This window comes from Pontibacter sp. Tf4, from assembly GCF_014212495.1.
GTDB lineage: Bacteria > Bacteroidota > Bacteroidia > Cytophagales > Hymenobacteraceae > Pontibacter.
This window is the reverse complement of the sequence record NZ_JACKZC010000003.1, coordinates 172,066-229,736: the sequence shown is the minus strand read 5'-3', so window position 1 is coordinate 229,736 and position 57,671 is coordinate 172,066. Positions and strand designations below refer to the sequence as shown.

The 57,671-nt window shown below is 48.7% G+C and carries 53 protein-coding genes (1 of these 53 running past the window's edge); 23 read left to right on the top strand and 30 right to left on the bottom strand.

The window, feature by feature from the left end; all coding sequences use genetic code 11:
* The 5 genes from H7F15_RS06515 to H7F15_RS06495 all read right to left on the bottom strand — a co-directional run.
* A protein-coding gene (locus tag H7F15_RS06515; RefSeq protein WP_185196152.1) for an aminoacyl-histidine dipeptidase crosses the window boundary here: on the bottom strand, nt 1-1,312 show its 5' portion. Its footprint begins 152 nt before the window's first position; only the first 1,312 of its 1,464 coding nucleotides appear in the window; the start codon lies at nt 1,310-1,312; its stop codon lies off the left edge, out of view.
* A 118-nt stretch (nt 1,313-1,430) separates the two neighbouring features.
* On the bottom strand, nt 1,431-1,715 hold the full coding sequence (locus tag H7F15_RS06510) for a GNAT family N-acetyltransferase (RefSeq protein WP_185196151.1): 285 nt from the start codon (nt 1,713-1,715) through the stop codon (nt 1,431-1,433).
* A gap of 469 nt (nt 1,716-2,184) precedes the next feature.
* Entirely contained in the window at nt 2,185-2,604 is a 420-nt protein-coding gene (locus H7F15_RS06505; protein ID WP_185196150.1) for a hypothetical protein, read from the bottom strand.
* Between the two features lie 21 nt (nt 2,605-2,625).
* A complete protein-coding gene (locus H7F15_RS06500; protein ID WP_185196149.1) occupies nt 2,626-3,978 on the bottom strand; it encodes a TonB family protein in 1,353 nt (450 codons plus the stop codon).
* Complete coding sequence (locus tag H7F15_RS06495; RefSeq protein ID WP_185196148.1) at nt 3,965-4,552, bottom strand: RNA polymerase sigma factor; 588 nt, start codon at nt 4,550-4,552, stop codon at nt 3,965-3,967. Before H7F15_RS06495 ends, H7F15_RS06500 begins: the two co-directional genes overlap by 14 nt.
* A 182-nt stretch (nt 4,553-4,734) precedes the next feature.
* On the opposite strand from H7F15_RS06495, the gene H7F15_RS06490 reads away from it, so the two are divergent.
* Both H7F15_RS06490 and H7F15_RS06485 read left to right on the top strand, forming a co-directional pair.
* Complete coding sequence (locus H7F15_RS06490; RefSeq protein WP_185196147.1) at nt 4,735-6,585, top strand: VWA domain-containing protein; 1,851 nt, start codon at nt 4,735-4,737, stop codon at nt 6,583-6,585.
* Nucleotides 6,586-6,695: 110 nt separating this feature from the next.
* The gene (locus H7F15_RS06485) at nt 6,696-7,337 is read left to right on the top strand and encodes a hypothetical protein (RefSeq protein ID WP_185196146.1); all 642 of its coding nucleotides are present in this window, start codon (nt 6,696-6,698) and stop codon (nt 7,335-7,337) included.
* 176 nt (nt 7,338-7,513) lie between these two features.
* Here H7F15_RS06485 and H7F15_RS06480 read toward each other — a convergent pair whose 3' ends face one another.
* Nucleotides 7,514-9,292, bottom strand: coding sequence for a glycosyltransferase (locus tag H7F15_RS06480; RefSeq protein ID WP_185196145.1), 1,779 nt, complete (start codon nt 9,290-9,292; stop codon nt 7,514-7,516).
* A gap of 155 nt (nt 9,293-9,447) precedes the next feature.
* Between H7F15_RS06480 and H7F15_RS06475 the strand changes: the two genes are divergently transcribed.
* Nucleotides 9,448-10,755: a glycoside hydrolase family 2 TIM barrel-domain containing protein gene (locus H7F15_RS06475; RefSeq protein WP_185196144.1), complete on the top strand. Its 1,308-nt coding sequence runs from the start codon at nt 9,448-9,450 to the stop codon at nt 10,753-10,755.
* 291 nt (nt 10,756-11,046) lie between these two features.
* Here the strand turns inward: H7F15_RS06475 and H7F15_RS06470 are convergent, their stop codons facing one another.
* The gene (locus tag H7F15_RS06470; RefSeq protein ID WP_185196143.1) at nt 11,047-11,790 is read right to left on the bottom strand and encodes a hypothetical protein; all 744 of its coding nucleotides are present in this window, start codon (nt 11,788-11,790) and stop codon (nt 11,047-11,049) included.
* Between the two features lie 683 nt (nt 11,791-12,473).
* Here H7F15_RS06470 and H7F15_RS06465 point away from each other — a divergent pair.
* Nucleotides 12,474-13,277, top strand: coding sequence for a M57 family metalloprotease (locus H7F15_RS06465; RefSeq protein WP_185196142.1), 804 nt, complete (start codon nt 12,474-12,476; stop codon nt 13,275-13,277).
* A 235-nt stretch (nt 13,278-13,512) separates the two neighbouring features.
* On the opposite strand, the gene H7F15_RS06460 is transcribed toward H7F15_RS06465, so the two are convergent.
* On the bottom strand, nt 13,513-14,223 hold the full coding sequence (locus H7F15_RS06460) for a hypothetical protein (RefSeq protein ID WP_185196141.1): 711 nt from the start codon (nt 14,221-14,223) through the stop codon (nt 13,513-13,515).
* A 144-nt stretch (nt 14,224-14,367) separates the two neighbouring features.
* Nucleotides 14,368-14,730: a hypothetical protein gene (locus tag H7F15_RS06455; protein WP_185196140.1), complete on the bottom strand. Its 363-nt coding sequence runs from the start codon at nt 14,728-14,730 to the stop codon at nt 14,368-14,370.
* 255 nt (nt 14,731-14,985) lie between these two features.
* Here H7F15_RS06455 and H7F15_RS06450 point away from each other — a divergent pair, with 255 nt between their 5' ends.
* Nucleotides 14,986-15,399, top strand: coding sequence for a hypothetical protein (locus H7F15_RS06450; protein WP_185196139.1), 414 nt, complete (start codon nt 14,986-14,988; stop codon nt 15,397-15,399).
* A 73-nt stretch (nt 15,400-15,472) separates the two neighbouring features.
* On the opposite strand, the gene H7F15_RS06445 is transcribed toward H7F15_RS06450, so the two are convergent.
* The 3 genes from H7F15_RS06445 to H7F15_RS06435 all read right to left on the bottom strand — a co-directional run bounded on the left by H7F15_RS06445 (nt 15,473) and on the right by H7F15_RS06435 (nt 19,581).
* Nucleotides 15,473-15,664: a cold-shock protein gene (locus tag H7F15_RS06445; RefSeq protein WP_185196138.1), complete on the bottom strand. Its 192-nt coding sequence runs from the start codon at nt 15,662-15,664 to the stop codon at nt 15,473-15,475.
* A gap of 236 nt (nt 15,665-15,900) precedes the next feature.
* On the bottom strand, nt 15,901-18,333 hold the full coding sequence (locus tag H7F15_RS06440; protein ID WP_185196137.1) for a TonB-dependent receptor domain-containing protein: 2,433 nt from the start codon (nt 18,331-18,333) through the stop codon (nt 15,901-15,903).
* Between the two features lie 372 nt (nt 18,334-18,705).
* Nucleotides 18,706-19,581, bottom strand: coding sequence for a DUF3575 domain-containing protein (locus H7F15_RS06435; protein WP_185196136.1), 876 nt, complete (start codon nt 19,579-19,581; stop codon nt 18,706-18,708).
* Between the two features lie 334 nt (nt 19,582-19,915).
* Between H7F15_RS06435 and H7F15_RS06430 the strand changes: the two genes are divergently transcribed.
* Entirely contained in the window at nt 19,916-20,635 is a 720-nt protein-coding gene (locus tag H7F15_RS06430) for a LuxR C-terminal-related transcriptional regulator (protein ID WP_221627009.1), read from the top strand.
* 18 nt (nt 20,636-20,653) lie between these two features.
* Here the strand turns inward: H7F15_RS06430 and H7F15_RS06425 are convergent, their stop codons facing one another.
* Together H7F15_RS06425 and H7F15_RS06420 are read right to left on the bottom strand one after the other, a co-directional pair.
* Complete coding sequence (locus H7F15_RS06425; protein WP_185196135.1) at nt 20,654-20,863, bottom strand: response regulator transcription factor; 210 nt, start codon at nt 20,861-20,863, stop codon at nt 20,654-20,656.
* A gap of 140 nt (nt 20,864-21,003) precedes the next feature.
* Nucleotides 21,004-21,510, bottom strand: a complete 507-nt coding sequence (locus H7F15_RS06420) for a hypothetical protein (RefSeq protein ID WP_185196134.1) — start codon at nt 21,508-21,510, stop codon at nt 21,004-21,006.
* Nucleotides 21,511-21,692: 182 nt separating this feature from the next.
* On the opposite strand from H7F15_RS06420, the gene H7F15_RS06415 reads away from it, so the two are divergent.
* Together H7F15_RS06415 and H7F15_RS06410 are read left to right on the top strand one after the other, a co-directional pair.
* The gene (locus tag H7F15_RS06415; RefSeq protein ID WP_185196133.1) at nt 21,693-22,151 is read left to right on the top strand and encodes an Hsp20/alpha crystallin family protein; all 459 of its coding nucleotides are present in this window, start codon (nt 21,693-21,695) and stop codon (nt 22,149-22,151) included.
* 416 nt (nt 22,152-22,567) lie between these two features.
* On the top strand, nt 22,568-23,245 hold the full coding sequence (locus H7F15_RS06410) for a hypothetical protein (RefSeq protein ID WP_185196132.1): 678 nt from the start codon (nt 22,568-22,570) through the stop codon (nt 23,243-23,245).
* 79 nt (nt 23,246-23,324) lie between these two features.
* On the opposite strand, the gene H7F15_RS06405 is transcribed toward H7F15_RS06410, so the two are convergent.
* Nucleotides 23,325-23,606 carry a hypothetical protein gene (locus H7F15_RS06405; RefSeq protein ID WP_185196131.1) on the bottom strand — a complete coding sequence of 94 codons (282 nt, stop codon included), beginning with the start codon at nt 23,604-23,606 and terminating at the stop codon, nt 23,325-23,327.
* 545 nt (nt 23,607-24,151) lie between these two features.
* Between H7F15_RS06405 and H7F15_RS06400 the strand changes: the two genes are divergently transcribed.
* Both H7F15_RS06400 and rnk read left to right on the top strand, forming a co-directional pair.
* Nucleotides 24,152-25,714, top strand: coding sequence for an FMN-binding glutamate synthase family protein (locus tag H7F15_RS06400; RefSeq protein ID WP_185196130.1), 1,563 nt, complete (start codon nt 24,152-24,154; stop codon nt 25,712-25,714).
* 6 nt (nt 25,715-25,720) lie between these two features.
* On the top strand, nt 25,721-26,125 hold the full coding sequence (rnk, locus tag H7F15_RS06395; RefSeq protein ID WP_185196129.1) for a nucleoside diphosphate kinase regulator: 405 nt from the start codon (nt 25,721-25,723) through the stop codon (nt 26,123-26,125).
* A 69-nt stretch (nt 26,126-26,194) separates the two neighbouring features.
* On the opposite strand, the gene hrpB is transcribed toward rnk, so the two are convergent.
* From hrpB to H7F15_RS06355, 8 genes are all read right to left on the bottom strand, one after another.
* Nucleotides 26,195-28,792, bottom strand: coding sequence for an ATP-dependent helicase HrpB (gene hrpB / locus H7F15_RS06390; RefSeq protein ID WP_255481120.1), 2,598 nt, complete (start codon nt 28,790-28,792; stop codon nt 26,195-26,197).
* A 206-nt stretch (nt 28,793-28,998) separates the two neighbouring features.
* Nucleotides 28,999-30,492 carry an amino acid permease gene (locus tag H7F15_RS06385; RefSeq protein WP_185196128.1) on the bottom strand — a complete coding sequence of 498 codons (1,494 nt, stop codon included), beginning with the start codon at nt 30,490-30,492 and terminating at the stop codon, nt 28,999-29,001.
* Between the two features lie 109 nt (nt 30,493-30,601).
* Nucleotides 30,602-30,961 (bottom strand): hypothetical protein, encoded by a 360-nt coding sequence (locus H7F15_RS06380; RefSeq protein WP_185196127.1) that lies wholly within the window; start codon nt 30,959-30,961, stop codon nt 30,602-30,604.
* A 24-nt stretch (nt 30,962-30,985) separates the two neighbouring features.
* On the bottom strand, nt 30,986-32,722 hold the full coding sequence (locus H7F15_RS06375) for an amino acid permease (protein WP_185196126.1): 1,737 nt from the start codon (nt 32,720-32,722) through the stop codon (nt 30,986-30,988).
* A 15-nt stretch (nt 32,723-32,737) separates the two neighbouring features.
* Nucleotides 32,738-33,832 (bottom strand): lysylphosphatidylglycerol synthase transmembrane domain-containing protein, encoded by a 1,095-nt coding sequence (locus tag H7F15_RS06370; RefSeq protein WP_185196125.1) that lies wholly within the window; start codon nt 33,830-33,832, stop codon nt 32,738-32,740.
* A gap of 10 nt (nt 33,833-33,842) precedes the next feature.
* A complete protein-coding gene (locus H7F15_RS06365) occupies nt 33,843-35,780 on the bottom strand; it encodes a KUP/HAK/KT family potassium transporter (RefSeq protein WP_185196124.1) in 1,938 nt (645 codons plus the stop codon).
* A gap of 112 nt (nt 35,781-35,892) precedes the next feature.
* Nucleotides 35,893-36,549 (bottom strand): DedA family protein, encoded by a 657-nt coding sequence (locus H7F15_RS06360; protein ID WP_370523476.1) that lies wholly within the window; start codon nt 36,547-36,549, stop codon nt 35,893-35,895.
* A gap of 101 nt (nt 36,550-36,650) precedes the next feature.
* Nucleotides 36,651-36,962: a hypothetical protein gene (locus H7F15_RS06355; RefSeq protein WP_185196123.1), complete on the bottom strand. Its 312-nt coding sequence runs from the start codon at nt 36,960-36,962 to the stop codon at nt 36,651-36,653.
* A gap of 236 nt (nt 36,963-37,198) precedes the next feature.
* On the opposite strand from H7F15_RS06355, the gene H7F15_RS06350 reads away from it, so the two are divergent.
* From H7F15_RS06350 to H7F15_RS06330, 5 genes are all read left to right on the top strand, one after another.
* A complete protein-coding gene (locus H7F15_RS06350) occupies nt 37,199-38,851 on the top strand; it encodes a peptide MFS transporter (RefSeq protein WP_185196122.1) in 1,653 nt (550 codons plus the stop codon).
* A 165-nt stretch (nt 38,852-39,016) separates the two neighbouring features.
* Nucleotides 39,017-39,919, top strand: a complete 903-nt coding sequence (locus H7F15_RS06345) for a CorA family divalent cation transporter (RefSeq protein ID WP_185196121.1) — start codon at nt 39,017-39,019, stop codon at nt 39,917-39,919.
* A 123-nt stretch (nt 39,920-40,042) separates the two neighbouring features.
* Entirely contained in the window at nt 40,043-40,420 is a 378-nt protein-coding gene (locus H7F15_RS06340; RefSeq protein ID WP_185196120.1) for a hypothetical protein, read from the top strand.
* 107 nt (nt 40,421-40,527) lie between these two features.
* Nucleotides 40,528-42,819, top strand: a complete 2,292-nt coding sequence (locus H7F15_RS06335; RefSeq protein WP_185196119.1) for a TonB-dependent receptor — start codon at nt 40,528-40,530, stop codon at nt 42,817-42,819.
* 21 nt (nt 42,820-42,840) lie between these two features.
* Nucleotides 42,841-44,106: a sialidase family protein gene (locus H7F15_RS06330; protein WP_185196118.1), complete on the top strand. Its 1,266-nt coding sequence runs from the start codon at nt 42,841-42,843 to the stop codon at nt 44,104-44,106.
* A 606-nt stretch (nt 44,107-44,712) separates the two neighbouring features.
* On the opposite strand, the gene H7F15_RS06325 is transcribed toward H7F15_RS06330, so the two are convergent.
* From H7F15_RS06325 to H7F15_RS06315, 3 genes are all read right to left on the bottom strand, one after another.
* On the bottom strand, nt 44,713-45,339 hold the full coding sequence (locus tag H7F15_RS06325) for a pseudouridine synthase (RefSeq protein WP_185196117.1): 627 nt from the start codon (nt 45,337-45,339) through the stop codon (nt 44,713-44,715).
* Nucleotides 45,340-45,372: 33 nt separating this feature from the next.
* Nucleotides 45,373-46,860 (bottom strand): amidohydrolase family protein, encoded by a 1,488-nt coding sequence (locus H7F15_RS06320; RefSeq protein WP_185196116.1) that lies wholly within the window; start codon nt 46,858-46,860, stop codon nt 45,373-45,375.
* Nucleotides 46,861-47,086: 226 nt separating this feature from the next.
* On the bottom strand, nt 47,087-47,581 hold the full coding sequence (locus tag H7F15_RS06315) for a VOC family protein (protein ID WP_185196115.1): 495 nt from the start codon (nt 47,579-47,581) through the stop codon (nt 47,087-47,089).
* Between the two features lie 104 nt (nt 47,582-47,685).
* Here H7F15_RS06315 and H7F15_RS06310 point away from each other — a divergent pair, with 104 nt between their 5' ends.
* The 4 genes from H7F15_RS06310 (at nt 47,686) to H7F15_RS06295 (ending at nt 51,339) form a co-directional block, all read left to right on the top strand.
* Nucleotides 47,686-48,243: a DUF1543 domain-containing protein gene (locus H7F15_RS06310; protein ID WP_185196114.1), complete on the top strand. Its 558-nt coding sequence runs from the start codon at nt 47,686-47,688 to the stop codon at nt 48,241-48,243.
* A 72-nt stretch (nt 48,244-48,315) separates the two neighbouring features.
* Nucleotides 48,316-49,401 (top strand): efflux RND transporter periplasmic adaptor subunit, encoded by a 1,086-nt coding sequence (locus tag H7F15_RS06305; RefSeq protein ID WP_185196113.1) that lies wholly within the window; start codon nt 48,316-48,318, stop codon nt 49,399-49,401.
* Nucleotides 49,398-50,657 (top strand): FtsX-like permease family protein, encoded by a 1,260-nt coding sequence (locus tag H7F15_RS06300; protein ID WP_185196112.1) that lies wholly within the window; start codon nt 49,398-49,400, stop codon nt 50,655-50,657. The genes H7F15_RS06305 and H7F15_RS06300 overlap by 4 nt, the downstream gene beginning before the upstream one ends.
* 1 nt (nt 50,658) lies before the next feature.
* The gene (locus H7F15_RS06295; RefSeq protein WP_185196111.1) at nt 50,659-51,339 is read left to right on the top strand and encodes an ABC transporter ATP-binding protein; all 681 of its coding nucleotides are present in this window, start codon (nt 50,659-50,661) and stop codon (nt 51,337-51,339) included.
* 7 nt (nt 51,340-51,346) lie between these two features.
* On the opposite strand, the gene H7F15_RS06290 is transcribed toward H7F15_RS06295, so the two are convergent.
* The 3 genes from H7F15_RS06290 to H7F15_RS06280 form a co-directional block, all read right to left on the bottom strand.
* Nucleotides 51,347-51,880, bottom strand: a complete 534-nt coding sequence (locus H7F15_RS06290) for a hypothetical protein (RefSeq protein WP_185196110.1) — start codon at nt 51,878-51,880, stop codon at nt 51,347-51,349.
* Between the two features lie 159 nt (nt 51,881-52,039).
* Nucleotides 52,040-52,744 carry a DsbA family protein gene (locus tag H7F15_RS06285; protein ID WP_185196109.1) on the bottom strand — a complete coding sequence of 235 codons (705 nt, stop codon included), beginning with the start codon at nt 52,742-52,744 and terminating at the stop codon, nt 52,040-52,042.
* Nucleotides 52,745-52,806: 62 nt separating this feature from the next.
* Nucleotides 52,807-53,106, bottom strand: coding sequence for a DUF3820 family protein (locus tag H7F15_RS06280; RefSeq protein ID WP_370523473.1), 300 nt, complete (start codon nt 53,104-53,106; stop codon nt 52,807-52,809).
* Between the two features lie 250 nt (nt 53,107-53,356).
* Between H7F15_RS06280 and H7F15_RS06275 the strand changes: the two genes are divergently transcribed.
* Both H7F15_RS06275 and H7F15_RS06270 read left to right on the top strand, forming a co-directional pair.
* A complete protein-coding gene (locus H7F15_RS06275; protein WP_255481118.1) occupies nt 53,357-54,868 on the top strand; it encodes a sensor histidine kinase in 1,512 nt (503 codons plus the stop codon).
* A 22-nt stretch (nt 54,869-54,890) separates the two neighbouring features.
* Nucleotides 54,891-55,559 (top strand): LytTR family DNA-binding domain-containing protein, encoded by a 669-nt coding sequence (locus tag H7F15_RS06270; RefSeq protein ID WP_185196108.1) that lies wholly within the window; start codon nt 54,891-54,893, stop codon nt 55,557-55,559.
* 453 nt (nt 55,560-56,012) lie between these two features.
* Here H7F15_RS06270 and H7F15_RS06265 read toward each other — a convergent pair whose 3' ends face one another.
* Entirely contained in the window at nt 56,013-56,186 is a 174-nt protein-coding gene (locus H7F15_RS06265) for a hypothetical protein (RefSeq protein WP_185196107.1), read from the bottom strand.
* 119 nt (nt 56,187-56,305) lie between these two features.
* Here H7F15_RS06265 and H7F15_RS06260 point away from each other — a divergent pair, with 119 nt between their 5' ends.
* Nucleotides 56,306-57,085: a hypothetical protein gene (locus tag H7F15_RS06260; RefSeq protein WP_185196106.1), complete on the top strand. Its 780-nt coding sequence runs from the start codon at nt 56,306-56,308 to the stop codon at nt 57,083-57,085.
* 162 nt (nt 57,086-57,247) lie between these two features.
* Entirely contained in the window at nt 57,248-57,646 is a 399-nt protein-coding gene (locus H7F15_RS06255; protein ID WP_185196105.1) for a DUF983 domain-containing protein, read from the top strand.
* Nucleotides 57,647-57,671: the final 25 nt, after the last annotated feature.

Genomic DNA, 57,671 nt, shown 5'->3' with positions numbered 1-57,671 from the left:
CTATACCACACTCCAAACCGGCGTGGCAGGCGTTTACATGTGGCTCGCCATCAAACAGTTCGCGGTACAGGTCGCTCATCACCTGAACTATAGCTGCACCCGGAAGTGGCGTCCAACCCGGGTAGCTGCCTTTAAAGGTAACTTCAGCACCAGTCAGCTCAAATGTTGATTTGATGGCATTGGCAAGGTCCATTTTCTCGGTATCTACAGAGCTTCGGGTTAAGCACTGGATGCTGTATTCGCCGTTTTTCACCAGCACCCGGGCTACGTTGTTTGATGTCTGTACCAGGTTCTCGATGTCCGGGCTGAGGCGGTAAATACCGTTCGGACAGGCGTAAATGCTGCGCAGTAACTTATACTGGAAATCCTGTGCCAGCACCTGTGTTGGCACAGCCGTAGTCTCTATTGTTACTTCAAGGTTCGGGTCAGTGGTGTTGTATTCCTTTTTCAGGATGTCTTTCTGCGCAGCTACAAACTCTTCAAAAGCCTTTGCCTTGTCCAGCGCCACGGCAACTATAGCAAACGACTCGCGTGGAATAGCATTTCGCAAACTGCCGCCGTCAATCTCGGCAACCTGTACGCTAAACTGCTCAGCTGCTCCGAATAAAATACGGTTCATCAGTTTGTTGGCATTGCCACGGCCCAGATGGATATCCATACCCGAGTGGCCTCCGGTTAAACCTTTAATACTTAGCTTGTAGCCAGTTGCATTGCCAGCAGCGCTCTCAGAACTATAGGTTCCGGTTGCCGTTACATCCACGCCGCCTGCGCAGCCTATAGTTAGTTCGGTATCATCCTCGGTGTCCAGGTTCAGCATGATAGATGCTTCCAGCAAACCACCTTTCAGACCAAGGGCTCCGGTCATGCCAGTTTCTTCGTCAATGGTAAACAGGGCTTCCAGTGGCGGGTGCGGAATATTGTCGGATGCCAGCAGCGCCATGATCGTAGCCACGCCAATACCATTGTCAGCGCCCAGTGTGGTGCCTTTTGCTTTCACCCAGTCACCTTCCACATACATTTCAATGCCTTGTGTGTTGAAGTCGAAATTGGTGTCGGCGTTTTTCTGGTGCACCATGTCCAGGTGGCTTTGCAGCAGCACGGTCTGTCGGTTTTCCATGCCGGCTGTGGCTGGCTTTTTAATGATCACGTTGCCGATCTCATCAACTATAGTTTCCAGGCCAAGGCTGTTGCCGAAGTCTTTCATAAACTGTATCACGCGCTCTTCTTTTTTTGACGGACGCGGCACAGCATTCAGGTCGGTGAAGTAGTTCCAGAGCGCTTTTGGCTCGAGTTCTCTTATTTCTTCGTTCATAGTATGGTTTTGGCAGCTGCACAACTATAGTGCAGTGCGGGTTTGCATTAGTTTTCAGGCAAATATCCGAAATTTTGAATACAGAAACCGCTTTTAGTGAGGTTTTATAGTTGGCAAACTATGGCCACAGCATGATGTCGTTGTACTCGGGGTTGCGTTTTACAAAGGCTTCTACCGCAGGGCAGGAGGCAATAGCTTTGCAGTTGTTTTCGCGGGCATAATCCAGGCCGTGGCGTGCCAGCACATGCGCAATGCCTTGTCCACGGGCGCTTTCGGGCACAAAGGTATGGTCAAAGTCCATGGCATTTTCATCTGTGTAACTATAGGTTAGTTCCGCTTCTTCTTCGTCTATAACAATATAAAAGCGCATGTCGTCCTGGTCGTGCTTTACTTTATGTTCCATAGGTTAAGTTTGTTTGTGTTTGTAACTATACGGTGGGTTTTTAATTGTTGATGGTTGGATGGCTGATTGTTGGGTGGTTGGATGGTTAAATGGATCGTAACTACCGCGAGTTTGAGCGCAGCGGTAACTTGTGGTTAGGTGTGGTACCAGTTTGTAACTGGCTTTCTGCGACAGCAGAAAATGGCAATGTCTGATATATAGTTTGCGAGGAGTTTCAGCTGGTAAAACTGTAGTTCTATAGTTGTGGCTTCTGGTTTTGTTGCTTTTTCAAAGCAAATCAAGTTATAAACTTGCTGCCATGTGCAGCCACAAGATACTGCTGCGCTCAAACTTGCGACATACTAACTGTTTCCGACATACTATTTAAGTACCTTATAATCTCTTTCTTTAAACTGTTTTGTCTAAAGAAAACAGGTATCCTAACGATAGGGTTATCACGGACCACATTAAGTAAAACCTTATTGTTTATTTAAATGAAGGTTATTTGGTAACCCCAATTGCCCAAATCCATTCCGGTACGCGCTCTCAGGTAATTACTATTATTAAAATCAATTTTCCATCCTTCACTTTTGGCGTACTTTACCAGCAGCCTTCTATTTATATCTTTACTAAATGAGGTATCAATAGGGATTAACTTTTTTTCTAAAGCTTTCCTGATGCACAAGTAAAAAGTAAAAATCAATAAAGTGGGGAAGATAAAGTATACGATTGCTTTATCATTATTATTCTTTGCTTCAACAAAAGTTGCAGTTAGTGTAATCAAAAAGATAAAGGCAGCAGCTTTAAAGTAGAATAAGAAATTGTCTGCCAGTTCCAGCCATGGAGACTTAAACGACAATCTGTTTTTTGAAAGAGTCTTTTCTAAGTCTATGTTATCTAAATGTGCCATCGTATAGCTTCTTTTAAATAATTACCTAAACCTAACTACCACTTTTACCTGCTGCGCTACACGATTTCCATTCTGCATAGCTGGTTCCCAGGCAGGGCCATCTTTAATTAGCCGTATTGCTTCTGCATCTGCTTCCGGGTTCAGGCTGCGTAATACGCGTACATGCTCTAACTGCCCTTTTTCAGAAACTGTAAAACCAACTATAACTCTGCCTTTAACCTTTTCTGTTAACGGACGCTGTTCGTTTTTCAGGTATAGTTTGTAGGCGCGTTGGCCTATAGTTGGATTTGGTTTTTCGATGACGGGCACGTCGGCACTTTCCTCGGCGGCGCGTTTGCTGTAACCGGTTACCACCACTTCTGATAATGCCTGGTTGTCGGGTTGCAGATTTATGGCCAGTAACTGCGTGGCGCTGTCTATTTTTTGCTCTTTTGTCTCGAAGCCGATGTAGCGGAAGGTTAGTGTATTTTTGCTTTCCGGGAGCGGAATAGTAAAGTTACCGTCTTTGTCTGTCGATACACCCAGCATCGTACCTTTTACCTGCACGGTTACGCCAGGCAGCGGGATTCCATTGTCATCCGTAACTTTGCCTTTAGCAACATTCCCATTCAAAGCATTACGCTGAATTGAAACACCTGCTGCCTGGCCCTGTAAAGCTCTTTCCAGGTTCATTTGTGGGGTAGTGGCTGCCCTGGTTTTAGGTTTGGCTGTAGCTATAGTTGCGACGCTGTCCTGTTTCAGATCGAATGTAATTTCTTCCAGCGCTATTCCTTCTGCTACTTCAGTTTCAGTAACAGCCGCTATAGTTTCTTCCGGAAACACTTCTTCATCCGCCATAAAATCGTCCTGCTGATCGGCAACAACTATAGGCTCAGAAAATTTTGGTCGCTGCTTAACTATAGGTTGGTCTGCTTTAGGCTCTTCTGCTGCTTCTTCATCCAGTTTGGCAATGGGTGGCGCGTAGTTTATAGTTGGCTCAGGCTGTTGATTTATAGTTTCAGTCTGCTCTGCAGCTATAGTTTCGGGGGCAGTTTGTAAGTTAGTATACTGGTAATAAAACACCATTAAAGCAGAGCAAAACAGCACTAATACAGCAGCCACAGCGCGCCAATCCGAGTACCAGGCGGCAGCTCGGCGTTTCTCTTCTTTGACTGCCATGCGCTGTTTAATGTCGGTAATGGCAGCTTTGGTTTGAGTTGCGTTTGATAACGTCATGCCTTCCACAATATCCGCGCATAGCTCGCAGTCCAGCAGGTGGCGCTCCAACTGGTGGCTCAGGGCAGGCGACAGCAAGCCTTCCTGGTACTGCCGCAACAGTTCCATGGTCGGGTGTCCGTCTGCACCGAAAAGTATGTGGCGGTTAGCGTGGTTCATGGTGTTTCTCCAGGTATAGTTTCAGGTTGCGTTTCCCGTTCTGGATATAGCTTTTTACTTTGTTCAGGTCGTAATTCGTTTGTTCGGCAATCTCTTTATAACTCCTTTGCTGCAAATAAAACAGCTCTACACAGGTGCGTTGTTCGGGTGGCAATGTTTCCAGGCCCTGCCGTAGTTGCTGTTCACTTTGTTCCTGCAGTTCGGCATCACTAAGATGAAAAAGATCTGCATTTTCCATAAACGGCGGCGAAGCATCTTCTAACCTTACCTGTTCCTTTCCTTTTTTGGCCCGAAGCTGCATCAGGCAATGGTTTTTGGTAATTACGTGCAGCCAGCTTTTAAAATTCGTGATCTCGTGTTTCAGCAGCAGTTCGGTCAGGCTCTCAAAAACCTGCATGGTGGCGTCTTTGCTTTCTTCTTCGTCGCGCAGGTACTTTAGGCAAACCAGGTACACCATTTCGGTATGTCGCTCAAAAAGCTCGCCAAGGCAGTCCATATCGCCTGTAGCGCGGTACTGTTGCACCAGCTGCAGGTCGTCGGGTGGGTCGGCCTTTTTAAAGAATTTAAGAAACATGGGTTACCGGACAAATGAGATTTTGACAAAAGCCGTAGCCTTATACTATAGCAGCACTTTTAAACTATAGTTTGATTGTCACTTTAAAGAAAAGCAAAAACGATCAATAAAAAATTTTTTAATATTTATTTATGGAATCGTGTGGTGTGCTGCATCCTGTAACAAACCAAACACGAAAAACCATGAAAAAGCCCATCTACTTACTCATTTTCAGCTTCCTGCTGATTGCTTCTACAACTATAGCCCAGACCCGAACTATAACCGGTAAGGTAACAGATTTCGAAACAGCAAAGCCCCTCCCCGGCGTGACTGTAACTATAAAAGGAACCAACAAAGGCACAGCCACTGATAAGGATGGTAACTATAAATTGCAAGTCTCAGCAAAGGACAAGGCGCTTATATTTAAATACATTGCCTATATCACTAAAGAAGTGCCGATAAAGCAGGATTCGGTTGTGAACGTTGCCCTGGAAGTTGACAATGCTCAGTTGGAAGAAGTGGTAGTTACCGGGTATAGCCGTAAACGCATGATTCTTGGTAAGATAGCCGGAATAGGGGCAGATGTCCAAAACATGACCTTCAGCAGCGCGCCAGTATTCAACACCGAAGAGTACCAGCATTTGCCTGAAAGCATTTTCCTAGAAGCGAAGAAGAATCCGCTTTCTACGTTTTCGATCGATGTGGACAATGCAGCCTACAGCAACGTGCGCCGCTTTATAAACGATGGAAAGTTGCCACCTGCCGATGCCGTGCGCATCGAAGAAATGATCAACTACTTTGATTACGACTACCCGCAACCAACCGGAGAACACCCGTTTTCAGTGACCACAGAGCTGGGCGTAAGTCCCTGGAACAAAGACAACCTGCTGCTGCACATTGGCTTGCAGGGCAAAGAAATCCCAACCGACAACCTGCCGGCTTCCAACATTGTGTTTCTGATCGATGTGTCGGGTTCGATGATGAGCCAGGATAAGTTGCCGCTGATAAAATCCGGATTTAAGATGCTGGTGGAGCAGTTGCGCCCGCAGGATAAAGTGGCTATAGTGGTGTATGCCGGAGCTGCTGGTTTAGTACTGCCATCCACAAACAATAAAACAAAGATGCTGGATGCCATTGAAGCCCTGGAAGCTGGCGGAGCGACTGCCGGAGCGGCTGGCATCAATCTGGCTTACCAAGAAGCAGAAAAACACTTTATAAAAGGCGGCAACAACCGCGTAATACTGGCCACCGATGGTGATTTTAATGTGGGGGTATCAAGCTCAGGTGAACTAGAAAGACTGATCGAGAAGAAGCGTGAAACTGGTGTGTTCCTGACTGTACTTGGCTTTGGGACGGGCAACCTGAAAGACTCGCGCATGGAGCAGCTGGCCAACAAAGGCAACGGCAACTATGCCTACATCGACAACATTCTGGAAGCCAAAAAGGTATTTGTAAATGAGTTTGGCGGCACGCTGTTTACCATTGCAAAAGACGTAAAACTACAACTCGAGTTTAATCCGGCCCACGTAAAGGCTTACCGTTTGATCGGCTACGAGAACCGCGCGTTGCAGAACGAGGACTTCAACAACGACCAAAAAGACGCCGGCGACATGGGAAGTGGCCACACTGTAACTGCGCTTTACGAAATTGTGCCAGCCACATCTAAAAACAACAAAACAGAGCTGCAAACGATTGATGACCTGAAGTACCAGGAAACCAAACTTAACAACAAAGCTGCTGCTACCAACGAACTACTGACCCTGAAACTACGCTACAAAGAACCGGCCGGCGACCAGAGCAAACTGCTACAAACTATAGTTACCACCCAAACTTTAGCCCCCGAAAAACTATCCGACAACTATAAGTTTTCTGCGGCAGTAGCGGCGTACGGAATGTTGTTAAGAGATTCGAAGTTCAAAGGCTCGGCCAACTATAGCCAGGTGCTGGAACTGGCTCAACAGGCACGCGGCAAAGACGAAGACGGCAACCGCGGCGAATTTGTGAAACTGGTAAAAGCTGTACAACTGATGGACGCAAGAGCCAGCAAAAAGTAACCTGTAACCTATAGTTTATACCTGCTCCCGTGTCGTGCGTAATAGTTACAAACTATAACCACAACATGGGGGCAGCTTTACTTTTGGTCAGAAAACTACTTTTAATAACTATGGCAGCGTGTGCCCTATGGTCGTGCACTCCCGACGAGCCTACTACCGAACAGACACCCGAAACTATACGCTCGGAAGAAGAAATGCTCCGGAATACCCTTGTGGCCGATACCCGGAAAGAGCTGAAAAAGTGGTTCCGGTTCTATCACCTGGATGAGCATGCCGATACCCTGTTCAGGCTTCGGGAAGTGTGGGAAGTCAGTCTGCTGACGGCTCCGGTATCTGGTAACTGGCAGGAATTGTACAAAGAGCACCCCAAACTTTTTAAACCATCTCCGGATAAAACCACCGTGCTGGATATTTATACCTACGAACGCGTTTTTGACGAAAAGCGGAGAGGCAAAATAGAGGTCTCGGCCGACTCGCCGGATAGTGAAGTAGCTATAGTTGACACAGCAAAAGGGGAGAAGACCCGCCTGATGTTCTGCGGCACACCCTGCCAGTTTCATGATGCCTGGTGGCGCACTCCAAACGAAGTGATTGTGGTGGGGCTGGTGCAGGAAACCGGGGAGGAATATTACCCGGCCCTGTGGTACATCAACCTGACCACCGACACGATCCGGCAATACACCGCAACACAGGTGGCTGAACCCAAAAAGGATAAGAACTATTTAGTGGATGAAGTGTTTGATGAACTATAAACAAAACGAGGTGCCTTAATGGCATAATCTGTAAAAATAAGTGCGGTGCCTCCTGCCTTGTTAGCTTTAATTTACCAAAAGCGGTGTCCTGCACTTTGCAGCTTTAACTATAGTCTTTTGCAGCATTCTATGTTCAGAATATACTGGATCAACCAGCTGTACTGCTAAACCTTGATTTAATTCGGGTTCTGGAAAACAGCGTTCAGGAGATGGGAATATTTGGCGCTCATCTGTTTGATGGCTTTGAAGTCAACGGTATGGTTGGTGTCGTATTTCTCTATCATAAAGCCTATGCTTAAAACCGCCGACAGCATGGTAAGAGTTAAGGCAAAATACCGGATGCTGCCATAAAAGCCATGCCTGGTACGCCAGATAAGCATGCGGAGCGGCATTAATACAGGTTGCAGCACAGGGGCCTGTATAAAATTAACCCGGAACCAGTGCACCCATTTTTCCTGCCCTATCAGTACAATGCTGCCCAGTATGGTAACATTCACCAGTGCAAATAAAGCCATCATCTGCACATACGGGTTGCTGTACAAGTGCCCGTACTCTATCTGGCTGTAGTAGATGGCGCCTACACTGATGCCGCACACCGCCAGGTTAGGCAGGTTGAGCAGGTAATTGTTGCGTGGTTTGTCGTCTTTAGGCGTCGGGATGTAAGGTACCCGGATGCGGAGAATAGAGTAGACCAGACCCAGACAGAAAACCCACCAGGTGCCTGTGCGCAATATACCGCCAAACAGGTGAAAGCCATTCTCATTCTGCTCATGAAACCAGCGCTGCGTAAAATGCCGGATACAGATAGAGATACAGAAAAAAGGAGCAAACATCAGTAAGAATTCGCCCAGGGGCAGGTACCACGGAAACTCAGCCAGCACCAGCGCCAGGATCGGAATGGCAAAATCGATGAGGTTGAAAACGCCGAACAGGTAGTAAAGCGGCAGGGTAAAATAATGGATTTTCTGTCGCCAGGTAAAATGGCGGAATAATTTGGGGTACACTGTAAAAAGCAGCTCAAAAGTACCGCGCGCCCATTTTATCTGTTGCTTATAGTACGCCGACATGGTAGCAGGTACCAGGCCGCGGGTTAAAATCTTCGGCACATATACCGATTTCCAGCCTTTGGCGTGTAGTTGCATGGCGGTGTGCATATCTTCGGCCAGACCGGCAGCGTGGCCGCCAATGCTATCCAGTGCCTTGCGGCGGAAGGTACAGTTTGCCCCGATTGCCTGTACCGTACCATAGCTGTTCATGCCCATCATCATGGGGCCGTAAAAACTATAGGTCTGCTCGGCCGCACCATACGCTATCAGGCTCTCTTTCCGGTTACTGTAAGCCTGCACCACCTGCACAAAACCTACCTGCGGGTTCTCGAAAAAGGGCAGTACCTCATCTAAAAATTCAGGGGCCGGTACGTGGTCGGGGTCAAGTATAAGGCAGATGTCGCCGGTAGCGTACTGCAGGGCGTTGTTTACATTGCCGGCTTTGGCGTCTTTTTTTATAGTGCGGGTAACATGTTTTACGCCCAGTCGCTCACAGGCAGCCTTCAGTACCGGGTCATCGCCTTCGTCGCAAAGGTAGGTGGTGTGAGGGTACCGGATGTTCTGGATGGCTTCCAACGTTTCGATGATCATGCTGTGCGGCTCACCGGGGCAGGCGGTAGTAAAAACATCCACTGTAAAAGCTGTTTTTAAGGCCGGCCGCTCCGGCACGCTCACCGAATAATAATGGTACCACTCATGCAGCGTGCGCAGCAGTTTAAAACCCAGGGCAGTGGTAAGCAGCCAGTACAACGGGGCATACCCCATGTGGTCGCCATCAATAAACCAGAACAGGAACGAGGCCATGCATAGCAGCCCAAGTACGATCATGAACCGGACAACGCGAACATCACCTGTTTTTGGGTGTTCTAAGCGGGGCAGGGCGATATGGTCTGATGATAAGGGTGGCATAGAGAGGTAGGGGCAAATTGTACTGTTTCTGCAAACTCCGGGGAAAGTCCATCTCCCTCGAGGTATAAACTTCCGCTAACTATACTCGTATTGCGACTTGTAAGTTTGCTTTAAAGCTGGTTTTTATACGCGCCTATCTATAATTCTGCTTAGCTATGATCATCACCCGTTATAGTTTTATATATTTTATTTGTATTCTGCTATTTGTTGTAACTGCCTGCCGCACCGGAGAAGAAGGTAAAGTATTCAAGGCAAAAGGGCGGACTGTGGAGATAGTTGGCAGCCCGGGTAACTATAGATTATACCGCCACGGCAAGCCATATTTTATAAAAGGGGCAGCCGGCTATAGTTATTTTGACCGCATAAAAGCATACGGCGGCAATTCTGTAAGGGTATGGCACACCGACGATGCCGATAAAATTCTGGATGAGGCACACAAACATGGCCTTACCGTAACACTGGGCTTATGGCTGGGGCGCGAGCGCGAAGGATTTAACTACTACGATAAAGAACTGGTAGCCAGGCAGAAAGAAGAAGTGCGCAACGTGGTGCTGAAGTATAAAGATCATCCGGCCCTGCTGATGTGGGGCATTGGCAACGAACTATACGCCGAAAGCGCCAACGTAAAAGTATGGGATGCCGTGAATGAGATCGCAGAGATGATCCACGAACTGGACCCCGACCACCCGACCACCACTACGGTTATGAACGTGCCGCTGAAGGACGTGAACCTGATCGCGAAACGGTGCCCTGCCCTGGATGTGCTCTCCATTAACTCATTTGGGGCAATGCACAACCTGCGCGAGGAACTGGCCAACAGCGCCTGGAAAGGGCCTTACATTATTTCAGAGTTCGGGGCCCGTGGGTATTGGGAGTCGTTTTTTACGGAGTGGATGGCACCCATAGAGCAGACGAGCTCTGAGAAAGCTACCTTTAGCCGCGAGCGTTACGAGCGCACCGTACTGGCTGATAGCGGCAACTGCCTTGGCAGCTACGTATTTATGTGGGGCAACAAACAGGAAACCACACCAACCTGGTTCAGCCTGATCACTGCCGACGGCGAAGAGACCCAGCTGGTGCACGAAATGGAAGAACTATGGACGGGCAAAAAAACGCAGCGCAACCAGGCACCCTATATCGCTTATCTGACCCTGGATAACAAACACGCCATAGATAATGTGTACCTGCAGCCAGGCAAACCAGCTGTTGCCAAAGTTTACGCCTTCGACCCCGAAGGCAAGCCGCTGCGCCTGAGCTGGGAAGTACTGCCCGAAACAAAATCAGAAGATGGGAATACCGGGAATGAGAAAAAACCGGCTCCTGTTCAGGGCATGATCAAAGAGGCAGCCGGGCAGCAGGTTACGCTTTTGCCAACCAAACCGGGCGCCTACAGATTGTTTGTAAACCTCCACGACGGAGATGGAAATGTTGCCACAGCCAATTTCCCTTATTTTGTGAAATAACTGATCCGGTCTATAGTTAGCGGTTGGTGATAGTACAGAAATGACCTGAAAACCATTTAACTATAGTTTGTAAGGCTATAGTTTAGCACTTCGGTTTTGCACGATCTAGCACTGCCTTAAAGAGTTTATTGCTACTATAATGCCTTTCTTACCTGATTCCCAACTCACGACCATGAAAACTATAGGTGATTTCCGGCAGCATAAAAAAGCCATTCTGATTGAAAAAGAACAACTATAAACAAAAAGCCCCGGCGAAACCGGGGCCTCTACTAAACTATAGATTTAGAAGAATTACTTTTTGTAGAGCGTACCGCTTGAATAACTTCCTGTTATCGGGCTGTATGCTTCTATAGACATCTCTTTGCCATTATTTCGGAATGTGATCGTGGTGTTTGATCCCCATTCAACTCCTTTTACACCTTCCGATGATGTACCCCAATACCAAAGCGCGTCAGCTTTATAAGAGGTGCCACTCTGGCGGGCATTTTTGATATAGGCATCGCCGAGCTTTACATAACCGCGCTGGTATGTCTGCCACCAGCTCAGGGTAACACTAGACTCACCGATATACTTGAAGATGAGCCCATTTTGTGTGCCGGTATATACCAGAGATCCACTCTGATTTGACCACTCGCCTACAAACGGAGAATCTTCTGTTGTAAAAGATACTTCTTTGCCATACTCTGTCTTCCCTTCATCAGTAATATAGTAAGGGCGCACACGGTAATTTGTTTTAGGGGTAAGGCCGGTTAAGTTGCCTGTATAGGAGCCAGGGCCGGAACCAGATCGGTGCGTTTCATCCTCCACAGTTGGCTTGCCTGTTGTGTTCCAGCAGATACCTTTTTCATCAATGGTAATGTCGCCGGCAACGGAGAGGTTTATGTTGATCTTGGCGGATGAGGAGCCGATGTCAAATACGTCGCCGGTCTCAAGTCCGTTATCAGGTTCAACTTCATCGTCTTTAGTCCCACAAGCAGTAAATAATACCAATGCTGCCAACAGCATCATGAATGATCTGAGTAAATTTTTAGTCATAACAATAGTGGTTAGGTGAAGAGTTGCTGCTTAAACGAACCGCCCGCTTCAGGCCGAAGACAAGCAATTGGCTAACAAATCAAAAATAAAATACAATAAATCAGGTAAAGATGCCTGGAAGTGCGCAGTTACGCAATACCTACTTTTGAGCATATTTGACTATTGATCTATCGTGTTTGGCCGGCAGTTCAGGTTAATTTACCCGCAATCTTTCTTCAGCTTTTCGTTTGTACAGGTAATGTGAGATGTTACTTTTCGCCCTAAATCTTCCCTGATTTTTGCTGATCATTCCTGCACTTGTACTGTGTGTATAAGCTTTGGTTAAATTTTTCCTGTTATAGTATAAACGCTCCTTTTTAAGCCTTTTACTATTTCCAGCCAGTATTCCTGAATAATGAGGTCTCTTGTACTAAAGTGACCTTCCTTCAATCGGGCGGTTTTAAAAGGTTGCGTTCCGGTCTGTAAAAAGCTATCCTACAGTAATTTGGCTTGTTACTTTTACCAGCTAAGTTTCCTTTTTAATAGCAATAAAGTGAGATATGTTTGGCATACAAGAACTATGCGCTTGTGGCAAAATCTGCTACAGAAAGGCATGCAGCGCATTTGCAACAGTATTACCAGAGGTGTGCAACCGGAAATTGTCTCACCTTACTTATATGTTTCACTTTAACACCTTAACACACATGAAAATTAAAAATTTACTCCTGCTGCCTGCACTGGTAGCAACCATTTTCTTCTCGTCGTGCGAGCAGAAAGAAGAAGGCGCTGTAGCCAAGAATGAAGTATCGGAAATGGCTGTTTCCAGGATTTCGCAGATGGGCTTCAGCACCGATAATGTACAGAAAGTAGAAGGAGGATACCTGGTAGAGGGCGACATCCTGCTGACAGAAAAAGACCTGAATGAGAATACACTGGTACAGGCGCTCCGCGTGGGGGACGTAGAGCAGTACCGTACTTCCAACCTGGTAAGTGTCAGCACATCGCGTACAATTTATGTAGCGGTTTCTACCAGCCTTCCTTCTGCTTATGTTACAGCCGTAGATGAGGCCATCCGTCGTTACAACGCTGAGAACTTACGACTGAGGTTCCAGCGTGTGTCATCAGGCTACAACATCCTGATCACAAAGGCGCCGTCTGGTTCTTCTTACCTGGCTTCTGCCGGTTTCCCGTCAGGTGGCAATCCGTATAGCAGAGTTCAGGTTAACTCTGATTACCTGGGCACAAACCCTGGTACCAACTACCTGGCTACTATCCTGGCACACGAGATCGGTCACTGCATCGGTTTCCGCCATACTGACTACATGAACCGTGCTTACTCTTGCGGTGGTTCTTATTACAACGAGGGTGCCTCTACAGTTGGCGCTATCCACATACCAGGTACACCAACAGGTGCTGATCCTAATTCCTGGATGCTGGCCTGCATCGGCTCTGGCGTGAACCGTTACTTCAACTCTAACGACAGAACAGCTCTTAATTACCTGTACTAAGCTCTACCCTTACGTACAGCAAAGCCCCGGTTGGTTCTACCTTCCGGGGTTTTTTCTGTTATGGGTTATCACAACTATAGTTACAGGCTGGCTATAGTTGGGGCGGAGTTAATTGCAAACTATAGGTCCGGGGACATCTGCTAACTATAGCTAAACTATAGCCGTGCACAGCTGCAACTATAGAAACAAAAAGCCCCGGTGAGGCCGGGGCTTTAAAGGAAAATTTACTGCTTTGTTATTTTCTGTTAAGGGTGGTTGTGAAATAAGAATCATCGAACGGGCTGTACGACTCAATCTGAAGCTCAGAACCGGAGGCATTGAAGGTAAGCGTGGTTTTGGTGCTGTACTGCACACCATCTGCTGATACCCATAACGCTTCGGCAGCATAGCGCTTGCCCTGTGGTAAAATGTTACGCAGGTAAGCAGTTGTACCCACTGTTACATATCCTTTCTCAACGGCTTCGGCCCACTCTGGCTTGTTCACTGTTTTAAATACCAGCCCCTGTCCGGAACCTGTAAATACAAGCGTGCCATCGCCATTCTTCCATTCGCCTTTAAACGGCGACTCTGCTGTTGTAAAAGATATTTCGTTGCCATAGGTTACTTTACCATTGCTGATGTAGTAAGAGCGTACATAGTATCTTGTGTTGGCGCGCAGTCCGGTCAGGATTCCGGTAAATGAGCCATCGCCTGCGCCTGCGCTTTGCTTGTTCTCATCTATCATCGGACCGCCATAGTCGTTCCAGGCAATACCTTTTTCTTCTATGGCAATATCATTAATCAGCTCAAGGGTAACGGTAACTTTAGCGCCGTACTCATTTATCTGGAAGGCTTCACCGGTTTCAAATTCATCTTTGGGTGTTACTTCGTTATCCTCGCTGCAGGATGCGAATAAAAAAATGCCCAGCACAAGCAGCAGCCATGACCGGAGAATTGTAGTTTTCATAAGAAGTGGTTAAATGGTAAAATAAAGGTAAAATGGTTAAAATAAATAAAGTAACTGCTTTGCTTAATGCAGCGCATTACCTGTAAAAATACAATGAAATTTCCGAAAAGGGAATATCTGCGGCAGAAGTACCCTTTCCAGTTGCTATTGTGGAGGTAAAAGTGTCCGTTTCATCAGGAAAAGCCGATCGGATATTTTACCATCATCATCCGGAATGTAAGCCACAAACTCCCAACCCTGTTTGCCCATATAGTTTAGCACGCCGGTAACTGAAACAAATTCAAGCTTTTTGCCCGAAGCATCGGTAATTTGTTTTTCGGTGTTTTCTCCGCTGCCGTAGGTGAGGTAAGCTGTGTAATTTTTACGGAGCAGAAAAGCCGATACCTGTACCCGAACATATTCTATAGTTGTATTTGCTGTGGTTTGCGCTGTAGCCACCGGTTGTTGTGCAGCGGCCGAAATGTAGGTGCAGAACAGCAAAGCAGGCAGAATAAACATTTTTATCATAAGCAGCTTTCGGGTAAGGAAAAGGTTATAGTTGAGATAATTGGAGTAAGCAAAAAGTATGCTAAAAAAATACAACCTTTACCTGTGAGAGATTTTGGAGCAACTATAGTTGAAGCTATCTATGCTTTTACATTCAGATTACAGGGACAATTAGAGGTTTACAGGCTATAGCTGACAACTATAACTACAACTTTAAGAAAAGAAACTACGATTTAGCACGTATATTTACACTCAACCAAGTATACCCTCTACTTCATGCTGCTGCACAAGGACGGATTAATAGAACTGAGATACGAAGTTGCGAACGATGTTCTTTTGATGAACTGGCCAGACCTGACCGGTATTACCCTGCCGGAGATAGATTATTCGATCAGGAAGATCATTGATACCCTGCGCCATTACGATATCAAGAACCTGCTTATAGATTCGCGGCAGAGCAAACTGTCTGACCTGTCGCAGGAAGAGTACCAGGGCGTACTGATCACGTTTGTGCAGCAACTAAAAACAACCCGCCTGCAGCGGCTGGCCCGCATTTCTACAGTTGATTCCAGGCGCGAAGACGTAGTGGACGACACAGCCGAACTGGCCCTCAAGAAAATGGGGATCGATTTTGTGTTCCGGAACTTTGCAGAGCAGCAGGCAGCTTATAGTTGGCTTACGGAGAAATAAAAAACTGCTGAAAACAAAAAAGCCTTACCGGGTGGCAAGGCTTTTCTGCTGATGTTGCAATGCTATATTAATACTAAGCGCGCTTTACGTTAACCGCGTTCAGTCCCTTTCTTCCTTCCTGCAATTCAAATGTTACTCTGTCGTTTTCTCTGACCTCGTCTACTAATCCAGTTACGTGTACAAAGTACTCCTTGTCTGAATTTTCGTCCTTAATAAAGCCAAAACCTTTCTCGGTGTTAAAGAATTTTACTGTTCCGTTATTCATGATGTTATAAATTATACCCCTACTACACCTGCTTCTCTTAAAATGTTCAAAATTTTGTTAATTCAATCAAATAATTTTCAAAAAAAGGCCTCTGCGCGCAACTATAGCCGTTTCTGAAATGCATCTTTTTTTAGCAGTGTTACACAAATAAAGCTTTCACAAGGGCAGGGGTTGGCAGTAAAAAGCCTTCCCCCGACTGGCAGGGAAAGGCTTCAGAACAATGAAACAGGAAATTCTTAACTGCCTGTACGGTTCAGTTCGTCTAAGTTTACGTTACGTTTTTTGGTTTCGAATGCCTTGCCTTTGTTAAAGTTGTAGCGCAGGTGCACCCGCACAGTTTGTTGACCAAAGTACTGGTCTATCGTGTTTGTGTTGCCATCCACTACAGTGTTTATCTTCATCATGCGGCTCTTAAAGATGTCGGTAAAACTGAGGCTCACGGCCAGTTTATCGTCCAGGAAAGAGCGCTTCAGGCCGGCATCCGCCCACCACATCTGGTCGAACTCGAACAGGCCATACACGCCAGGGCCCTGGTAAGCAGCGCTCAGTTCCAGCCTGATGTTCTTTGGCAGCAGGATGTTGTGGCTGCTCTGCGCACTAAAGTTCATCTCTTCTTTGGTCTCGGTCACATTTTTTACGCTGGTGGTAAAATGCTGGTAAGAAAGGGTCGCATTGTTGTTGATCTCCCACTTGCCCGGCTTTATGCGGACAGGTACAACCAGCGTAGCAGTGGCATTGGTAAAGTTATCCATGTTGCGGCGCTCAAATATGGTCATCTCCTTTTCTTTATCAAACACAGGTACTTCGCCAATCAGGTCGGTGGTAACGGCATAGCCCAGCACCAGGTGGTATAGTTGCTTGTACATCTGGGTTACCTCAAACGAGTTGGTGTACTGTGGTTTCAGGTGCGGATTTCCGGTGGCCAGGGTATAAGGATCGATGTAGAAAACGAACGGGTTCAGGTGCTCGTAATGCGGGCGGTTGATGCGGCGGCTGTACTTGTAGCTCAGCTGGTAGTTGTCGCTCACTTTCTGCTGCACAAACACGCTCGGGAACAGGTTCAGGTAATCGTTATCGTCTATTTTGTTCAGGGTTCTGGAGTTGCCCTTGGCAGTGGTATATTCGGCGCGTAAACCGGCCTGCACGCTCCATTTTTCGTTCAGTTTAGTAGAGTAGTTCAGGTAACCGGCTGTAATGTTCTCGGTAAAGATAAAGTGGCTGCTACGTGCCTTGTCAAAAGCTGGTATACCGTCGTTCATGTTGTAAAAGCCCAGTTCGTTATCCGATACCACGTGGCTGAACTTAGCGCCCAGTTCCATTTTGCCATGCTTGCCCATCCCTCTGGAGTAATCGGTGCGGGCAGAGTAAATATCATAGCTGGTTGGGTTCAGGTTTCTGTACGCTTTCACCTCAGCCGGAGCCGAACCGTCAGCGGGTCTGAAACTATGGAACATGTCCGATTCCACATCGTTTCGGATAGTGGCGTAGTCTACATCGGCCGATAGGGTAGAAGTGCCCAGCTTTCCGCTATAGTGCAGGTTAAATGTTCCGTTTTTGTAAATATGGTCTGTCGCTGTCTCTGAAAGGATTCGGGTATCGTTCGGGGTAACCCGGTCGGTACGCAGCGAGTTAGTAAAAAAGTTGTTATAGTTGTCGGCGTACTGCAGGTTTGCTACCATCCCGATGCTGTGCTTGTCGTTCAGGTCATAGTCTGTGGCCAGGCGCAGCGAAGGAGACAGGCTTTCTTTTCTTTCCAGGCCATCCTGTGTCATATACATTCTGCCCTCGGTGGTATTCATATCGCGGGTCATATCCATGTCACGGTAACGCGGGCGGCTCGACAGGTCTGCATTGATGGAGGTATTCCAGTTTCCATGTTTCAGGTTCACGTTCGTACCGGTGGTATAGCCATGGTAGCGGTTATAACTATAGCCGGCATACACGCCGCCGTTCAGGCCAAACTGGGAGTTCTTTTTCAGGTTGATGTTGATGATTCCGGATGCGCCTTCCGCATCGTACTTGGCTGATGGGTTAGTAATGATCTCCAGGTCTTTCAGGTTCTCAGCTGACATGCCCTGCAGCAGGTTTTGCAGATCTTTTCCGCTCAGGTAAGATGGTTTGCCATTAAGCAGGATCTGTACGCCGCCTTTGCCGTTCAGGGTAAGGTTACCGTCCTGGTCCACCCACACGCCCGGCGATTTTTCGAGCACTTCGTAAGCGGTGCTACCACTGGCCAGCGCAGTGCCTTCCACGCTGACTACCATTTTATCGGCTTCGTTTACAATGGTCGGGCGCATGGCCTGTATAGTTACTTCCTGCAGCACCTTGGCATCAGCCGTAAGGGCCAGTTTTCCGAAGTCTTTAGAAGCTGTTGTTCCGCTGATCTCGAAAACCGGGCTCTGGAACTGCTGGTACCCAAGGGCACTGATCTTCAGGTAATAAGTACCTTTTGCCGGCGTCTTGATCTTAAAGTTGCCATCCATGTCGGCAATGGCACCGGTTACGACCGCTGCAGTTCCGGCATTAACCACGGCTACATTGGCAAAGCCAACCGATTGCGCCTTCTCATCAGCTATAGTTCCGGTCAGTAGGCTTTCCGATTGGGCAAACAGGTTACCGGTAGTGCAACAGTAGAGCACAGCCAGAAGCAGGAGATAGATATTTTTCATAGTTTTATGGAGTGTGTATTGTTTAATGATGATGCAAAGTTATTGTATAGTACTTTGTAATGCAAGGTACTGTTGTGAATTACTTACTTGTTTTAGATGAATGACTATAGTTTATCTGCAAACTCCGGGCAACTATAGCTTAAACAGTCGTTTGTTTTAGCGGGCAGTCAGCTGATAAATTATTTATAGTTTACCGGCACAGCCTGCCTGCTGCTATAGGATGAAGGAAAGGAGAGATTGGTTGCCTGCCTAAAGCAAAAAGGTATAAAAAGTAAAAGCCGCCCACTTTCGGGCGGCTTTTAACTTATAGGGTTTATAGAAATAGTTGGCGCGTGTGCGTATTGCGCTTTAAATGTACAGTGGGGAGCTGTATTAAAAGGCAATACCCAGGTTAAACCCAACGGCGCGGATACCGCCGAACGGGCCTTTTACTTTGCCGAACATACCGTTGTCGTTTACGGTAGCGTCTACATAGCTTTTGCCATCGCTGTATTCAAAGATATCTTCTACTTCCTGCTCAAGCTCTGCCTTGTCCTGCTCCGATAGCATGCTCAGGTCAACTTTGGCTGTCATGTCGCCGGTTACGTTGCCGTAGTGGCCACCTACAATGTACCAGTCAAAAGTTACGCGCTTGGCAATCAGCCACTGGGCTCCCAGCATAATACCGCCACTCAGGCCTTTCAGGCTGGCTTTGTAAGGCAGGTCGTGCTCCATGCCCAGTGCATCCTCATATACATCCAGGTACGACAGGTCCATGGTAGTATAGCGGCCGTAAAGCGATGCGTAGAAGCCGCGGGCACCCGGTTTTTTACCGGTATAAAAACGGATCTCTCCTGTAAAGGCCGTTGCGGCAGCGTTACCCTTCTTAAAAGCGTCCTCAAAATCATCACTGTCCATGCCTTCCGTGTCCGAAGTCATTTCCAGGGCTTTGTCAACTACAGGGATGGAACTGATCTGGGTTTCGGGCATAAAACTATAGCCGCCCACCAAAGTAATTTTGCGGGCAATGGCACGCTCGTAGCTGAAACTATAGTTGCTGAAAGCCAGTGATGACAGGTTCATCTTGATACTGTTCTTCCGGAATACTTCCGGCGCAGGGGCAACAACCGAATCCCGGGCTGGCGCTAAGGCAGTCTGCAGGGTGTTTGCAGAATCAACAGAGAGCACCGGGGCAGCTGTTGTGTCGGTTTGGGCAGCGCATAAGCCCGCGCTGAAGCATAGGGCAAGGGTGGTAAACAGGTGTTTCATGAGTGGCGTGTTAGGGTTTGTGAATGCAGATGGTTAAATGTCAGTTGATTATACAGCTTATTCTATATAGTTGTTTGTTAATACGTTAAACTATGGCACAGGATGTCTGCACCTGTAAAAGGTCCGGTTACTTCTGAATATCGGGGCTTAGCTTATTTCATAGTTGCGGGATCGTTCCCGGAGAGTGTATCAAAGGTCTGTAGTTCTGGGCTGAATTAGAATACCTACTTCTGAGTATTTATAAAATTTCTAAAACAGAAATGATAAAATAAGGTAGAATTTTATAATAGATATAGAATTAACTATATTTATGCTGCCAAAAAGCGCAAAAGCTATGACCTATTCTAAATCCTCAGAAAACAACTTGAACGAGACGGAAACGCTGCCCCTGGAGGAGCGCATGAAACGCAAAATTGCCGAGATAGACATGATCTCGGCACAATTGCCAGCCGTTGTTATTATCCATAATATACAGCAGGGGTTTTCGGTGGAGTATATGTCGGAGCGGGGAGCTGAGCTATTAGGGTTTACGGTGGAGGATATCCGGAACCTTGGGGAAGAATACCACACCAAGTTTTTTAACCCCGAAGATGCACCTGACTACATTGCCAAAGCCAAAATGTTGCTGGAGCAGAACAGCAGCGACTACATTATTTCGCTTTTCCAGCAGGTTCGTGGTTCGGAGCAGCATCCCTGGAAATGGTACCTGACCACGGTAAAGATTCTGATGTGGGACGATGAAGGAAAGCCGCTGCTGACTATAGGCCTGGCATTTCCTATAGATCCGCTGCACCACGTTACCTCAAAGGTATCGCGTTTGCTGGAGGAGAATAACTTTTTAAGGTTGAACTATAGCCGGTTCAGTAAGCTATCGGGGAGGGAGCAGGAAATTCTGCGATACATAGCCTTAGGGAAGAGCGCCGCCGAATGTGCCGATGAGCTTTGTATTTCGGCTACAACCGTAGAAACGCACCGGCGCAACATTAAAAAGAAACTGAATACGTCTTCATTTTTCGAGCTCACGCAATACGCCCGCGCCTTTGATCTGATCTGATCGGGTAAAGCTTTTTGCTCAGGAAAGAATATACTCGCGGTAGGCCCAGCAGATAAGCTGATAGGGGTTTACGAAGCCTTTTTTTAGCAGCATATTTTGTACATGCCTTTTTATCACTGCAGCTGGCAAGCCCAGTTCATCGCCTATCTGTTTCTCCGTACAACCCTGGGCCAGCAGCTCAATAATCTTGCGTTCGCGGTTGCTTAAAATTCGTACATGTTTCTCCATACGTGAAGCAGTAAAAGGTAAATGCCTTCAATTCAGGAGAATACAATATGCACATCTTAATCGTAAAGGTCAATACTTACTTTTGGTGATTTTTCGGGAATCAAAGTCTGCAGATAAACCGGCAGGAGCTATAGTTTATGTCAGACATTCACAAGCGGTATGTCAGGCAGGCGGTAATGTTGCAGGTTGGGGAGGAGCCAGGCCAGGGCTTCGTCTGTTGTGTCAAATACCTGTATCAGCTTTGTTTTGCCATAAATACGGTAGGCTTTGTCGCGGATGGAGGCCAGCCCTGCGTGGTGCGGAAGTGCGCTGGGCGTAACAACTGCGCAAAACTTAAGGGTGCTTTGTACCAGCAAAATACCAAACTCTTCGGTCAGCCACTTCAGGTTCGGTACCGATCGGGGAGTTAGCACGGAGCTGTCCTGCAGCCATAGTTCCAGGGCATTCTCCTTTATCAGTTGGTATACCTGCATCAGTCCTGTCCTGTACTCATCCTGCTCCACATCCCGGAGCCAGCGGCAATACAGCAGCTTTTTCCGGTCATCAATGCGGCATTCCATAAAATCGGAGGTATTCATCATCATTTTTACGCACACAACTATAGGTGGATGTACAATGCGGCCAGCTGTTCGGGTGCATGCCTGCATAGCCTGTAAATATAGCAAAACAAGTTTTATAAAAGCAATATAAGTCCTTTATAATCAGTGTTTTTACGTAACTGGTTTTAATGTCCGGCTAATCGGGTGCAGGCTGGTTTGCCTTTAACAACTATAAACTGCGCGCGTATAAAAAACAGTACAGATGTTTAATTTAAAAGCAAGGAGGTACCATGAGATCATTAGCAAGAAAAGGGGAACATAACCCGGCCACCCGTGATATGTTCTCGGGCTTCTTCAGCGACATAGACCGTATGTTCGACAACGACATGTTCCTGATGCCGATGCGCTTTGGTAAAGGTAATAATATGCCGGCAGCCAACATGCGCGAAACAGAAAAGGAATATGCCGTAGACTTGGCCGTGCCGGGCATGGACCGCAACGATTTTACCATTGAGGTAGATGAGAACATGCTCTCGGTAAGCTGCCAGAAAGAAGAGGACATAAAAGATGAGAAAGACAACTATAGCCGACGGGAATATAACTATAGTTCTTTCAGCCGTACATTCCGCTTACCCGAAGCTATAGTTGCCGATAAAATTAAAGCCCAGTACGACAAAGGAGTGCTGCATATAACTGTGCCCAAAGCAGAACAGAAAGAGCAGCGCCGTAAGCGAATAAATGTAGAGTAAGAATTTACTAACCAACCAAAAACCATTCAAAAGCTGAAGCTGCCACAGAGCGGTTCCAGCTTTTGTGCTATTGCGCCATTGTTACATTTTTAAATTGTATAGCAATTCAAAAGGTTAAAGATCAGATGATATTGTAAGGTATTGATATTCTTATAGTTATATATTTTTAACTGTCACAATGAATTGCTTATGCAGGTAGTTTAATTATGTTAAAAAAATTATTAAAAAATTAATAATATAAAGCAGTGCAATAAATAATCAGTGTTATACCGCTTAACACAAGAGCTGGAAATAAATACGTATATTTAATTGTACTATATCTATAATTAATGAAAATAAATAATGAAACCTGATGATTTTACGGGGGGTACAAGCCCAAAGTAAATATATTTTTAACTTAAACCCCTCTAACAATCATGAGAAAAGTAAAACTTTTCGGTCTGCTGGTAATTCCGGCAATGTTCACAGTAGGTTGTTCTGATGATCAGGACGTTACCCCATCAGCAGATTTAAGCGCAAGCACTGCAGCGCTGGCAACTGGTAATGGCGCCCCAAGTGGTTCGCACTACAACCTGAACATTATTGGCGTATCAAAAGGCAAAACTGCAACTATGGATGGCAACAGCGGTCACCGTATTTTTGTAAGTCTGGAAGGCAATACAAAAATTCTGCTTGCCGAAGGTGATACGTACCAGGTATTAGATGCAAACGGCACTGACAGTAACGGGGCGAAGTTCCAACTGCCTAACCCTGACCCGGATAATGATGGCATTACAGAATATTCTGTTTGGGCTCGTGCCTTAGGTAAGCCAGGTGGCAGTTCAACCATGAGCACTTGTGCCTACGACCCTATGTCCGGTGAGGATGTATGCAGCACAGAGAGTTTGGTTTCTGTCAGAAGCAAAGGGAAATCATCTTTTACAAACGTATCCAAAGACCTCCTCTATATTTATGCTGACCTGGACAATGACGGGGACACTGAGCGTTACCCATTATTTGACGACAGACTGGAAGATTATTACTGGAGCTATGACAACAATGGCTTGAAAATATTACAGTTGCGCTTCTACGAGATGGCAACCAACGTCAACTAATAACAAACTCCCTCTACATAAAAACACCCCGGCCAAAACTGGCCGGGGTGTTTTTATTATGAATTTAACTGCGGTTAGCTTATCTGCCTCTGTCGCGTTTGTCGTGTCCTTCTACTTTTACCAGCTTGTTGTATAAGCCCAGGATCAGGAAAGGAGCAGGCCACTGGCCTACAAACAAGGCTTCGTCGTCTTTCTTCATGATCTTAAGCGTAGCTGATATGGCCATACAGCCTAACGCAGACCACAGGAACAGGTCTGATGGCAGTTTGGCGGTATATTCTTCAATGGTTCTTGCCACAGGTCCTTCTCTATGTTCAGGGTTCATTCTGTCAGCTTTGTTTTTCAATTCTTGTGCTTCCATAGTTATATTTTGTTAATGATTAAATGTACGTTGCTCTAAAAAAACGAATTAAGCGCTTTAAGGTTTACCAAATTGCTCGTCATCCCCTGAAAAACAGAATTATACAATTACGGAAACTTTGCCGGCTATAGTTTGTTTATGTCCTTAAAAGGCATGCCTTTATAGGTGCAAACAGGTAGTTGCAACTACTTTTGACAGATACACCGTATAAAGCGACTGAAATTTGTTGTTTTTAACAGAAGTAACTGTTTACTTTGAACCGCTTAAGAGAGATTAATTTGCAGCCACTTAGCAGACATTACTGTTCCTTACAGATGCCGTTAACCGGGTTTGTCGCAACATCTCATCACCTTTCCCTGAGTGATAAGCTGATCGGCTATTGCCTTCACTTTTTTTCCACTCCAAAAGACTTTAACAAGTAAGCCGGAACCTTTCCTTTTTCCGGCCCCGATAAAGCGCCTGAGTCGGTGCATGCAATAAACAGGAGTTATTTCTGTTAGTGCTTCACCAGCCAAATCCCTTTAATCTTATTTTATAAAACTGTTATGTTAACCAAGCTTAGCGTAAGGCAATTCTTGGCAGTTGTCCTTGCTGCCCTTTTTGCATTAGTAGCATATTTAAGTTATCAGAATACCGCTTACCTGTTGTTGTTGGTGCCCCTAGTGCCGCTGCAGATCCTGTACTGGCACAACATCCGGCAGCCAAATCATTCTATCCTGCGCAATTATCCGCTGTTGGGGTACCTGCGTTACTTTTTCGAGAGCATCCGCCCCGAAATGCGCCAGTATTTCTTCGAGTCGGACCTGGATGGGAAACCGTTCAGCCGCCGGCAGCGGTCTATCGTTTATCAACGAGCCAAAAACGTACGCCAGACCGTGCCTTTTGGTATGCAGACCAACAGCCAGGAGAACGGATTTGAATGGATAGCGCACACCATGTTTCCGGTGGAGGTAAAAACCGAAGACATGCGCGTGATGGTGGGTGGCTCGCGCTGCAAGCAACCGTACAGTGCCAGCATCTATAACATTTCGGCTATGAGCTATGGCTCGCTGAGCAAAACGGCTGTTACGGCCCTGAGCGCCGGCGCTAAACTGGGTGGTTTTGCGCATAACACCGGCGAAGGTGGTGTCAGCCCCTTCCATATTGAGGGCGGTGGCGACCTTATCTGGCAGATCGGTACGGGTTACTTTGGTTGCCGCGACAGCAAAGGTAATTTTTCGGAAGAGCTGTTTGAAGAGCAGGTAGCGCACCCGAACATTAAGATGGTGGAAATAAAACTATCGCAGGGCGCAAAACCAGGGCACGGTGGTATACTACCGGCTGCCAAAAACACGCCTGAGATCGCTGCCATCCGTAAAGTAGAGCCGCATACAACTGTTGCGTCGCCTCCGGGCCACTCTGCTTTCCAGGACCAGTTTACGATGCTGTTGTTTATCGAGAAGTTAAGAATCTTATCAAAAGGCAAACCTATCGGTATAAAGTTATGTATTGGTAATAAGCAGGAGTTCGAGCGTCTGTGCCAGGAGATGATGCACAACCAGATCTATCCTGACTTTATAACCATTGATGGTGCCGAAGGTGGCACCGGTGCAGCGCCACTTGAGTTTACCGACAGCCTGGGAATGCCGCTTTATGATGCCCTTGCCTTTGTACAGCTGATGTTGCAGAAGTATAAACTGCGCGACGAAGTGAAAGTAATAGCGGCTGGTAAGATCATTACCGGTGTGGATATTATCAAGGCGATCTCGTTGGGGGCAGATATATGCTATAGTGCGCGCGGAATGATGTTTGCCTTAGGTTGCATCCAGGCGCTGCAGTGTGATTCGGGCCGTTGCCCGGTAGGTATTGCCACCCAGGACGAAAACCTTTATAAAGGGTTGGATGTTGCTGATAAGCGGGTACGTGTGGCTAACTTCCATGGCAATACCATTAAATCAACTATAGAAGTGATGGAGGCTTGTGGCTTTGGTGGTTTAAGCAGTATTACGCCGGATAAGATCTTCAGAAGGGTAGAGTCCGGTAAGACGATGAGCTTTAAGGAACTGTACTTTGATGCTGCCGATGCCGGAAACCTGCTGACCAAAGAACGACAACTCATACTAAACTGAACGAAAATGAATACGATCTATTTAACCGAAAAGGACTACGAACGCCTGCATAGTTTAGTGCAGGTGCAACGCCAGAGCGGTGGTGCTGCCGCCGTAGAAGGTTTATGCCAGGAACTGAAACGAGCCAAAGTAGTGGCATCGGAGGAGATTCCTAAAAATGTGGTGACCATGAATTCGCTGGTACGCCTGAAAGATCTGAAGAGCAACGGAACAATGGAGATAACGGTTGTTTACCCGAAGGACGCTGACCTGAACAGCCGTAAAATATCGGTGCTGGCTCCGGTGGCCACTGCCATTTTAGGCTGCAAAGTGGGCGACGAAATAGAATGGCCTGCGCCGAAGGGGAAACTGAACTATGTGATTGAAGAGATCCTGTACCAGCCTGAAGCTGCCGGCGATCTGTTTCTATAGTTGCGCTGCTACATACTATAGCTGCTGAAGCCAAAACCACCTTTTACGGGTGGTTTTGGCTTTTATAGCTTATAGCGGGCGTTTCTTGGTACCGCGGGTCGGGGCGGCCTCCAGCGGGTTTTCAGGCCAGTGGTGTTTAGGGTAGCGGCCGCGCAGGTCTTTGCGCACCTCAAAATAGCCGTTTGCCCAGAAACTGCGAAGGTCGCGGGTAACCTGCACAGGGCGTGATGCCGGCGACAACAGGAGAATAAGCAATGGTACCTTACCGCCGCCTATACGTGGCGTATCCAGCATCCCGAATATTTCCTGCAGACGCACGGCAAGAACCGGGGTGGTTGGGTCTGTGTAATCAAGGGCAATGCGGGAGCCACTGGGTACCTGCAAATGTGTAGGCGCAAGCCGGTCCATTTCCTGTCGCTGTTCCCAGGTCAGTTCCGAAAGCAATATTTCCTTAAAGTCCAGCCTGCCCACCTGATCTATAGTTCGTAATCCGGCTAAATGCGGCAACAGCCACGTTTCCATCGTTTCTGTCAGGGTACTATCCGATACATCAGGCCATTGTTGCGGTTGCAGCTGATGCAGAAAGGACAAACGCTGTCGTGTGCTGATAGCCTGATCAGACCATGGCAGTTTCTCAATTCCCTTTTCCTGCAAGGCCTGTAATAGTTTGGCTGCTATCTGCCCGCTATCCGGATTGGGCTGGCTGGTTTTCTGCAAAACGAGAGCACCCAGGCGGGTGATTTTCCGGGCAATAACACGGCCTGTGGTTTCATCAAACTTTACTTCATCAAATTCTTCCAGCTGTTCTGCAAAATGCGCTAACAGTTCTGCTTTATCTAAAGTTACTGCCAGCAGTACGCGGGCCTGGTTTCCGGTTTCGAGGTGGGCAATTCCGTAAAAAGTTGCTTCGCTGAAGAGCTCGGTGGGCAATGCTGCCCGTTGGCCTGTAATCAGGCGTACTCTGCCAGAAGTTTCGCGCTGGGCAATACGGTCGGGGTAGGCGAGGGCGGTTAGCAGGCCGGCCACTTCCGGTTTTATCGTTTCGGTAGTAGTGCGCGTGCGCTGCATCAGGTTCCGGGCCTGCTCTTTTACACGCCGCAACGCATTTTCATCCAGCACAAACCCGGGTATAGGTGGCCGCTTGCCATTCAGTATCTCCAGCCTAAGCGACAGGTCGGGCAGTACCTGGCCGCGGCCTGTTTCCAGTTGCTTTAGTATATCTTTTTCAGACAGAAGCGCAGCCAGCGCACAGGCAGTTGCTCCAAATCCAAATTCACGTCCCCGTATCACCAGATGTCCCAGCCTCGGCGACAAGCCTAAGGAGGCCAGTGCTTTTCCGTGGGCAGTGGCATTTCCTGCAGCATCTATGGCTTCCAGGCGCAGCAACAGGTCGCGGGCGAGCGAGATGGCCGCGGCAGGCGGTATATCAAGCCATTGCAGGTCCGCAGCATTCTTTACTCCCCATATTGCCAGTTCCAGCGCCAGCCCGGTTAGGTCAGCTTCGCAAATTTCTGGTAATTGTCGGTCGGGGAGCTGTAGTTGGTCGGCAGCAGACCACAGGCGGTAACAAACGCCCGGCCCCAGGCGTCCGGCCCGTCCACGCCGCTGGTCGGCAGCTGCTTTGGATGCAGCTATAGTTGCCAGCGTGGTAAGGCCGGTACGGGGCACAAAACGGGGCACCCGCGAAAAGCCGCCATCAATCACAATTTTTACGCCTTCTATCGTTAAGCTGGTCTCGGCAATACTGGTGGCTAATACTATTTTGCGCCTCCCTGCCGGGGCGGGTTGTATAGCAGCCATTTGTTTCGCTAACTGCAGATCGCCGTGCAACAGGTGCAGATCTATAGTTGGTGCCAGTTTTCCTTCCAGTTGTGCCAGTTTTCCTTCCAGTTGCGTGGCTACCCGTCGCATTTCGCCCATACCGGGTAAAAATACCAGTATATCGCCTTCAGGTTCCTCTGTTAGCGCTTTCCGGATAGCTTTAGGAACAAGGCTCATGAGGCGTTCGGCAGGCCGATTACCGGCAGCGGCAACTTCGGCTTGCGGGAGATAATGCGTCTCTACGGGAAACTGGCGGCCCTCACTTGTAATAACAGGTGCTTTTAACCAATTGCTGATACCGGCTGCATCCAGGGTGGCACTCATCACTACGATCCGAAGGTCAGGGCGCAGGACTGCCTGTGCATCCAGTGCCAGCGCCAGTCCCAGATCCGCCTGCAGGTTACGCTCATGAAACTCGTCGAAAATAATAGCAGCAACGCCTTCCAGTGCCGGATCGTCCTGCAGCAGGCGGGTAAGGATGCCTTCTGTAACTACTTCTATTTTGGTCTTTGCAGATACCACATGCTCCATCCGCACCCAATAGCCAACTGTTTGCCCCAGTGGCTCGCCCAGCAGGTCCGACATGCGTTGTGCGGCTCCGCGCGTAGCTAATCGGCGGGGCTCCAGTACCAGTATCTTCTCCTCATTTCGCCAGCTGGCCTGCAGTAGGGCAAGGGGTACAAGCGTGGTTTTGCCGGCTCCGGGAGGTGCCTCCAGTACAACACGGTTGTTTGTTTCCAGTGCGTCCAGCAGTCGGGGCAGGGCTTCCTTTACGGGCAGGTCAGGTAAAACAGGGAACAGGTCAGCAGTAGCCATAGGTGCAAAGTTCTGAAATATGCGCGACAAAGCTATAGTTTGTTGGCTTGGTAAAAAGAAAGAACCCACCTGTTTTTACCAGGTGGGTTCTTCGGGGAGTTGCCTTTCAGCTATAGTTGTTTTTTATTTCTTCTTTCTGCTGGCATAGCGGTAATAAAACGTGAGCAGGGTTAAGCCAAACAGGAAAATGAATAACTCCAGCATTCCCATGATTCAGTAGAAACTATAGTTTGAGGTTAGCCTACTTTTACTTTTGTCGCTTCCTCGGCCTCGTTCTGCTTACGTAGCTTGCTGTGCTTGCGGCCATAACTTAAGTAGATCACTATACCAATGGCCATCCAGATGATCAGGCGCATCCAGGTATCGAAACCCAGGTTTAGCATCATGTAGCCACAGATTAGGATCCCCAGAATTGGAACAAGCGGCACCAACGGCGTCTTGAACGGTCGCTTCAGGTCAGGGCTGGTACGGCGCAGCATAATAATGCCACCGCATACGATCACGAAAGCCAGCAGGGTACCAATACTCACCAGTTCGCCCAGCAAACCGATCGGGAAGATGCCTGCAATAGCTGCCGCAATAACACCGGTAATAATGGTGGCCACGTGTGGCGTTCCGAAACGCGGATGCACCTTTCCGAACAGACCCGGTAACAGGCCATCGCGCGACATGGCGAAGAAGATACGGGGCTGCCCCATCAGCATTACCAGCACCACCGATGCCAGACCTGCCACAGCACCAATACCCGTAAAGAAGTAAAGCCACTTAAGCGCAGGGCCTGCTGCTGTCAGCGCTACCAGTACCGGGTCCGGCACGTTCAGGTTCTCGTAAGAGGTTAATCCGGTAAGCACCAGCGACATCAGTACATAAAGCAGTGTGCAGATACCCAGGGAGGTGAGCATACCGATCGGCATGTCGCGCTGCGGATTTTTGGCTTCCTGCGCGGCCGTACTAACGGCATCAAAACCGATGTAGGAGAAGAACACGATGGCCGCTCCCTGCACAATACCACTCCAGCCGAAGCGGGTGCTGCCGTTTGGCAGTATTTCCATAGCCGGTATAAACGGATCCCAGTTCTCGGCATTCACATACTGGAACCCGAAAAGGATCACCAGCAACACAATGGCGATTTTTACAACCACGATCAGGTTGTTCAGCTTGGCAGACTCCTGTATACCAACTACCAGCAGGGCAGTAAGCACAAGTATCAGCACAACAGCCGGTAAGTTTACCAATGTGCCGGTGGCCGTGATGGTGGTACCATCGTACGCAAGTGGTGCACTGGCAACAATAGCCGGAATCTCGATACCAAGCGATCGGAGAAGGCTTACAAAGTTACCGCTCCAGCCCACGGCTACCGTTGCCGCACTGAACAGGTATTCCAGAATAAGGTCCCAGCCAATGATCCAGGCCAGGAATTCTCCCAGGGTGGCATAGCCGTAGGTATAGGCGCTTCCGGCTACAGGTATCATGGAGGCAAATTCGGCATAGCACAGGCCGGCAAATAAACAGCCCAGTCCGGCTATAATAAAGGAAATCACAATGGCAGGTCCCGCGGCATTGGCTGCAGCCGTACCGGTAAGTACAAATATACCGGCACCTATAATAGCGCCGATGCCCAGCATGGTAAGGTTAGTGGCCGACAGGGTTCGCTTCAGGGTATGTTCACCCCCTTCTGATTCCCGGATCAGTTTTTCGACAGATTTTGTCGCGAAGAAATGTTTTGACATTTGGTGTGTAAAGTTTAGTTATAGATGAGAGGTGCCTGTACAGAAACAGGCAGGCAATGGCTGGGCTGCCCGGTAAAAAGCAGCGCAGGCGGTCTAAACTAAACTATAGCTAAGGGCCGTTCGGGAGAATCCGGAAGTAGATGGTAGCGCAGGCAAAAGCAAGTGCCCCATTTACCGGTTTCAGGTCAGGGGATAGTTGTACGGGTTGTGCGGCCCAGCGTATGAAGTTGTAAAGTTGTAAAGCTGATTCGAGGGAGCAGGTGACCGTTGTCGGGGCAGATTGCTCTGTCCAGGCTACCGGTGTGCCTTTTTCTATAGAGTTCAGCTGTTCGTTATCCTGTAGAGCAGATGCAAACGACACAGGTATTACTGCCTGATGCTCCTGGAGGGTAAGCGAAACAGAAAAGCAAAACATAGCCACCCACAGCCATAACAGCAGGAGAGTAACTACATTTTGCGTCTTTTTCATTCTACTCGAACAGGAAAGGAATGCCTATAGTTGGTGTTTCTTTAGTTTACTGTTGTGGTAGCCGTACGCAAAATACAGGATCAGCCCCAGCACCAGCCACGCCAGAAAACGGGTCCAGTTCGTGATACCCAGTTCTGTCATCAGGTACAGGTTGGTCAGCAGGCCAAGCACCGGTATCAGCGACAGGTCGCGGGTGATCGAAACTACCAGCATCACAGCCGTAATAATTAAAAAGCCTAACAAGGGCAGCTTATGCTGAAATTCCTCCCAGCCACCTTCGGTACTGAATAAATTGGTTATAGTCTGAGGGCTGTACACAAAGATGAGGGTGGCGATAAGGGCCAGGATTAGTGGCAGCGTGTATTTAGCATTTATATAAGGTACCCGGAAGCCTGTATGCGCTTCTGCAGTCTGTTTCTGCTTTTCTTCCATTACCAGAATACCGCCGCACACCAGCACAAAGGCAAACAGCGTACCTATGCTGGTCAGGTCAGTTACTTCGGTCAGGTTCATGAACAGGGCAGGCACGGCTACCACAAATCCGGTAACTATAGTTGCAAACCACGGTGTTTTATATTTCGGATGGATGCTCGAGAAGATCTTTGGCAACAGGCCATCACGGCTCATGCTCATCCAGATACGTGGCTGACCATACTGGAAAACCAGCAGTACACTGGCCATGGCAATTATAGCGCTAACCGCCACTATACCGGCCATCACATCCAGGTTTACTCTGGAGAAAACGTAGGCTAACGGGTCGCCGACAGCCAGCTCGTTATACGGAACCATACCGGTAAGCACCAGCGCCAGTATCACATACAAGGTGGTACAGATCACAAGAGCCAGGATCATGGCGCGGGGCAGGTCGCGCTGCGGATTTTCACATTCTTCGGCAGTCGTTGAGATGGCGTCAAAACCGATATAGGCAAAGAAAACGGCCGATACCCCTTTCAGAATACCGGAAATGCCATTGGGTGCAAACGGAGACCAGTTACCCGGATTCACATAAAAAGCACCGACAACTATAACCAGGAGGATAACGATAAGCTTGAGCAGCACCAGCAAATTGGCCGTACGCTTCGATTCTTTAATGCCGATATATACCAGGTATGTGATCAGGAACGTGATGCCAAGCGCCGGAATGTCGGCTACCAGTTTTATGCTGCCCAGGGTAGGGGCATTCAGCCAGGCCAGGTAAGCTTCCTGCAAATAAGTCGGCATATCCGTTAGGACCTGGCCCTCAGCCATTAATTTGGTGGCTTCTGCAAAACCGCGCGAGGCACTCAGAAAATCCATGGTCAGGTATTCCGGCATCCCCAGGCCAACCCCGGACAGCACGGCTGTAAAGTAATCGGACCACGAGATTGCCACCGCAATGTTACCAATAGCATATTCCATCAACAAGTCCCAGCCGATGATCCAGGCAACCAACTCGCCAAACGAGGCATAGGCATACGTATAAGCGCTGCCCGAAACCGGTATGGAGGATGCAAACTGGGCATAGCATAAGGCCGAGAAGCCGCAGGCAATAGCAGTAAATATGAAAAGGAGCGACACACCCGGCCCGCCGGCGGCACTGGCATTACCGATGGTGCTGAAAATACCGGCGCCAATGATAGCGGCAATACCAAAAGAGACAAGGTCTTTCAGGCGAAGGGTGCGTACCAGGTTGGTACCCTGTATGTTGTGGTCAGATTCGTAATCGGCAAGTAAGGCAGTTCCGCTTTTGCGGCGCGTAATATTCCGTAAAAATTGACTCATGTAGTAAGGGTGTCGTTAAGCCATCTGCTGATGGGTAGGTTGTTTTAAGGTGTCAGTGTTATCGTCTGCCGCTTCTTTACTGAATACCCTTGCCGCCCAGCGCGGAAAAACAATGGCCCCGATGAGCAAATACAGGTAGTAGGTAAGCAAGCGGTACAGCAAGATAATAATTGTTGTGAAGCTACCAATGAATGCCCCGAAAAAAGCCGGAAAAGCCAGCTCTGCAAAACCCGCCCCACCCGGCGTAACCGACACAAATAATACGATCTTGTAAATCAGGTTACGGGAGAAAATGAGCACATGGTCCGAAAAACTGAGGTTTGCAAAAGCCGCTATCAGGCAGCCTATAATAATGTATCGGGCCGTCCACACAAAGAAGGTGGAAATGCTGGCGTGCATCCAGTAAGCGGTGTTTTTGGTTTTGAGGTGCTTGGAAGCGATCAGGAGCTCGTTGGCATGCTGAAATAACGGAACTCTCCAGCGGTGGAAAAGCCGTACCTGTCCTATGCGTATCATCAGGCGTTTAACAGCCCTCGGGTTAATGAACAGCGCATAGAACATGGTAAACGCGTATATGGCGATCAGCAGGTAAGAGATCGCAAACGCTATAGTCAGACTGTTGCGCAACGTATCGCTGATACCGGCTATTGTTGGAATAAGCTCGTTGCCAGCCAACAAGATAACTACCGGCACCGCCAGCACAAAGTACAGGTTATCGAGCATGGCTGTTACCATTACCTGGGCTATGGCTTTGCCCAGCTGTATCTTTTCTTTAAACAGGATAAAAGCAGCTATCGTAGAGCCACCCACCACCGAAGGCAGCGCGCAAGAGGCAAACTCCCAAAGCATGATCACATTAAAGCTTTGCTTCCAGTGGAGGGCCTTTTCTGTGATATAGCGGATGCGGTACATATAACCAAAGTCGCGTACAAAAAGCACCAGCAACGCCATGCCCGCCCAGAAAAGGTTCGCATGCAGCAGGGTTTGCAATTGCCCGGGCTCATAGTTCTGGTAAAGCATGTAGCCCACCACACTCAAACCTATCAGGATGGGCAGCAGAATACGGCGTGCCGAGAATTTTTTCTGAAGCTTTTCTTTGGTTAAAGCCATAATGCTATAGTTAAGCTGTAATGCGTTTCAGCTCCGGCAACTGCACCGGCCTGATAACCAGGGGCACTTTCTCTACTTTTACGGAGCTGGTATCCAGCCCGAACCAGCGGCTTTCTGAAATGGCAAACTTCTTTATATTAAAGTACCACTCCATGATCAGGCGGTTTATAAAAGGCAGGTCGTTCTCGTAGGACAGGAATTTCTCGAGCACCACAAACCGGAAGTCGCCGATCAGGTTCTGTTTGCTCAGCGAGTCGTAACGGCTGGTAATATCCACTTCGCCGTTGGCTACCAGTTCTTCCACCACTTTCCGGAAAAACATGTTAATGCGCTGCTCTACCCTGAAGCCCAGTTTAAAATCGATACGGATCACGTGGCCGCCTTCCAGTTGCTTTACTTTATACTCGGTGGTATAAGGCTCGTCGGTTGTCTCCACGTGTACAAACCAGTAAATATCGGCACGCTTTGGCCTTTTCTGGAAGATGGAGTAGATTACTTTGGACTCCACATCCCGTGGTTTGGGCGCACTGGTCATAAACACCAGGTGGGTGGTATATTTCGGGATAGTATCGTCGGCGCTCAGTTCTTTCAGGGCCGGCAGGTAATCTTTCAGGCGCACGTACTCGGTCAGGCTACGCTTAATGTAAAAGGCTTTTATCCAGGTATACATCACCAGCAGCAACACACAGGCAATCATCAGCGACACCCAGCCTCCCTGCGTGAACTTGCTCAGGTTGGCTATCATAAAAGACGACTCGATGGTGAAATAAACTATAAAAAACAGGGCAACCAGCAGCCAGGATCTGAACTTGATGTGCAGGTAATAGCTCATCAGGATAGTGGTGGACAGCATCGACATGGTGATGGCCATCCCATAAGCTGCCTCCATGTGCTCTGATTCGCGGAAGTACAACACTGCACCTACGCACCCCAGCCATAGTAGCCAGTTTATACTCGGTACATACAGTTGTCCTTTCTGGTTGGTAGGGTATACCAGTTTTACGCGGGGCCACAGGTTCAGGCGTATGGCTTCAGATATAAGCGTGAACGAGCCCGAAATAAGTGCCTGGGAGGCAATAATAGCTGCTATAGTTGCAATGGCAATACCGATAAGCAGGAACCAGGATGGCATAATGCCAAAGAAAGGGTTCTCGCGTAGAATACTGCCTTCCATGGTCATTAACCAGGCACCCTGACCGAAGTAATTCAGCAGCAGGCAAAGTTTTACAAATCCCCAACTCAGGCGTATGTTCGGCCGGCCGCAATGGCCCAAGTCAGAGTACAGTGCTTCGGCGCCTGTGGTGCACAGGAAAACAGCTCCCAGCACCCAGAAACCATCCGGGTAGTTAACCAGCAGGTTATAGGCGTAAACAGGGTTCACGGCCCGCAGGATCTCCGGATGCTCGATCAGCGACAACGCACCCAGGGTACCCAGCATGGTAAACCAGATCAGCATGATAGGTCCGAAGGCTTTTCCCACGATCTCGGTACCAAAACTCTGCATCAGGAAAATGATTGTCAGGATGGTGATAACGATCGGAACCGTCGGGATATCCGGGTTCAGTATGCGGAGCCCTTCGATGGCAGACGACACAGAAATAGGCGGTGTAATGATGCCATCGGCCAGCAAGGCAGCGCCCCCGATCATGGCCGGAACTATAAGCCAGGGTGCCCGTCGACGTATCAGTGTATAAAGTGTCAGAATACCGCCCTCGCCTTTGTTGTCGGCCTGGAGGGTGAGCAGCACATACTTTATAGTTGTCTGTAGCGTCAGGGTCCAGAAAACGCAGGAAATACCACCGTATACCAGTATGGCCGACACAGGATCTTCCCCTAAAATGGCCTTCATTACGTAGAGCGGCGATGTGCCGATGTCTCCGTAAATGATGCCCAGCGAAATTAAAACACCGGCCGTAGAAGCGGCGCTGGTCTTTGAAATACTACTCATTAATGGTTGTATAAAAACTACCCTACAACATGTATAACAGGGTGATAAGTTTGAAATAAAGCGCTTTTTTAGCCTGTTTTATTTATTGTTATCACGAAGGAAAAAATGGTACTTACGACTGCTTTGAAGTGGCCATGCGTTGCTTGATAATGGTGTAAATAGGCGGCATCACCGAGACGGCAATAATACCCAGAATGAGCAGCGAGAAGTTGGAGCGAACGCCCGGCAGGTTGCCAAACAGGTAACCGACCATGATAAAGAAAATAACCCAGACCAGAGCCCCCACCACGTTAAAGATAATGAAGCGCTTATAGTTCATGCTGCCCATACCGGCTACAAAAGGGGCAAAGGTGCGCACAATAGGTACAAAGCGGGCATAGATAATGGTGCGGCCACCATACTTTACATAAAACTTCTCGGCTTCGCGCAGGTGCGACTGGCGCAGGAACCAGTAATCCTTGTTGTAAAACTTTTTCCCGAGCTTGTGGCCGGTATAATAGTTGAACGAGTCGCCGAGTATGGCTGCAATAACCAGTAATACGATCAGGAACCACACATTAAGGCCGGATGATGGCAGTGCTGCCAGGGCACCCAGGGCAAACAGCAGTGAGTCGCCGGGCAGGAAAGGCGTAACCACCAGGCCCGTTTCGCAGAAAATAATGAGGAACAGGATGAGGTAGATCCAGCTTTCATACTGGTTCAGCAGATCTACCAGGTGCTGGTCTATGTGCAGAATAAAACTGATCAGGTGCTGAATGAGCTCCAACATAGTAACGATAAAATTTAAATATAAATGAAAGGACAGGTGAACCTGTTGCCACGCCGGGCAATGGAACAGACCATATAACTATAGTTACCGGAATGAATGGATTATGGGCCTGCCGTGAAGATGATATGCAGGCCGTTGGCATGTAAGGCAGCCGCAGGAAAAGCTGAAACACCCCTGATCCCGCTCTCCGTCATGTAAACCAAAGACAGTTCCTGATAAAGTACAGAGTGTAATTCTACTTTGCAAATGTTGAGAACAGCCTGATTTTCAGAAACTATAGTTTCGGCGGTAAGCGTTGCCACCGGCGCCGGATCAGCTTTGGAAGTCTGCATAACAGGCTCCTGCGTGATGGCAGGAAACGCGGACACAGGCTGCGGCAAAAGCAGCACACTGCACAGTAAAATCAGTAACAAGACCCGCAGTTTTTGCATCAGAGAATATGCTTTTTCCAAATTAACCCGCAAAGGAATACTGCAGCCGGCTGTAAAACAACTATATGGCAAAAAGATTTTTACATTGTGTTATTTGCCCTGCTGATTCAGCAGGAGCAGGGGCAATAATCCCTCGAATTCAGCGCCTGATTTAACCCGGTTTCTTGGCAGATTTGTAAAGTCTGCTTATTTTCAGGCATTATTTATCTAACACCTACATGTCTACAACCAAATCCAAACACCCTAAAGGACTCTATTACCTGTTCTTTTCTGAAATGTGGGAGCGCTTCGGCTTCTACCTGATGCTGGCCATCTTCTTCCTGTACATGATCGATGCACAGAACGGTGGCCTTGGCTTATCTAAAGAAAATGCATCGGATATATTCGGTACGTTTATCGCGTTTGTTTACTTAACACCGTTTGTAGGTGGTCTGCTGGCAGACCGTGTGCTGGGTTACCGATTGTCCATTTCTATTGGCGGTATCCTGATGGCCCTTGGCTACATGGGCCTGGCGCTGCCCGGCGATCTGGCGATGGTAGCTTCGCTTGGCCTTATCATTATTGGTAACGGCTTCTTTAAACCGAATATCTCTACTTTATTAGGTGGTTTGTATGCGGCACCTGAATACCAGGAGCAGAAAGATACCGGCTATAACATCTTTTACATGGGCATAAACGTGGGTGCTTTTATTGCACCGTTCGTGGCCTCTTACCTGCGTAATAACTATGGCTGGGGCTATGCGTTTGCCGCGGCCGGTGTAGGTATGTTGCTGGGTGTGCTTATTTTCTGGCTGGGTAACAAACACTACAAAGATGCCGATGTACTGAAACCTGCCGCTAAAAACGATATGTCGCTGATGCGTATTTTCGGTATTGTGATATTGCCTGCCGTAATAGCCGGTGTGCTGGGCTGGGTACTGATACCGGGCGATATTTTCGGCTCTAACTCTACAGACGCTTTCATCTTTGGCGCTATTCCGATCATGGTGTTCTACGGCTCGCTCTGGGCACGTGCATCAGCAGAAGACAAGAGACCGATTGCAGCGCTGCTATCTATATTTGCGGTGGTTATCGTGTTCTGGGCTATCTTTAAACAAAACGGAACCGCGCTTACTACCTGGGCCGAATACTACACCGACCGCGAAATGGTATCGGGGCTGGAAGGACCTGCCGGTGCCATTGGCATGGTGCAGGAAGTAGACCAGAGTACCGCTACCGTTCCGGATTACGATGAAAACTTCAGAGCGCGTACAGACGCAGAAGGCAAAGTGATCACCAAAGAAGGAGTGGCGCCTTACCTGAACAACCTGCCGAAGTCGCAGTGGCCGGAAGAGGGCAAGCCTTTATCGCTGATCTCTACAGAGCTTTTCCAGTCCATTAATCCGTTCTTCGTGATCCTGCTTACGCCGCTGGTGGTTTGGTTTTTCGCGTTCCTGCGCCAGCGTGGCAAAGAGCCATCAACGCCTGCTAAAATTATGTGGGGTCTGGTGATTACTGCCATGAGTACGCTGGTAATGGTAGGAGCCGTGTACGCCGGTATGAACGGTGCTGAAAAGAGCTCTGCTATGTGGCTGGTTGGTTCCTACGCCGTTATAACTATAGGAGAACTATTCCTGAGCCCGATGGGACTGTCGCTTGTATCTAAGCTGAGCCCGCCGCGCTTAACGGCCCTGATGATGGGTGGCTGGTTCCTGGCTACGTCTATCGGTAACAAATTATCGGGGGTGCTGGCCAGTATGTGGGATAAATACGACCACAAAGCCTACTTCTTCCTGGTAAACTGTGTGGGTTCGCTGCTGGCCGCGCTGGCTATTTTCCTGATGCTGAAATGGCTGCGCCAGATCGTGAAGGAGCATACGGGTAAGAGCTAAACTTATAGATTACATACTTACGGAGATCCGCCTGAGCTATAGTTTGGGCGGATCTTTTGTTTGCAGGCTGTTTTTGTCTGTTAATTCCATACTTTTAGCAGCTTTTAACTACGCATTTGCTGCTGCGTAGAGAGTAGATGTAGTAAAACCCTAAACACATTGCCCGTGCATAAAACCCTGTTTACAGCCCCCGATAAAAGCTGGGAGTGGATAGATGTTGAGAACCCGACTGCTGATGAACTGCAGGAACTGGGGCAGAAATACGGCCTACATCCGTCGTCGTTGCGCGACTGTCTGCAACCCGAGCACCTGCCCAAGTACGAGATCGCCAACAACATCGTCTTCATCATTACCCGCATCTTCGATACCAAAGCCCACATCGAGGCCGACACCATACAGGAACTCACCAATAAAGTGTCGATCTTTTACCACGAGCAGTTTGTGATCACGGTGCATAAATACCCGGTCGAGTTTATTCCTGAGATAATAGAGAAGTACATCGAGACAGGCCAGATAAAGAAGAGCTCCAACCTGCTCACACGCCTTGTGCGGGCTGCCTTCCGTACATTTGCTGTACCCGCCGACAAACTGGCCGATGACCTGGATTATTACGAGACGAAAACCTTTCTGCAGGCAAAGCCGGTGTCGCTTACCAAAGGGCTGTACCACCTCAAGCGCAAAGTAGCTGTTTCGAAACGTGTGATCAAGTTATCGGAAGTGATCCTGGACCATCTTAGGCTGCAGAAGCTCTCGTCTACGGAAATGCAGGACATGCAGGACCTATACGTGCACATGACCACCCTTTACGACGAGCTGAACGACAGTGCCAACCACCTGGTAAATGTTTACATCTCCTTATCGTCGCAGCGCACCAACGAGGTGATGCGGGTGCTTACCATTTTCTCGGTGTTTTTTATGCCGCTTACCTTTATAGTTGGTATTTACGGCATGAATTTTAAGTTTATGCCCGAGCTGTATTCCGTTTATGGTTATCCACTCATCATGCTGGTAATGCTGCTCATCACGGCGGTTATTTACATGTGGTTCAGGCGGAAAGGCTGGCTCTGATTGATAAAGATCAATTGTAATGTTGATGCAGGTCATCAATTTGCAGGGAAGCAGGGTATACTTTTGTATCGAAATACAAGCATAGAGATCTAATCTTGTATTACTTTCGTAACGAAACAGACCATGAAAAACCTTTTTGTTCTATCCCTGCTGGCCGTCATGCTGCTCCAGACCTTTAGCAAGGTGCTGGTGCTGGTAGATTACCAGGCGAACAAAGAGTACATCATGGAGTTTCTATGTATCAACCGCGACAAGCCCGAACTGAAGTGCGAAGGTAAATGCCAGCTTACCAAAAGACTGAAAGCCCAGCACGACACCGACAAGCAGGCCAACGAGCGTGGCCAGAAGCAGGAAGCGCCGGTACACCTTTTCTGCCAGAGCCTTTTTGCGCTGAAGCCGTTCAGACCGGCAACTATAGTTACCAACCATACCGGCTATACATGCAGCTATAGTTCTGTTGCCTACCAAAGCATCTTCCATCCACCGCAATTTATAGTTTAACCCGACGGCGAGTGTGCCGCTTATGCATGGTTTTGCGCAGGTTTTTACCTGTTGCAACTATGGCTGCGCACGTTCAATTTCTGATAAACTATAAATGCTGCTTCCTGATGAGAAGTTTTATATGCACCGTGGCGTGCCTGCTGGCCCTATGCCACACTACCTATGCCCAGACAATAACCAAAGGGCAGGTAATAGATGCCTTAACCAAAGAACCACTTTACGGCGTTAACATACGCGCCACACAATCCAATACCGGAACTATAAGCGGTGCCGACGGTACGTTTAACCTGCCGGCAACTATAGCCACCGACTCGCTGGTGTTCTCTTACATCGGCTACGATGCCCAGAAAAAGCCATCGAATAAAGGTAACCTGCTGGTACAACTACACCCGTCTTCCAATCAGCTGAACCAGGTTGTTGTATCGGCCAGCCGCGAAGCTGCCGTACGCACCGAAACACCGGTTGCCATCAGTGCCATCTCTAAGGAAGTATTGCTCGAAACCAAAGCGGCATCGCTGGAGCAGGTGCTGAACAAGGTGAGCGGCGTGTATATGGTAAACCTGGGCAATGAGCAGCACACCATGGCCATCCGCCAGCCCATCGGGTACAAAAGTCTGTTCTTATACCTGGAAGATGGCATTCCGATCCGGACGACCGGTAACTTTAACCACAACGCCCTGATCGAGATCAACATGGGTGCACTGCGCAACATTGAAGTGATCCGGGGGCCGGCGTCGTCGTTGTACGGCAGCGAAGCTATTGGCGGCGCCATCAACTTTATCACACAGGCTCCGGCACAGATCTTTACCGCCAGGCTACAGGCCGAAACCAGCGACAAAGGCTACCGCCGTACCGATTTCAGTGTATCCAACACCTTCGGTAAACTGGGCGTGTATGTGGCGGGTTATTATGCCGCTCAGCGCAACGGCATCGTCGAGCACAGCGATTTCGACAAACTGGCCCTAACCTTACGTGCAGACTATAGTTTCAGCAACAGAACCAAACTGATCTCTTCTGCCAGCCTGGTAGACTATAAAACCGACCAGACCGGCGGCCTGGACAGCACCCGTTTCTACAGCAAAGAGTACAGCAGCCTGCACACGTTTACCTACCGCAAAATTAATGCCCTGCGCCTACGCACAACTTTGGAACAGAACTGGAACACGCAGAACAGCACCCAGCTAACAGCCTTTTACCGCAACAACGCCATCGGTCAGAATCCTTTTTATGCTATCAAAAACATAAAGGATAACCCGCTGAAGGCGAAAGGCGAAATCAACGAGGATGCTTTTCAGAGCTATGGTCTGATCGCGCAGCATAAAACCTTGTTCCCGTTCCTGAATGCACAGCTTATCAGTGGAATCAGCGCAGACTATAGCCCGGCAACTTACGAAGCAGAACTGACAGAGATTGACCGCGATGCCACTGGCAAGTATACCAACTATAGCCAGACCGGCACTTTGCTGACAAACTATAGCGTAGACCTGCTGAACACCGCCGTTTACACCCAGTTCGAGATCAACCCTGTAGAGCGGCTGAAAGCGGTGGCTGCCCTGCGCTACGACCGCCTCGATTTTAACTTCGACAACCACCTGCAGCCGGGCGCTTTTACAGGTGCTCCCGACGAGAAAAACGGTTTTAAAAGCCTGACACCAAAACTAGGTATGACCTACGACCTGGGCAAGGACAAAGGAGTTTATGCCAACTATAGCGTGGGCTTTACGCCTCCGCAGATAACCGAACTATACCGCGGCGTGCAGGTGCCAACCCTGAAACCTGCTAACTATAACAACTATGAGCTGGGTGGCTGGATCAGTTTTGCCAATACCAGAGGTTACCTGGATGTAAGCCTGTACCAACTGGACGGAACAAATGAGATCGTGTCGGTGAGGTTAGAAGATGGCTCTTATGAGAACCAGAATGCCGGCCGCACGCGCCACCGTGGCGTGGAGTATACCCTGAAGTACGCTCCTGTTGAGAACCTGAACTTCCGCTTCAGCGGCACTAATGCCCGGCATACTTACATCAACTTCTCTGAAAAAGGCATGGAGCTGAACGGCAAAGAAATGGCAACGGCCCCACGCTTTATCAGCAACACCGAAGTTGTGTACAAACCGGCTATGGTAAAAGGCCTGCGGCTGGGGCTGGAGTGGCAGCACATGGGCAAGTATTACCTGGATGCAGCCAACTCTGAAAAATATAATGGCTACGACCTGCTGAACGCACGCATCGGCTACACGATTGGCGGTCTGGAACTATGGACCAACGTCCTGAACCTGACCAATGAACTATACGCGACTACTGCAGACAAATATAGCTATGGCAAAAGTTACCGCCAGGGCGCGCCACGAACCATTCACGTTGGTGTTGGCTACACTTTTGGCGCAAAGGCCAACTAAACTATAAAATCCGCACAAACCATGACACGCACTTTCAACTTTCTATACACCTGCTTTCTGGCTGCCCTGCTTATAGTGGCGGGTTGCAACCAGCAGAAAAAGGCGGAGAACCCTGCAGAAACGACAGAAGCTCCGTCTACTCCAACCCTTATTTCGGCAAAGGGCTTATCGGCTTCGTGCCCTTTCCTTACCAAAGACCATAACGGGAACGTAGTACTGAGCTGGGTGCAGGCTACTGATACGCTGGATCATTACAAGATGGTCTACGCCGTGTCGGAAGACGGTGGAAAAATCTTTGGCAACCCGCAAACTATACCAACTACCAGCGCGGTACACCCGCACGACGAGAACCTGCCCAAAATCCTTTTCCGGGAGAATGGCGACATTATGGCCATGTTCCCGGTAAGCAACCCGAACCCGAAGAACAGCTATGCCGGCCTCGTTTTCTATACACAGTCGTTTGACGGGGGTAAAAGCTGGACTACAGCCAGGCAGCTGGCTGAAGACACCGTGAACAGCATTGACGAGCGCTATTTTGACATGGAAGTGCTGCCGAACGGCGAAATAGGGGCTATCTGGCTTGACTCGCGCAAAGATTCGGATAAGGAGGGTTCCAGTTTATATTTTGCCAGCACCAATGGCCGTAACGGTTTTGTGGGGGAGAAAGTAATCGACAGGCAACTCTGCCAATGCTGCCGCACCGACCTGTATTTAGACCAGGCACAGCAACTGCACGTAGCTTACCGCGGCATCCTGAACGACAGCATCCGCGACATGATGCACCTGGTTTCTGTAGATGGTGGTAAAACCTTCTCTAAGCCTGAACGCATCAGCGCCGACAACTGGGTGATCGATGGTTGTCCGCACACTGGTCCGGCGATGGTGTCTAATAAATTCGGGATGCATTATGCCTGGTTTACAATGGGCGGTGGCAGCGGCGTATACTATAGCCAGAAAGAAGCTGGTAAAACATTTACTCCCCGCGAAACGATCAGCAACGCCCCGGCTGCCCGGCATCCGCAACTAAGTACGTTTGACAATGGTAAACTGGCCGTAGTCTGGGACGAGCGCGGCAACGATAGCAGCAAACCCAACAATTACATCGGTTTACAGATCAGAAACGATAACGGCGCCCACTTAAAAACAACCCAACTGACAGCAGCCAACGGAAGTGCCGTGTACCCGGTCATCGCAACTATAAATGATACGGACTTACTGGTTGCTTATACTATAAAGAAGGAGAATGGCAATGAGGTGTGGTGGCAGTTGGTAAAGCCGGGAATTTAGCTGATGGTAAACGTCTAAAATGTTTGAAACCAGCCTTCTGTTTTATAGCTTCTACCAATCCTGGGAGCTCTATGTACCTATCGTTTTATAGTTAGCTTGGCTCCCTCTGAGGCCGGGAGGCCCCGTCTTCGGGCATCGCGCGGTGTACATTTCCTTTGCTCGTGCCTCGCAATGCTTTCAGCACCAGAAATCTACAAGGCGCTCAACCCAAAGACTGAGATCAGTTCGATAGCTACGGTTGCAACTATAGTTGCTGTGCTTGCTCTTCGATAAAGTAGATCGGTTTTTCTCGTGGTTATAGTTCCGTAGGGACAGGTCGCGACCTGTCCGCTCTTGGTCTGTATCTATAGAACTATAGTTGTCAACTATAGCAAGACGGAGACTGTCCCCTTGAGGGGACTATAGGGGTGTTAAAGCAGCAACTATAGAACTATAACTTCAATTATAGCAGTATCAGAGTTCCCCTCCTTGGTTAAGGAGGGGCAGGGGTGGTTGGACAAACAGTAACTACGAAACTATAAAGTTCAAACTATAGCAACAGCCGAAATTCCCCTCTCGGGAGGGGGAGGGGTGGGTTATTTCGCAACCACCGAACAATAGCTAAAACTATAGCGAAAGCCCAAATCCTGAAAATCCTGATTCAGACAGGATCTGCTCGGACATGATAGCCAGCGACAGATCTTCTGCTTCCACCACTTCACCAGACTGCTGATCGGCTAAGTGAATACAGCCAATTCTTACTCTTACCAAACGCAATGTAGGGAAGCCGGCCGCAGCGGTCATTTTGCGGACCTGGCGGTTTTTGCCTTCGGTTAAGGTAATGGAAACCCAACTGGTAGGGCCATGGCGGTCGTCGCGAATCTTGCGGCTGCGTTGCGGGAAACCGGGATCTTGTTCTAATCTGAAAGCAGCGCAGGGAAGCGTTGTATACTTGTCGCCACCGATGCCTATTTCCACGCCTTCCTGCAATAATTTTATGGCTTCGTCGGTTATCAGGCCGTCTACCTGGGCATAGTACTCTTTCTCGATGTGTTTGCTACGGACCTGCTCGCTTACTTTTCCGTTAGTAGTGAGTAACAAAAGGCCTTCGCTGTCTTCATCCAACCTGCCAATCGCCATCGTTCCTTCCGGGAAATCGTGTAGTTCGCCCAGCATTTTCTTCTTCTTGTGCTCGCAGACAAACTGGCTCAGGTAACCATACGGCTTATGTAATATAAAATGGCGGTGCGTCATAAAAAGGAACTATAAAGGCGCAAGTTACGCATTTTATAGTTGCGGCTTTCGCAACACGCGGCCGGCACGATCACCGGTAAAGGTTTCCTGCTCTTTTACTACTTTGCCATTTACGATCACATACCGGAAACCAGTGCTTAGCTGCACCGGGTCTTCGTACGTGGCATTGGCTTTTATTTCTGCAGGGTCGAAGAGTAACAGGTCTGCTTTGTAGCCGGGTTTTATGAAGCCACGATCTGGTATACCTATGGTTTCGGCCGTAAGGCCGGTCATTTTGCGGATGCCTTCTTCCAACGGGAAAAGTTGCTTTTCAAATACAAAGGTCTCGATCATCTTCGCAAACGAACCAAAGCTGCGTGGGTGGTTCATAAACGGGCTCCCATCAGTGCAAAGCATGGTGTTGGGGTATTTGAGTAAGGTATCCTGCAGGGCTTCATCCATTATAAAATAGGCTCCAAAGGCTCCGTAAGGACCGATGTCTTCCATCAGCACTTCCTCATAAGGCTTGTTTAACTCTGTAGCAATCTGGCCCAAGGTTTTTCCCCTGAAAGGGCCTGTTCCCAGCAACGTTGCTTCCGGACCGTTACGTGAGGTTATCTTTTCTTCCAGGAATTGCTTTAGCTCTTCGCCGCGAGTGGCTTTTACCTCCTCGTAGTTATTAGGTAGCTTGGCCCAGTCCGGGAACAGGATTTCGATGGACGTGTAGCTGGCCGTATAAGGGTAAAAGTCGGCTGATGCTTTGATGCCATTGGCGCGGGCCTCGTCCAGCAGATTACAGATCTCTTCGGCGCGGCTGGTACCTTTGCCATATACTACTTTTATATGCGATATCTGCACCGGGCAGTAGTTGCCTTGCGAAAGCAGTTCTTCGATTGCCGGAACTATAGTTGCATCGTTTTCGCTCCGCATGTGGCTCATGATCATGCCGCCGCGATGACCTACAATTTTAGCCAACCGGTCCAGTTCAGGCGTTTTGCAGTTAAAGCCGGGGTTGTATTCCAGGCCGGTGGTCATGCCAAAACAGCCCAGGTCCATGCCCTCATGCAGGAGTTGTTCCATCTGGGCAAAATCCTCTTCGGTAGGTTCCAGCTTATATTTGGCGCCGCTCTGCATCCGGATCGTATTATGGCCCACAAACATCACAATATTCACACCGGGCTGCAACTCATCCACACGGCTCATCCAACTGCTTAATGCTTCTCCCGAAATATAGCTGTCTTCGCTTAGGTCAGGGCTGAAACCATCCTGGCCCAGGCAAATGGTTGTCACGCCCATCGAAAGAAAATTCTCAAACTCCGGTGTTTTAAAAGGCTCGCCATGCGCATGGGCATCTATAAAACCAGGCGTAAGGACAAGGCCATCTCCGTTAATGATCCGCTTTGCTGAAAAAGAGGCATCATTGTGTTTCCCGATCAGGCAGATCTCATCTTCTTTCACCCATACATCTGCTATGTAAGGCGTATGTCCTGTTCCATCGTGTATAGTTGCACCGGTTATCAGCAGGTCGTAAGTTGGTTGCATGGTTTGTGGGTTTGTAAGCGTATACGAACTTACTGATTTTATAAGTGCAAACTATAAGTGGCTGTTTTGATTTTATTTCCGGAAGCGAAAAGATGTATTTCAGGGTGCTGTCGATGCTCCTTTTGAGTGGCATAGCAGCTCTATGACGCAAAAAGAGCAGAAGCCAGGTCCCGGGAAATGCACTTTGCAGCCCGGCAAATAAATTCAAAACAGCCTCTTTGGCACGCTATTTTTCGAGTTCTTTCAGCAGGTCTTCCAGGTCCAGGCGCTCGGTAAACATATTTATCCCGCCATCTGCGGTTCTCAGCCATTCATCGCGCGGGCGGTCCCAGTATAGTTCCAGGCCGTTCTGGTCGGGGTCGTTCAGGTATATGGCTTCCGATACGCCGTGGTCGGAGGCACCGGTAAGCGGGTAGTTGGCTTCTATCAGGCGTTTAACAATGGCAGCCAGGTCTTTGCGGGTAGGGTAGAGGATGGCAGCATGGAAGAGGCCGGCCGCGCGAACCGGAGCCGGGCCAGCACCTTTGCTGTACCAGGTATTGAGCCCGATATGGTGATGATACCCGCCCGCCGAAACAAAAGCCGCATCCTTTCCATACATCTGCATCAGCTCGAAGCCAAGTAAGCCAGTGTAAAATTCCAGGGCACGGTCCAGGTCGCTTACTTTAAGGTGCACATGTCCGATGGTGGTTTGGGCAGGTACTTTATAGTTGTCTTCCATAGTTGTTTCCTACATTTGCTGTTGTTTAACTTATACTTTATTTGCCTGTTTAAAGATTAAGCAACGGAATCAAACTATAGCAAGCACCCGTTGCAGGGTAACGTATGGCAGATCAGAAATTATTTATGGTGATGCTTGGCTGCAGGCCACCCGGCCGGAACACCGAGCAGCACGATGTCTTTTTCGGGATAGGAGAAACGATAAAGGACCTGGTGCCGCAGTTTAAAAAGTTCTGGCCCGGGGCCGGAACCATGCACGTAGATGCCTGGCGCGAAGTAACCATAGTAGGAGAGTATCGGGTAACTATAGTTTCTAAAACTGAAGCCAATGAAGTAACAGACCAGCACTTGTTTTTCCTGAACTTAGGAGGTTACAAGGCCGGTGAGTTTGATGAGTTTCATTACAAGATGCTGGTGGTGGCCAATAACCAGGCCGAAGCCATACGGCAGGCAAAACAAACGACTTTTTACAAACACACCGGCTTTAAAGGCGCCGCCTCGCACATCGACGATAAATTTGGCGTGGACGTAGACGAACTGCACCTCGTAAAAGACATCCTGCCCCCGGAGCTGAAAGCAGTCTATAGTTTGCTGCTAATGCCCGGAGCCACCGGTGAGCCGGATAAATTACACCTCGGATATTTTCCGTTTAACAAACTATAGCTATAACTTGTATGTAGGTAAGGCAACCAAACGATAGCCTTGCCAGCACCACACTACAAAGTATATCCCTGCATGAAACTATACTTTCCACTCGCCTTCCTGCTGCTATCCATACTTACTTCCTGTGGCGGAAAACAGGAAAAGACACAACCAACCGTAGAAGATATTTCGGAATCGGTATACGCCTCTGGCGTAGTGAAGAGTGTGGACCAGTACCAGGTTTTCCCTACGGTGAGCGGCACGATACAGAAGATATTTGTGACCGAAGGCGATACAGTAGCCAAAGGCGATCCATTGCTGAAATTAGATAACGAGACAGCCCGCCTGAGTACTGAAAATGCCCGCATTGCTGCCGAAGCCGCCCGGGTAGGAGCAAACCAGGAAAAGCTGAACGAACTGCTGCAAACCATAGAACTGGCCCGCCAGCGCAAACACAATGATTCGCTGCTGCTGGTACGGCAGCGCAACCTGTGGGCCAGCAACATCGGCACCCGGGTAGAACTGGAGCAGCGCGAACTCAGCTACGAGAACTCGGTAACGGCTTACAACTCGGCTAAACTGCGCTACAACGACCTGAAAAAACAACTGAACGTAGCCGCCCGCCAGGCCCAGAAAAACCTGGAGATCAGCAGCGCTGTAGCCGATGACTATACCGTGAAAAGCGAGACCGCCTGCAAGGTATACAGTGTATTGAAGGAGGAAGGAGAACTGGTGAGTCCGCAGACGCCGGTAGCTATAGTTGGCGATGCCACCGATTTTATAGTTGAGCTGCAGGTAGATGAATATGACATTGTGCGCGTAAAGCCTGGCCAGCGCGTGTTCCTGAACATGGACAGCTACAAAGGCCAGGTATTTGAAGCCGAAGTGTATAAGATAAACCCGGCCATGAATGCGCGCACCCGCTCGTTTACCGTAGAAGCCCGCTTCACCAAAAGCCCGCCCGAGCTGTTCCCCAACCTCACCACCGAAGCCAACATCGTTATCCAGACAAAGAAAAATGCCCTGACCATACCCCGCGAGTACCTGCTGGACGAAAACTATGTGCTGACCGATGATGACGAGAAGGTAAAAGTGAAAACCGGGCTGAAGGATTACCAGAAAGTGGAGATTGTGGAGGGACTTGGCAAAGATGCTGTGATCGTAAAACCGGCGCAATGAGAAGTAAACTGATATTCGGGATAGCTAAGTCGCTGTTGCTGGCGCGGTGGCGTCAAACGCTGGTGGCGGCCGTTGGGGTTACCTTCAGTATTGCCATGTTCATTACGCTGCTCAGTTTTATGAACGGCCTGAACGACCTGCTGGATGGCCTTATCCTGAACCGCACGCCACATGTGCGCCTTTACAACGAAATAAAGCCCAGCGAGAACCAGCCGGTAAATGCAGCGCCCGGGTTCAAGGATTCCTACAACTTTATAAGCTCTGTAAAAGCAGGCGTTACCCGCCAGGAGATCTACAACAGCGGCCCCATTCTGCAAACTATAAAAAACGACCCGCGCGTGCTGGGTGTAACGCCCCGCCTCTCAACACAGGTTTTTTACAACGAAGGTACCATTGATATTACCGGTGTGATAAACGGGGTGGATGTGGAAGAAGAGATGCGGCTTTTCAACTTCGGCGATTATGTAACTGAGGGCTCCGCGATAGATGCCGAGCAGGTAGCCAACAGCATTATTTTAGGCAAAGGCCTGGCCGAAATTCTGGTAGCCGATATTGGCGATGTGGTGCAGGTAACGACCGCCCAAGGCGAGCGCTTTCCCCTGAAAGTAGTAGGCTATTTCCAGTCCGGTATTCAGGAATACGACAAGGTGCAGAGCTATGCCTCCATTGCCACTACCCAGAAGCTGTTAGGTAAACCGGCCAACTATATCACCGACATACAGGTGAAGCTCCACGACCTGGACATGGCCCCGGCTGTAGCCAAAGAATACGCCCAGCTGTTTGCTATCGATGCCGAAGATATACAGACCGCCAATGCCCAGTTCGATACCGGCAGCAGCATCCGTTCGCTTATTTCGTATGCTGTGGGCGTTACGCTGCTTATAGTTGCCGGCTTTGGTATTTTCAACATCCTGAACATGATGATCTATGAAAAAATGGATTCGATCGCTATCCTGAAAGCAACTGGTTTTTCGGGCAGCGACGTGAACCGCATTTTCCTGGTAATTGCCCTGAGTATCGGGTTGTTTGGCGGCGTGGTAGGTTTGTTATTCGGCTTAATCTTTTCCGTCATCATCGATAACATTCCGTTCAACACGGCGGCATTGCCAACTATAAAAACCTACCCCATTAACTATAGTTTGATCTTTTATTTCATCGGGGGCTCTTTTGCGCTCATTACCACCTATTTTGCCGGTTTCTTTCCGGCCCGTAAAGCAAGCAGAGTGGATCCGGTGGAAATAATCAGAGGGAAGTAACATGGCAGAAACGATACTGGATGCACGGCACATCAGCAAAGAGTTTCACGACCCGGTTACGGTAAAGGTGCTGCACGACATTACTTTTTCCATTAACAAGGGCGAGTTTGTGTCTGTGATCGGGAAATCAGGCTGCGGCAAATCTACGCTGCTCTACATTCTGTCTACTATGGATACTGATTATGCCGGCGAGCTGCTGATAGATAAGGAACTGATGACGGGCAGGAAGGACGTGGAACTGGCCGCTATCCGGAACGAGAAGATCGGGTTTGTGTTCCAGTTTCATTACCTGCTGAACGAGTTTACCGTGCTGCGCAACGTTATGCTGCCAGGCTTAAAACTGGGACGTTACACCGAACAGGAAGTAGAGCACCGGGCCATGGAGCGGCTGAACATGCTGGGCATCGGGCACCTGGCAACCAAGAGCGCCTACCGGGTATCCGGGGGCGAAAAGCAGCGGGTGGCAATTGCGCGGGCGCTCATCAACGATCCACACATTATTATGGGCGACGAGCCAACCGGCAACCTGGACATGCGCAACAGCGAGATGGTGTTCGAGATATTTAAAGAACTGGCCGAAGTACACAACCAGACCCTGCTCATCGTTACCCACGACCCCGGTTTTGCCGAGCGCTCAGGCCGCATCATAGAGATGGAAGATGGCCGGATTATCAGGATGTAGCAGAATTTTAGGACTGTACCTGCATCACTTTTAGTTTCGCAAGTTCTGCTTCAATGGTCGGGCTTAGTACCAGAATGAGGTGTTCGGCAAAGGCTACATTCTGGAGCGGCTTGTCGTGCATCAGGGCTACCAGGCCAAGCGGCTCGTTGTTATGCGATAGCAGGATGCTGCCCATGTAACATTCAATTTTCTTTTCTTCAAACTCCTTGTCTTCCGGAAAAGCCTGTGCTACGTTCAGCGGGTAGTAGCAGAAACGCTGGGTAACAACTTCGTCGCAGGGGGTGCCTTTCAGGGTGTAGGTAATGTTGGGGAGTACAGTCTTTTCTGTAATAAAAGCAACGGTAGAGGCCTGTTTCAGGTCGTCAGCGAGCAGGGCGATCATGGTGTAGAGGGCGCCGGTATGCTTTGCAATAAAGCAGCCGATTGCCTGTAAAAGGTCGGCTTCATTCTCACGCCCGGTAAAGGCAACGGCTTCTTCTAAAATAAGCGTTTCCTGTATATCAGGCTCGTATTGCCAGTAATGTATAGACCGGTACTCCATCCTGCAAAAATAAAGATTTTTATTTTCAGGTAACCTGTTGAAATACAGAAAGGTTCAGAGTGGCTACGGGTTGTAGTGTTGCTGAAATAAAAAAAGCACCCCAGGAGGGTGCTCTTCTACGATTTATAGTTTAACGGTTATAGTTTATAAACAGAGGCATTAACAATTGCCGTCGATACCGCAACTGTTGCTGTCGTCGGTTTTAACCTGCTGCAGGGCAGGGGCTACCTGGGCAAATACCTGTTTAAATACTTCGGCAGGCTGTGCGCCGCTTACCAGGTATTGGTCGTTTATGATAAAGGCAGGCACGCCGGTAATTCCCGCTGATTGTGCCCATTTCTCCATTTCGCGCACTTCGGCTTTGCCCTCTTCACTCTCAAAGAAATTTTCCAGCTTCTCGGCCGGGATGCCGTTGGCAATGCCTGTCTCTTTCAGCACTTCCACGTCGTTCATGTTCTTGCCTTCGGTAAAATAGTTGTAGAACAGGGCGTGGGCCACTTCCTGCTGTACACCATATTTGCCGGCCAGCCAGATCAGACGGTGTCCGTTAAAGGTATTGTTTATCTTGGTCTGGGCATCAAACCGGAAATCTATGCCTACTTCCTTTCCATTTTCAGCAAGGCGCTGGTTCATCGCATCCAGTTGCGACAGGATCTGGGGGCCATAGTTCATTTTAAAATAGTCCGTCTTATCCATGCCTTCCGGTGCGATGGAGGCATTCAGCTCGAAAGGCTTAAAACTGATGTCGAACTCATATTTGTCACCGGCTTCGGCAATGGCCGATTTCAGGCGCTGCTCGCCCACATAGCACCACGGGCAGTTAATATCTGAAACTATATCTATTTTGATCTTCTGTTCTTTCATGATCTGGTTACTTGTCTTATTTTAAAACACAGCTGGCTACGAAATGTTTCCGGGGCGGTAAATCAGCGGTTATACTTTGGCTGGAACCTGCCCGGCTGGTAGGGGTCTTTTCTGGCCCTTTTAAGGGTAGTCAGTAGCTGCTCCAGTCCATTCAGTTTTATCTCGTAGGTGGTGGCCAGCATCATGCCCAGCCTGCCCGGCGGAAAACCTTCCCGCTGAAACCACTCGAGGTAAGAGACCGGCAGATCGCTGATATAGGTACCTTTATACTTGCCAAAAGGCATTTTTGTGTTTACCAGGTCGGGCAATAACTGCGAATCGGGGCCAAACTGTTCCATATAGTTGCTGGGGTTAAGTGCCAAAGGTAAGGCTGGTTAGCAGACCGCACAAATGCTGTTTTCATAATCCGGACTATAGTTTTCCTAAACAGCTGAACTATAGCCCGCTGTCCGGTTAAGGTTCATCACATCTTTCCGCAGGTTCATCACATTTAGTTTCGGGTGCGGCCGGGATGCACTATTCTTGTACAGGCTTCGGGGGCAATTCTTCGGGGCGCGGTCCTGATCCTTTCAGAAAAATAATATAGTTTTAACTTAAATTAGGTTAGCACGAATGTACCTTACAAAAGAACTTCCCTTTAGCACCGTCAGTATTCAGAAACTGGAGTTCTGGGGCGCTACAACCATCCTGGTGTTTGCGTTGCTGGCCCTCTCGATGGGGGCAAGCCCGAACAGCTCTGATTTTTATGGAGCAGGGCTGGAATACTATTACTATGAGAATTATTTCTGGCCGCAGCTGATCCGGTTTGTGCTGCTGTACCTGGTGTTCCTGTTCGTGAACTTTATGGTAGTGCCCAGGCTACTTGCCCGAAAGACGGTCTGGCTTTATGTGTTGCTGCTTTTGCTGGCGCTGGTGGCGGTAGGGCTGTTTACCGGAATTCTGGACACCTATACCAAAGCCTACCTTTTCAGTGAGTATAGTAACGAAAACAAGGCTTATGATGCTTTTTTTCAGCAAGGCTTCCATTATGCGTTCTGGCTGTTGCTGATGCTGATATTTTACACGGCCATTAAATATACCGGGCTGTACCTGCTTTCCCATTCCGGCGAGATCCAGTCAAGATCCCGCATTATTACCCGCGATACACTTTCTGCATTCGTGATCTGGATGGTGAGCGTGTTTTTGCTGCTGGTACTGAACATGGGTGAAGAGATTCCAATCGTGTGGGGCACTGTTTCGCTGAGTGCTATTCTGTTGTATAGTGTGGCGTATTACGTGCTCATTCCCAAAACATTTACAAAGAAAAAGCCTTTCCTGTTTTACCTGCTGCAGGTGGCCGGGGTGCTGGTGCTGGCATTTTTACCGGTTGCTTTTATCCTCTTCCCCTTAACCCAGAACCCTGATTTTGCTTTTGCCCTGAGCAGCGTGAACAGCCTTGTGCAGTTCTTTATAGTGGCGCCTGCTACCTGGCTGCTGTACAAACGCCAGCTGAGAGGCAACCAGGAAATGCATGTATTAAAAGAACAACTGGGTACCACAAACGCCAACCTCGATTTTCTGCGCTCCCAGATAAACCCGCACTTCCTGTTCAATGCCCTGAATACCCTGTACGGCACCGCCCTGCAGGAAAACAGCGAACGCACGGCACAGGGCATCCAGATGCTGGGCGACATGATGCGCTTTATGCTGCACGAAAATCATCAGCAGAAAATACTGCTCTCCCGCGAAACCGACTACCTGCGTAACTACATCGACCTGCAGCTACTGCGCACTTCCGTATCGCCGAACATAACCATCGACACCCGCATTGAAGAAGTGCTGGATGATAAAATGATCGCCCCGATGCTGCTCATTCCGTTTGTGGAGAACGCCTTTAAGCACGGCATCAGTCTGAAGAACCGGTCGTGGATACGTGTAACGCTGCACAGCCAGCAGAATACCCTGTTCTTTGACGTATATAACAGCAAACACCCCAAATCGGAGCAGGATACGGAGAAAGATAAGTCGGGGATAGGTTTGCTGAACGTGAAGCAGCGCCTGAATCTGCTTTACCCGAACCGGCATGAACTGGTGATCAGAGAAACAGCCGAAGAGTTTTTTGTGCATCTTACGCTGCAACTATAACCCTGAACTATAGGCAACACGGATGAAAGCAATTGCAATAGACGACGAACCGATGGCGCTGGAAGTGGTGCGCTCGCATGCGGCCAGGGTGCCGTTCTTAGAGCTGCAGGCCTGCTTTACCGATGCCTTTGAAGCCCTGGATTACCTGCGCCGCGAGCCCGTGGACCTGTTGTTTCTGGATATTAAAATGCCGGACATTACCGGGCTGGAGTTTATAACAAGCCTGCAGAAAAAGCCGATGGTAATTTTTACAACGGCCTACTCGGAGCACGCCGTTACCAGCTTTGAGCTGGATGCCGTGGATTATTTGCTGAAGCCTTTTTCGCTGGTGCGTTTTATAAAAGCCTGCAACAAAGCCCAGGAACTGCTGCAACTGCGCGGGAATGCCGCTGTAAAAGACCACATTTTCCTGAAAACAGGCTACGAACAGGTAAAGGTTTTCTTTCATGAACTGCTGTACATGGAGGCCGCCGGCAACTATGTGACGTTTGTGCTGGAAAATAAAAAGCTGCTGTCGCGGATGACGATGAACGAGCTGATGGAACTGCTGCCACCGGATAAGTTTATCCGGGTGCACCGCTCGTATGTGGTAGCCAAAGAAAAAATAGAGAAAATAGAGCGCCACCAGGTAAGTATACACGAACACCGTGTGCCGGTCGGGGCTTCGTATCTGCAGCACCTACAGGTATAGCCCGTATTTCCCTTAAAAAGTAAAAAGCATCTGCCAGGCCAGGCAGATGCTTTTTTTATGTGCAACTATAGTTTCTCAGTTCAGGCAATGCTTAGTTGGTGCGGGTCCATAGTTTGGTTTCGTTATCCTCGTCGTCGTGGGGTGTTACGGCTACCATGGCTACCAACGTCATTAATAATCTCCAGCTTGTTATGGCTATTGTCTTCATAGGTTTGTGCTAAAAGGGTACTGTCGCTAAAATTTATGTTACGCCCGGATTGTATTTTTACTGTGTGTTTTCCGGGTGGCAGCCGGCGCATGTGCCGGCGACCTATGCTCTGATACGGCAAAGTGGCCGGAGTGTTAGTAAATATTTTAAGCACTGTGTTTTCTGAATATAGTATGTTTTTAATGTTTCAGGCTCGTTAAACAGCTTCCGGTAAGCAAAATCTATAGTTGCCGCCTGCCTTTTGTTTAGCCTGCAACTATAGTTTGGATAGGGCAATAGTTGCGGATTGGTTTAAAACTATAGTTGGTGTCGGTTTTGACTTTTACCGGGATGGGTGTTGTGTTGCGGGCCGGTTTTTTCAGGTACAGAAGCAGAACTAATCTGCTTCTAAATTTGTAGGTCAGGAGGCCGGAATACAAACGGTTGTTTAGATTAGTAAAGCTATAGTGAACGTATGAGGAGTGGAAGGAGAAACGCCTGGTTGTTGGTTTTGTTAGTGGCAGTAGCCGGTTGTTCAGTCGAAAAAGAAACAATTTCCATGGCCCCGGTGCCCGAGCAGGCACCTCTCAGCACACCGGTACCGGAAACCATTACTGAAGCCTCGGGCATAGCCGACAGCAAACGAAACCCCGGCCATTTGTGGGTGCAGGAAGACGGCGGCAACCCGGCCCAACTATACCTGCTGAAACATACCGGCGAAATAGCCCGGACCGTGTACCTGAAAGGCGCTGCCAACCGCGACTGGGAAGACATGGCACTGGCCGGAAACCACCTCTATATTGCCGACATCGGCGACAACAACCGCGAGCACACCATCAGCACCATTTATAAGTTTGAAGAGCCTCCGCTCACCACCGACACCGTACGACAGATACAGAAGATACAGTTCCGGTACCCCGACGGACCGCATGATGCCGAAGCTTTTCTGGTAGATCCTGTAACGGAAACCATTTACCTGATCACCAAAAACAATACGTCTGCGCAGCTGTTTAAAGTAGAGCAAAAAGGGCAGAACGGTCAGGTGCAGACAGCCGAACGGGTTGGCTCTATAGACCTGAAAGGAGTAGTAAGCGCTTCGTTGTCAGACAGTGGTCAGGGCATCATCCTGAAAACCTATAAAGGCCTGTATTATTTTAAACGCAACAACCACGAGCCGATAAGCAAGGCGCTGCAGACCACTTATACTAAACTGCCTTACAAATTTGAGCCGCAGGGCGAAGCGGTCTGTTTCTCGGTGAATGGGAAAGGCTACTACACCCTGAGCGAAAAAGTGCTTTCCGGTATGGTGAGCCTGCATTTCTACACGTTGCTGCCTTAAACCCAGCTTGCCCGGTTGTTTACGGCCATTACATCGTTATACTTATAGTTTCGGCGGACCAGGTTTAGGCGTTTATGCTTTTAAATCCGGAATAAAACTGTCTTCTGTTACCCGGAATGCTTACATTTGGGCACTGAGTAAAAGATTGTAATGCATGTCGTCATGAGTAAGAATAATTCACTTTTATATGGTATTGCTGCTGCCCGTTGCCCACGTTGTCGCGAAGGCGAGATGTTTCCGGGAGCATTGTATTCAACCAATTTTGGCAAAATGCACACCGCCTGTCCTTGCTGCGGACAGTGGTATGAGCCGGAGCCCGGGTTTTATTACGGTGCCATGTATGTAAGCTTTGCTATTAACGTGGCCATTTTCCTGATTTCGCTGGTAATTCTGTCCTTTTTTGTGGAGGAGCTGACGATGGCGATGATGATAGGCGTGGTAGCTGCGGTGGTGCTTGGCCTGCTGCCGGTTATCTATAGATTATCACGCGTACTCTGGATCTACATGTTTGTGCGCTACGAAGGTCCCTGCAGTCAGATCCCGAAAATGGGCGAGAAATAACACACCTTGTACTAACTATAGTTTG

What these genes read in the sequence shown, in the direction of transcription:
- H7F15_RS06420 (WP_185196134.1), bottom strand. Translation starts at nt 21,510, where the DNA reads ATGCAGGCATGCACCCGAACAGCTGGCCGCATTGTACATCCACCTATA.
- H7F15_RS06465 (WP_185196142.1), top strand. Translation starts at nt 12,474, where the DNA reads ATGAAAATTAAAAATTTACTCCTGCTGCCTGCACTGGTAGCAACCATT.
- H7F15_RS06475 (WP_185196144.1), top strand. Translation starts at nt 9,448, where the DNA reads ATGATCATCACCCGTTATAGTTTTATATATTTTATTTGTATTCTGCTA.
- H7F15_RS06260 (WP_185196106.1), top strand. Translation starts at nt 56,306, where the DNA reads ATGGCCCCGGTGCCCGAGCAGGCACCTCTCAGCACACCGGTACCGGAA.
- rnk (WP_185196129.1), top strand. Translation starts at nt 25,721, where the DNA reads ATGAATACGATCTATTTAACCGAAAAGGACTACGAACGCCTGCATAGT.
- H7F15_RS06330 (WP_185196118.1), top strand. Translation starts at nt 42,841, where the DNA reads ATGACACGCACTTTCAACTTTCTATACACCTGCTTTCTGGCTGCCCTG.
- H7F15_RS06335 (WP_185196119.1), top strand. Translation starts at nt 40,528, where the DNA reads ATGAGAAGTTTTATATGCACCGTGGCGTGCCTGCTGGCCCTATGCCAC.
- H7F15_RS06505 (WP_185196150.1), bottom strand. Translation starts at nt 2,604, where the DNA reads ATGGCACATTTAGATAACATAGACTTAGAAAAGACTCTTTCAAAAAAC.
- H7F15_RS06455 (WP_185196140.1), bottom strand. Translation starts at nt 14,730, where the DNA reads ATGATAAAAATGTTTATTCTGCCTGCTTTGCTGTTCTGCACCTACATT.
- H7F15_RS06445 (WP_185196138.1), bottom strand. Translation starts at nt 15,664, where the DNA reads ATGAATAACGGAACAGTAAAATTCTTTAACACCGAGAAAGGTTTTGGC.
- H7F15_RS06285 (WP_185196109.1), bottom strand. Translation starts at nt 52,744, where the DNA reads ATGAAAGAACAGAAGATCAAAATAGATATAGTTTCAGATATTAACTGC.
- H7F15_RS06295 (WP_185196111.1), top strand. Translation starts at nt 50,659, where the DNA reads ATGGCAGAAACGATACTGGATGCACGGCACATCAGCAAAGAGTTTCAC.
- H7F15_RS06480 (WP_185196145.1), bottom strand. Translation starts at nt 9,292, where the DNA reads ATGCCACCCTTATCATCAGACCATATCGCCCTGCCCCGCTTAGAACAC.
- H7F15_RS06275 (WP_255481118.1), top strand. Translation starts at nt 53,357, where the DNA reads ATGTACCTTACAAAAGAACTTCCCTTTAGCACCGTCAGTATTCAGAAA.
- H7F15_RS06430 (WP_221627009.1), top strand. Translation starts at nt 19,916, where the DNA reads ATGACCTATTCTAAATCCTCAGAAAACAACTTGAACGAGACGGAAACG.
- H7F15_RS06320 (WP_185196116.1), bottom strand. Translation starts at nt 46,860, where the DNA reads ATGCAACCAACTTACGACCTGCTGATAACCGGTGCAACTATACACGAT.
- H7F15_RS06350 (WP_185196122.1), top strand. Translation starts at nt 37,199, where the DNA reads ATGTCTACAACCAAATCCAAACACCCTAAAGGACTCTATTACCTGTTC.
- H7F15_RS06400 (WP_185196130.1), top strand. Translation starts at nt 24,152, where the DNA reads ATGTTAACCAAGCTTAGCGTAAGGCAATTCTTGGCAGTTGTCCTTGCT.
- H7F15_RS06255 (WP_185196105.1), top strand. Translation starts at nt 57,248, where the DNA reads ATGAGTAAGAATAATTCACTTTTATATGGTATTGCTGCTGCCCGTTGC.
- H7F15_RS06410 (WP_185196132.1), top strand. Translation starts at nt 22,568, where the DNA reads ATGAGAAAAGTAAAACTTTTCGGTCTGCTGGTAATTCCGGCAATGTTC.
- H7F15_RS06370 (WP_185196125.1), bottom strand. Translation starts at nt 33,832, where the DNA reads ATGGCTTTAACCAAAGAAAAGCTTCAGAAAAAATTCTCGGCACGCCGT.
- H7F15_RS06310 (WP_185196114.1), top strand. Translation starts at nt 47,686, where the DNA reads ATGGCAGATCAGAAATTATTTATGGTGATGCTTGGCTGCAGGCCACCC.
- H7F15_RS06300 (WP_185196112.1), top strand. Translation starts at nt 49,398, where the DNA reads ATGAGAAGTAAACTGATATTCGGGATAGCTAAGTCGCTGTTGCTGGCG.
- H7F15_RS06450 (WP_185196139.1), top strand. Translation starts at nt 14,986, where the DNA reads ATGCTGCTGCACAAGGACGGATTAATAGAACTGAGATACGAAGTTGCG.
- H7F15_RS06490 (WP_185196147.1), top strand. Translation starts at nt 4,735, where the DNA reads ATGAAAAAGCCCATCTACTTACTCATTTTCAGCTTCCTGCTGATTGCT.
- H7F15_RS06360 (WP_370523476.1), bottom strand. Translation starts at nt 36,549, where the DNA reads ATGTTGGAGCTCATTCAGCACCTGATCAGTTTTATTCTGCACATAGAC.
- H7F15_RS06385 (WP_185196128.1), bottom strand. Translation starts at nt 30,492, where the DNA reads ATGTCAAAACATTTCTTCGCGACAAAATCTGTCGAAAAACTGATCCGG.
- H7F15_RS06500 (WP_185196149.1), bottom strand. Translation starts at nt 3,978, where the DNA reads ATGAACCACGCTAACCGCCACATACTTTTCGGTGCAGACGGACACCCG.
- H7F15_RS06415 (WP_185196133.1), top strand. Translation starts at nt 21,693, where the DNA reads ATGAGATCATTAGCAAGAAAAGGGGAACATAACCCGGCCACCCGTGAT.
- H7F15_RS06340 (WP_185196120.1), top strand. Translation starts at nt 40,043, where the DNA reads ATGAAAAACCTTTTTGTTCTATCCCTGCTGGCCGTCATGCTGCTCCAG.
- H7F15_RS06440 (WP_185196137.1), bottom strand. Translation starts at nt 18,333, where the DNA reads ATGAAAAATATCTATCTCCTGCTTCTGGCTGTGCTCTACTGTTGCACT.
- H7F15_RS06470 (WP_185196143.1), bottom strand. Translation starts at nt 11,790, where the DNA reads ATGACTAAAAATTTACTCAGATCATTCATGATGCTGTTGGCAGCATTG.
- H7F15_RS06375 (WP_185196126.1), bottom strand. Translation starts at nt 32,722, where the DNA reads ATGAGTCAATTTTTACGGAATATTACGCGCCGCAAAAGCGGAACTGCC.
- H7F15_RS06365 (WP_185196124.1), bottom strand. Translation starts at nt 35,780, where the DNA reads ATGAGTAGTATTTCAAAGACCAGCGCCGCTTCTACGGCCGGTGTTTTA.
- H7F15_RS06435 (WP_185196136.1), bottom strand. Translation starts at nt 19,581, where the DNA reads ATGAAACACCTGTTTACCACCCTTGCCCTATGCTTCAGCGCGGGCTTA.
- H7F15_RS06460 (WP_185196141.1), bottom strand. Translation starts at nt 14,223, where the DNA reads ATGAAAACTACAATTCTCCGGTCATGGCTGCTGCTTGTGCTGGGCATT.
- H7F15_RS06510 (WP_185196151.1), bottom strand. Translation starts at nt 1,715, where the DNA reads ATGGAACATAAAGTAAAGCACGACCAGGACGACATGCGCTTTTATATT.
- H7F15_RS06485 (WP_185196146.1), top strand. Translation starts at nt 6,696, where the DNA reads ATGGCAGCGTGTGCCCTATGGTCGTGCACTCCCGACGAGCCTACTACC.
- H7F15_RS06290 (WP_185196110.1), bottom strand. Translation starts at nt 51,880, where the DNA reads ATGGAGTACCGGTCTATACATTACTGGCAATACGAGCCTGATATACAG.
- H7F15_RS06405 (WP_185196131.1), bottom strand. Translation starts at nt 23,606, where the DNA reads ATGGAAGCACAAGAATTGAAAAACAAAGCTGACAGAATGAACCCTGAA.
- H7F15_RS06270 (WP_185196108.1), top strand. Translation starts at nt 54,891, where the DNA reads ATGAAAGCAATTGCAATAGACGACGAACCGATGGCGCTGGAAGTGGTG.
- H7F15_RS06495 (WP_185196148.1), bottom strand. Translation starts at nt 4,552, where the DNA reads ATGTTTCTTAAATTCTTTAAAAAGGCCGACCCACCCGACGACCTGCAG.
- H7F15_RS06305 (WP_185196113.1), top strand. Translation starts at nt 48,316, where the DNA reads ATGAAACTATACTTTCCACTCGCCTTCCTGCTGCTATCCATACTTACT.
- H7F15_RS06380 (WP_185196127.1), bottom strand. Translation starts at nt 30,961, where the DNA reads ATGAAAAAGACGCAAAATGTAGTTACTCTCCTGCTGTTATGGCTGTGG.
- H7F15_RS06425 (WP_185196135.1), bottom strand. Translation starts at nt 20,863, where the DNA reads ATGGAGAAACATGTACGAATTTTAAGCAACCGCGAACGCAAGATTATT.
- H7F15_RS06315 (WP_185196115.1), bottom strand. Translation starts at nt 47,581, where the DNA reads ATGGAAGACAACTATAAAGTACCTGCCCAAACCACCATCGGACATGTG.
- H7F15_RS06325 (WP_185196117.1), bottom strand. Translation starts at nt 45,339, where the DNA reads ATGACGCACCGCCATTTTATATTACATAAGCCGTATGGTTACCTGAGC.